Source organism: Micromonospora sp. NPDC049048, from assembly GCF_043197615.1.
In the GTDB taxonomy this organism is placed as follows: domain Bacteria; phylum Actinomycetota; class Actinomycetes; order Mycobacteriales; family Micromonosporaceae; genus Micromonospora.
On the sequence record NZ_JBICTM010000002.1, the window covers coordinates 993108 to 1039364 of the forward strand.

A 46257-nucleotide genomic window follows, 5' to 3' on the forward strand; every position below is an offset into this window, starting at 1 on the left:
CAGGTCGCCCTTCGCCACCGCCGTGGTGACCGAGGCGATGTTGCGCACCTGCGACGTCAGGTTCGACGCCATCGAGTTCACGTTGTCCGTCAGGTCCCGCCACGTACCCGAAACGCCCTTGACCTGCGCCTGGCCGCCCAGCTTGCCTTCGGTGCCCACCTCGCGCGCGACGCGGGTCACCTCGTCGGCGAACGACGACAACTGGTCCACCATCGTGTTGACGGTGTTCTTCAGCTCCAGGATCTCGCCCTGGGCGTCGACCGTGATCTTCTGCGACAGGTCGCCCTTCGCCACGGCCGTCGAGACCTGGGAGATGTTGCGGACCTGGCTGGTCAGGTTGCCGGCGAGCTGGTTGACGTTCTCCGTCAGGTCGCGCCAGGTGCCGGAGACGCCACGCACCTGGGCCTGGCCGCCCAGCTTGCCCTCGATGCCCACCTCACGCGCGACCCGGGTCACCTCGTCGGCGAACGACGACAACTGGTCCACCATCGTGTTGACGGTGTCCTTCAGCTCCAGGATCTCGCCCTGCGCCGCCACGGTGATCTTCTGCGACAGGTCGCCCCGGGCCACCGCCGTGGAGACCTGCGCGATGTTGCGCACCTGGGCCGTCAGGTTGGACGCCATCGAGTTGACGCTGTCGGTCAGGTCCTTCCAGGTGCCGGCCACGTTCGGCACGTCCGCCTGCCCGCCGAGCTTGCCCTCGGTGCCCACCTCGCGGGCCACCCGGGTCACCTGCTCGGCGAAGAGCCGCAGGGTGTCGGTGAGGTAGTTCATCGTGTCGGCCAGCTCGGCGACCTCGCCGCGCGCGCCGACCGTGATCTTCTGCGACAGGTCACCCTGGGCCACCGCCGTCGCCACGTGGGAGATCGACCGCACCTGGCCGGTCAGGTTCGACGCCATGGTGTTCACCGAGTCGGTGAGGTCCTTCCAGGTGCCGGCGACGCCGCGCACGTCGGCCTGGCCGCCCAGCTTGCCCTCGGTGCCCACCTCGCGGGCCACCCGGGTCACCTCGTTCGAGAAGGACGAGAGCTGGTCGACCATCGTGTTGACCGTGCGGCCGATCCGCAGGTACTCGCCGCGCAGCGGCCGGCCGTCGATCTCCAGGGCCATGTGCTGGGAGAGGTCGCCGTCGGCCACCGCGACGATGACCCGGGCGATCTCCGTGGTCGGCCGGCCCAGGTCGTCGATCAGCGAGTTGACCGCCCGCTGCCCCTCCGCCCACGAGCCGTCCAGGCCCTCGTCGTCCAGGCGCTCGGTGAGCCGGCCGTCCCGGCCGACGATCCGGCTGATCCGCCGCAGGTCGAGGTACTGCCGCTCCTGGAGCGACACGACCTCGTTGAAGGCGTCCGCCACCTCACCGGCCCGGCCCGCCCGGCGGGGCAGCCGGACCTTCAGGTCACCCCGGCGAACCCGCCGCAGCGCCTCGGTCAGCTCGCCGAGGAGCGCCTCGTGGTCGGGCGCGGACGGGTCCGCGGTCGCCGACTGTTTCGTGCTCATCATTCCTCGCTCAGCTCGGGGCCACCGGGTCCTGCCGACGCCGGCCATCCCCTCATTGTGCCTGCGGACCCCTCCCCGCCAACCCCACGCGCCCACCCTCCAGGCCGTCGATCACGCAGTTGCGGTGCCCCGCGAAACGGGCAGAGCGCTAGAAACAGCCCACCACAAGTGCATGATCGGCGGAAGGGCGGGGCGGAGAGTGGCTTGGCAGTCGCGCGGTGGCGGTGGAGGATACGGGGATGTCAGCGGAGGCGGGGCCCGCGACGACCGGGGGCCGAGACGAACACGTCCGGCGCGTCCGGCTCCCCGCCGACCGGCGTACGCCCGCCGCGGCGCGGGCCCTCGTCCGGTCCGTCCTCACCGAGGCCCGCCTCGACGAACTGGCCAACGAGGCCATGCTGCTCACCACCGAGCTCTCCACCAACGCCGTGGAGCACGCCCGCACCGAGCTGGACATCGAGGTGGTCGCCGATCCGGTCGGGATCACCGTCACCGTGTCCGACTTCGCCGCCGGCCCGGTGGAGGAGCTGACCGTCGGGGTACGCAACGACACCACCGACATCGACGAGGTTTCCGAGCGGGGCCGGGGACTGCTGCTGGTCGACCACTTCGCCAGCCGCTGGGGCACCACCTACCTGCCCACCGGCAAGGGCGTCTGGTTCCGGCTGGACCTGCCCGGCCCGACCGCCGGTCACCGGGCAGTGGGCAGACCCGGCGCGGCCACCGCCGGGGGCGGCGCACCTGCGGACGCGGAGAACTCCGCGCCGAGCGCCGGGGCCATGAGCGAGCTGATGCAGATCACTCCCGACCCGTACGCCGAGGATCCGCTGCCCGACTTCGCGACCAGCCTGCTCGCCCGCGTGGCGGAGATGGTCGGCGCGGCGGGCGGGGTCGTGCGGCTGGACCGGGGCGAAGGGCAGGGCCCCCAGGTGCTGGCCCGGTACGGCCGCCAGCCCCGGCCCGGCAACGAGCTGCTCCGGGTGCCGCTGGCGGTGCACCGGCCGTACGCCGGCGAGCTGGAGCTGGACGCGGCCCCGTCGGCGTACGCGCGACCGCTGGCCGTGCTGATGGCCGAACGGCTCTCGCTGCACCTGGAGAACGACCGGCTCCGCCGGGCGGACGTCCGCCGGCAGGCCTGGCTGACCTTCCTCGCCGAGGCCAGCGAGCTGCTCGCGCAGTCACTCGACGTCGAGCTGACGATGGCGCTCGTCCCGCAGCTCGTGGTGCCCCGGCTCGGGCAGTGGTGCGCGGTGCACACGACCGACGAGTGGGGTCGGCTCCGCCTCGCGGCGGCCAGCCACGCCGACGAGTCGGTGCTGCCCCAGCTGCACCAGGCGCTCGAGGAGACCGGCCCGGACTCGGTCCAGGCCCGGCTGCGCGAGGCGTCCCGCAACGGCACCCAGATGCCGCTCGGCGCGCCGATGGAGGGCTTCGCCGTCCCGCTGATCGCGCGGGGGCAACGGCTGGGCACGATGGCCGTCGGTCGACACCAGCGGCACCGGCACGACCCGGACCAGGTCGCCGTGCTGGAGGATGTCGCCCGGCGGGCGGCGCTGGCGATCGAGAACGCCCGGATCCACGCCGAACGCCGGCGGATCGCGCACACCCTCCAGCAGTCGCTGCTGCCGCCGGCCCTGCCCGTGGTCGAGGGCATCGGTCTCGCCGCCGAGTACGTCCCGACCGGCGGCAACGTCGACGTCGGCGGGGACTTCTACGACGTGGTGCCCCTGCCGGACGGGCGCTGGCTGGTGGTGATCGGCGACGTCTCGGGCAAGGGGGTGCAGGCGGCGACGGTCACCGGCCTGGTCCGCGACGTCATCCGGGTGCTGGTGGGTGACGGCAAGCCGCTGCCGGAGGCGCTGGCCCGGGTCAACGAGACGCTCTTTGAGCGAGGCGGCGGGCGCTACTGCACGCTGGCCCTGGCGGCGGTCGGCCCCGGCGACGGCGACCAGCTCTCCGTCTCCCTGCACCTCGCCGGCCACGATCGACCGGTGCTGCTGCCCGCTGGCGGCGGAGCGCGCTTCGTCGGCACCGGGGGCACGGCACTCGGCCTGCTCGACTCGATCGCCTCCCCGTCGGCCGAGGTGCCGCTCGGCCCGGGGGACGCGCTGGTCTTCTACACCGACGGGGTCACCGAGCGGCGGCGCGGCCGGGATCTGTTCGGCACCGAGCGGCTGCGCGACGCCGCCGCCCCGCTGGCCGGCTACCCGGCCGACGTCATCGCGGCGCGGCTCCGCTCGACGGCGATCGGTTTCTCCACCGAGGCGCCCCGCGACGACATCGCCATCCTGGTGCTCCGCAACGACGCCACCTGACAGGGACGGGCGGTCTTCCGGCGGTCGGACCTGACCTGCTCCGTCCGCGCGCCCGGTCCATCGGCGGCAGGGCGCTGCCGGTCAGCGGCCGCCGGGGAGGCGGCCCGGGGCGAGGCGGTGGTGGGGGTCGAGGTGCTCCTTGGCCGCGCGCAGCCGGGCCAGCCCGGCCAGCTCGCCCCACAGGTCGACCTCCCGCCGGACGGCTGCCGGCGCGGCGAGCACCACGCACCGGCCCTGCCGGGCGAGCAGCACGCCGCGTACGGCGGCCAGGATCGACGCCACCCGGTCGGGGGGCATGGTGCCGGGCAGGGCCGCGTGCACCACGCCGAGGCCGGCGGAGCCGCGCACCGGGACGGGGCCACCGGCAGCGTCGCGCAGCGCGTAGACGGCGGCGTGCAGGTCGGCGATGGGCACCTCGATCCGCAGCGCCGTGTCGCCCGGGCCGAACGGGTAGCGCCGCCACCACTCGGGCACGGCGTGGCTGGCGGTCGCACCCGCGCCGAGGAGCGCGACGAGCCGGTCGGCGCGCTCGGCGACGTCAGCCGGACCGCCCTCCAGCAGCACGACCAGCCGCCCGGCACCGGCCGGGCCGCCGCCGGCACGCCCCATCATGGACGGGTGGGCGGCCATCGCGGCGGCCCGGCTGCCCTGCCGCGGCCGGGGTCCCGCGCCGGCCGGCAGGTCCAGCTCGACCGCGGCCGGGTCGAGGCGCGCGGCGAGCACGGTGCGGACCAGCTCGTGCACCTCCAGCGGGGTCCACACCGGCCGGCTAACCCAGATCCGGCCGGCCGGGACGGGCTGCACCCGCAGGGTCGCGGAGACCAGCACGCCGAGCGCCCCCTGGGAGCCGCAGAGCAGCCGGGCCAGTTCCAGCCCGGCGGCGCCTCCCCCGGCGTCGACCAGCTCGCCTTCGGCGTCGAGGTAGCGGACGCGTACGAGCTGGTCGCAGGGGCTGCCGTGGCGGTGCCGGAGCGGCCCCGCCTCGCCGGCGGCGAGCACCCCGCCGAGGGTGGCGCCGGGCGAGGGGGCGTCGAGCGCCAGGCGCTGCCCGGTGCGGTCCAACGTGGCCTGCACCGCCCGCAGCGGCGTGCCCGCCCCGACCTCCGTGGTGGGCGTGCCGGGCGGCCCGTGCCCGATCCCGGCGAGCCGGCCGGTGTCGAGCATGATGTCGACCCGGTCGGGGGCGGCGCCCCAGTCGATCTTCGTGCCGGCGCCGCGTGGCACCACCGTCAGGTCGTGCCGGGCGGCGAGCCGCAGCACCTCGGCCGCGGCCCGGGCACCACCCGGTACGGCGACCCAGCGGGCCGGGCGGCCGGCCACCTCGTCGGCCGGGCCGGCGAAGCGGGCGAACGGCGGGCCGCAGATCTCCGTCAATCGCCGGGTGATGTCGAGGGCTCCGGGCCGGTCGGTGGAACTCGTTGCAGCCGCCATGCCGGCCATCGTACACATGTTCGAAAGGTGTGGCGGCGGGTCCGACGAGGCGGCGCGGCGGGCGGCGCGCGGCCGGTAACGTGGCGCCGTGACCACCGAGACCCCCGCACCCACGGCGAAGCGGGTGCCCAGCGAGCGCACCCACCACGGCGACACCGTCGTCGACGAGTACGCCTGGCTCACCGGCAAGGACGACCCGGAGACGATCGCCCACCTGACCGCCGAGAACGCGTACACCGAGGCCCGGACGGCGCATCTCGAAGGGCTGCGCGGCGACCTGTTCGAGGAGATCCGCCGGCGCACCCAGGAGACCGACCTGTCGGTGCCGAGCCGCAAGGGCGGCTACTGGTACTACACCCGGACGGTCGAGGGCCAGCAGTACGGCGTGCAGTGCCGCCGGGCGGTCCGCGACGGCGAGACCGAGCCGCCACTCAGCACGGACGGCGCGCCGCTCGACGGCGAGGAGGTGCTGCTCGACGGCAACGTGGTCGCCGAGGGGCACGACTTCTTCGCGCTCGGCGCGTTCGACGTCAGCCCGGACGGACGGTGGCTGGCCTACTCCACGGACTTCTCGGGCGACGAGCGCTTCACGCTGCGGGTCAAGGACCTCTCCACGGGCGAGCTGCTGCCCGACGAGGTGCCCGACACGTTCTACGGCACCGCCTGGTCGGCCGACGCCTCGGTGCTGTTCTACGTCACCGTGGACGAGACGTGGCGTCCCAACCGGGTGTGGCGGCACACCCTGGGCACCGCGTCCAGCGAGGACGTCGTGGTCTACCAGGAGGACGACGAGCGGTTCTGGGTCGGCGTGGAGCTGAGCCGCTCGGAGCGGTTCATCCTCATCGACGCGCACAGCAAGATCACCAGTGAGGTGCTGGTGATCCCGGCCGGCAACCCGACCGGTGTGCCGGCGTCCGTGGCGCCCCGGCGGCAGGGCGTGGAGTACGCCGTCGAGCACCACGGGCACCGCTTCCTGATCCTGCACAACGACGGTGCGGAGGACTTCGCGCTGGCGTACACCTCGGCGGACGCCCCCGGCGACTGGGTGCCGCTGATCGAGCACTCACCCGGCACCCGGCTGGAGGCCGTCGACGCCTTCGCCGACCACCTGGTCGTCTCGCTGCGCACCAACGGGCTGACCGGGCTGCGGGTGCTGCCGATCGGCGGTGGCGACGCCTTCGACATCGACTTCCCGGAGCCGCTCTACAGCGTCGGGCTGGACAGCAACCCCGAATACCAGACCAGGCAGCTCCGGCTCCGCTACGCCTCGCTGGTCACTCCCGACTCGGTGTACGACTACGACCTGGTCACCCGGCAGATGGTGCTGCGCCGGCAGAAGCCCGTGCAGCCCGGGCCGGACGGACGGGCGTACGACCCGGCCGACTACGAGCAGCACCGCGACTGGGCGCTCGCCGACGACGGGACCCGGGTGCCGATCTCGCTGGTCTGCCGGGCCGGCACGCCGAAGGACGGCTCCGCCCCCTGCGTGATCTACGGCTACGGCTCGTACGAGGCGAGCATCGACCCGTGGTTCTCCATCGCCCGGCTCTCCCTGCTGGACCGGGGCGTCATCTACGCCGTCGCGCACGTCCGGGGCGGCGGCGAGCTGGGCCGCCGCTGGTACGACCAGGGCAAGCTGCTGGCCAAGAAGAACACCTTCACCGACTTCGTCGCCTGCGCCCGGCACCTGGTCAAGGCGGGCTGGACGACGAGCGACCGGCTCGTCGCCCGGGGCGCCTCGGCCGGCGGGCTGCTGATGGGCGCGGTCGCCAACATCGCCCCGGACGCGTTCGCCGGGATCGTCGCGCAGGTGCCCTTCGTGGACGCGCTCACCTCGATCCTCGACCCGTCGCTGCCGCTGACCGTCACCGAGTGGGAGGAGTGGGGCAACCCGCTGGCCGACCCGGAGGTCTACGCGTACATGAAGTCCTACACGCCGTACGAGAACGTGCGGGCGGTGGACTATCCGGCGATCCTCGCGGTGACCAGCCTCAACGACACCCGGGTGCTCTACCACGAGCCGGCGAAGTGGATCGCCCGGCTGCGGGCGGTCGCCCCGCAGGGCGACTACCTGCTGAAGACCGAGATGGGCGCCGGCCACGGCGGGCCCAGCGGCCGTTACAACTCCTGGCGCGAGGAGGCGTTCGTCAACGCCTGGATCCTCGACCGCCTCGGCCGCGCCTGACCTGCGGTTGAGGAAGGGCACCTTCCTGACGGATCCCGACCAGGAAGGTGCCCTTCCCGACACGCGCTCGGCGCAGGAGAGGGCGCGGGCCAGCTCCGTGCGGGAGCGGATGACGCCCGGCACTTCCAGCCCAGGACGCCCGGCGTCTCAGCGCAGGACGGGCGACACGCTCAGCCCAGGACGCCCGCCAGCACCGCCGGGTCGACGTTGCCGCCGGTGACCACGGCGACCGTACGACCGGGCGGCAGCTCGGCGGCGTGGAACAGCCGGGCGGCCACGGCCACCGCGCCGCTCGGCTCCACGACCAGGCGTGCGTCGTGGACCAGCCGGCCCATCGCGGCCCGGATCTCCTCCTCCGTCACCGTGACGATGCGGTCGAGCCGGGCCCGCAGGTGGGCGAGGGTCAGCTCGGACGGCGGCAGGCGCAGCCCGTCGGCCATCGTCCGGTAGGTGCGCTCCTCGCCCCACACCACCACCGACCCGGTCGCCAGCGACTCCCGGGCGTCGGCGGCGAGTTCCGGCTCGACCCCGATCACCGTCGCCGCCGGCCGCACCGCCGTGACCGCCGTGGCGACGCCGGAGGAGAGCCCGCCGCCGCCCACCGGCACCAGCACCACGTCGACGTCGGGCAGGTCCTCGACGATCTCCAGCCCGACCGTGCCCTGCCCGGCGACGATCCGCCGGTCGTCGAAGGGCGGCACCAGCACGGCACCCGTCGTCGCGGCGATCCGCTCGGCCTCCGGGCCGCGCTGCGGGGGCGGCACCAGCAGCACCTCGACGCCCAGTGCCCGGATCCGGTCCACCTTCGCCGCCGGGGCCCCCTCCGGCACCACGATCCGGCACGGCACGCCGGCCGCCCGGGCGGCGTACGCCAGTGCCAGACCGTGGTTGCCCGAGGAGTGGGTGACCACCCCGCGCGCCCGCTCCTCCGGGGTGAGCCGGGCGATCGCGTGGGTCGCGCCGCGCAGCTTGAACGACCCCACCGGTTGCAGGCTCTCCGGCTTTAGCCACAGCTCCGCGTCCCATCCGGTCCGCAGCAGCGGGGTACGCGTCACGGTGCCCGCGATGTCGGCGGCGGCGGCCCGGACGTCGGTGATCGAGACCAGCTCCATCGCCCCATCCTGCCCGATCCGGTCGATGTGGACGGACCCGCCGCCGCCCCCGAAGTCGCGCTCAGGGCAGCGGTCGGGGCCGCACTCAAGGCGGCGGTCGAGGTCACGGTCGGGGCAGCGGGACTGCGGCGCGTCGCGAGGGCAGGGCCGGGCCGCGCCGGCCGATCAGTCGAGGCAGAACTCGTTGCCCTCGGGATCGGCCATCACGATGTGGCCGGCGCCGAGCGGGGGCTCGGGCTCGTATCGCCTGAGCCGGGTGGCGCCGTGCGAGACGAGCCGCTCGGCCTCGGCCTCCAGGGCGGCCATCCGCGCGTCGCCCTCGGCCCCCGGGGCGGCGCGCACATCGAGGTGTACGCGGTTCTTGGCCTGCTTGCCCTCCGGCACCCGCTGGAAGAACAGCCGCGGCCGGGAGCCCTCGGGGTCGACCAGGGCCGAGGCGTCGTTGCGGCGCTCGGGCGGCACGCCCATCGCCTCCAGCGCCTGCTCCCACGACTGGAAGTCCCCGGGCGGACCCTGCAACTGGTAGCCGAGGGCCTCGGCCCAGAACGCCGCCAACCCGGCCGGGTCGGCGCAATCGAAGGTTATCTGGACGTCACGGGCCATCTCAGTTCGTCTCCTGTCGGGTCTGCCGTCGATTGTGCAGGTGGAGGTCGCGCAGCAGGCACACTTCGGCCAGGTGGTGGATCAGCTCGCGGTTGATGTGCAGCACCAGCGTCGCCATCGGAAGGTCGGCGTACGGGCTCTCCGCCTCCCCGCACAGCCGGGCGAGGCCCGTCTCGCCGAGGGACTCGACACCGGCCCGCCACGCCGCGTACTCCCGGTCGAGCTGGGCCAGCGCCCCGGCCGCCGTCGCGGCGTACTCGAACGACTGGTAGTCGGTGGGCGCGCGACCGAAGTGCCCGGCGTTGCGCACCGCGAGCACGCCGACGATCACGTGCCCGAGCCGCCAGGCGATCGTCGTGAACGGCGCCGGATCAGGCGTCGGCATCGCGAAGTCGATGGTCATCGCGCCGCTCCCCGCCTGCACCGGTGCGGTGCCGGTGCCACGCGGACGCACGTTCCAGCAGTCGGGCGTCGGCTCCCAGAAGTACTCGTCGTCGGTGAGGCCGTCGAGACGACCGCGCAGCTGGTTGGTCCAGTGCCAGTCGAGCTGCTCGCGCAGCAGGGGGTTCCAGTCGGTCATGACCACAGCCTCCCGTGGATAGCGGACAGGATCGTTCCGTTATCCGTGCAACGATCGGCGGGTGACCGTCGAGGCGACCACCGAACGGGTACTGCGGGTGCTGGCGTTGTTGCAGCGGCGGCCGTCCTGGACCGCCGCCGAGCTGGCCGCCGAGCTGGGGGTCACCGACCGCTCGGTACGCCGCGACGTGGAGCGGCTGCGCGCCATCGGTTACCCCGTGCACGCGACGGCGGGGGTCGGCGGCGGCTACCAGCTCGGCGCGGGCAGCCGGCTGCCGCCGCTGCTCCTCGACGACGAGGAGGCCATCGCGACGGCGGTCTCCCTGCGGCTGGCGTCGGGGGGCACGGTCGCCGGGGCGGCCGAGGCGGCGCTGCGGGCGCTCACGAAGCTCGACCAGGTGATGCCGGCCCGGTTGCGCGCCGAGGTCCGGGCGGTGCACGGCGCCACCGAGACCCTCGTCGGTCCCACGGCGCAGATCGACGGGGAGCTGCTGGTGACGCTCGCGCGGGCCTGTCGCGACGCCGTACGGGTGCGGTTCCGCTACCCGGACCGCGCCGGCGGGGAGCGCGGGCGCACGGTCGAACCGGTGCGGATGGTCACGACCGGCCGCCGCTGGTACCTGATGGCCTGGGACGTCGACCGCGACGACTGGCGTACCTTCCGGCTGGACCGGATGCGCGAGGTGGCGGCGACGACCTGGCGCTTCCGCGCGCGGGAGCACCCGGACCCGCGCGCCTACGTGCAGCGCTCCGTGGCCGAGGCGCCGTACCGGCATGTCGCCCGGGTGCGGGTGCACGCCCGGCCCGAGCGGGTGCGGGAGCTGGTGCCGCCCCAGGTGGGGCGCGTCGAGGACGACCGCGACGGGTGGTGCGTACTCGTCGTCGGCGGGGAGGACCTGGACTGGCTCGCCCTGCACGTGGCCCGGTTGGGCTTCGAGGCGCAGGTGCTTGAGCCTCCGGAGCTGCGGGAGTCCCTTGTCCGGCTCGCCCGCCGCCTCGTGGCGATGGCGGGAAGCGGGTGACGCCCGCCCGGGGCACCTAGACTGCCGGGATGACCGGGGCCGGGGACGACGACGAGCCGGCAGAGGACGTACCGGCGTCGGGGTGGCGGGCGGCGGCGCGCGACCGGCGCGTCTGGGCGATCCTCGCGGTGGTCGCGTTCCTGCTCGTGTGCTGCTGTTCCGCCGCCGCCGGGACGCTGCTCGCGCTCTCCGCCGGCCTCTTCTCCGCCGGCTGACGTCAGGCGGACGCAGACCAGGCGGGGTCGCGACCGGTGTCGCAGAGCAGCCGGTCGAGCCCCGACAGCCCGGCGTCGGCCGGCACCTGCTCGGCGAAGATGCCCATCTTCCGGGCGTTCGGCCCGAGCTGCGCGACCAGCTCGTGCAGCTCGGCCACCGCCTCCGGGGCGGGCCGGTACGGCTGGCCGGTCGCGGCGGCCAGGTCCCAGCCGTGCACCGTCAGGTCCAGCAGCACCATGCCGCCGACGGTGGCCTGCGGGATGCCCATCCCCGGCGAGACGCCCTCCAGGGCCGACGGGTCGGACCAGGCGTCGGCCAGCCGCCGCGTCTCGGCCGCGAACCGGTCGCGCCAGCCGTCATCGGTGAGGTGGTCGGGCTTGTCCGCCCACTCCACGGGGCGTTTCGCCGCCAGGGCCTGGAAGTTCATTACCACCTCGAACAGGTGGTTGAGCAGGTCGCGCACCGCGTACCCGCGGCACGGCGTGGGCAGGTCGAGCTGCTCGTCGGCGATCGCGCGCACCACCGCCACGGTCGGCGACGCGGCCGCCGCCAGCAGGTCACTAGTCTGGGTTGCCATACGGCCAGCGTATGAGGGTGGTCTTGAAGAAATGCGACACCAGCCGCGCGAGGACAGCCGGGGCATCGTGGACCCGGCCGGGCTGCTGCGGCGGGTCCACTTCCGCCGGCACCTGCCCGCCGTCGCGCTCCGGCCGTACGTCGAGCACTACTGGCTGGTCGACTGGGAGCTGCCCGAGCCGCTCACGCAGCGGGTCGTGCCGCACCCGGCGGTCAACGTGGTGTTCCAGCGCGACGGTGCCGGCCCGGAGACCGCCGAGGTGTCCGGCGTCGGGCTGGAACTCTTCTCGATCACGCTCGCCGGCGCCGGCCAGGTCAGCGGGGTCCAGTTCCGGCCGGGCGGGTTCCGCCCGTTCTGGCGGGGACGCCCGGTCGCCGAGCTGACCGGGCGGCGGTGGCCGATGTCGTCGCTCGCCGACCGCTGGCCGCCGGCCGCCGCCCTGGTCGCCGCCGCGCCGCACGGCATCGGGTCGGGCGTCAGCACGGCGGATGGCATCGCGTCGGACGGCGGCAGGACGGGCGGCGGCGCGGGGCCCGCCGGCCGCTGCGACGGTACGGACGCCGAGCGCTGCCGCGCGCTGGACGACCTGCTGACCGGCTGGGCGCCGGAGGCGGACCCGGTCACCGACGAGGTCATCGAGCTGGTCGAGGCGATCCGCGCCGACCGGACGGTACGGCGGGTGGACGACTTCGCCCGGCGACGCGACGTGTCCGTCCGGCGGCTGCAACGCCTGTTCCTCGCGTACGTCGGCGTCGGCCCGAAGTGGGTGATCCGCCAGTACCGGCTGCACGAGGCGGTGGAGCAGGCGGCCGGCGGCCCGCTCGACTGGGCGAGGCTCGCGGCGGAACTCGGCTACAGCGACCAGTCCCACCTGGTCCGCGACTTCAGCGCCGTCATCGGCGTCTCCCCCGCCGCGTACGCCCACTCGGTCGGCCGGCCCGGCCGCCACCCCTTATGGGCAGTGCCCGCCCGGCGTTGACCGGGTGCCCCGCCGGCGCCACCGGTCAGCGGCGGCGCAGCGCCACCACGGCGACGTCGTCGTGGATCTCCGGCGGGGCCAGCTCGACCAGGAGCCGCTCGCAGAAGCGGTCCAGGTCGTCGTCGATGTGGCCGGCGGCCACGGCCAGGGCGGCCAGCCCGTCGTCGATCGTGACGTCCCGCCGCTCGATCAGCCCGTCGGTGTAGAACACCAGCGTCGCCCCGGCCGGCAGCACGAACTCCAGGTCCGGCGGTCGGGGGGCGCGCACCCCGAGCAGCGGGGCCGAGTGCTGAACGAACTCCACCTTGCCGTCGATGCTGAGCGCCGGCGGCAGGTGCCCGGCGCTGGCCAGCCGGACCCGGCCGCTGGGCGGGTGCAGCAGCAGTACGCAGATCGTGGCCAGCTCGTTGGGGAGCAGCGTACGCATGAGTTCGTTGACCCGGTCCAGGATCTCGCCCGGCTGGTGCCCCTCCACCGCGTACGCCCGCACCGCGTGCCGTAGCTCGGCCATCACGGTCGCGGCGTGCAGCGAGTGGCCCGCCACGTCGCCGATCGCCAGCAGCAGGTGGCCGTCGAGCATCACCAGCTCGTAGAAGTCGCCGCCCACCTCGGTCTGCGCGCTCGCCGGCTCGTACCGCACGGCCAGGTCGAGTCCGTTGATCTCCGGAATCCGGCGCGGCAGCAGGCTGCGCTGGAGGGTGACCGCGATGCGGTGCTCCTCGTCGAAGGAACGCTGCGCCTCCACGGCCGCCGCCACCGCCTGGGCGAGCTGCCGCAGCACGGGGGTGCGGGCGGTCTGCGTGGCGGTGGGCACGACCACGTAGAGCGGCGCACGGTCCTCACGCAGCCGGGCGGCGGCCACCGTCACCGTGTCGTCCGTCGGCCAGTCGACCAGGCCCCAGGCGGCCGGCTCGTCCACCTGGACCCTCGTCCCGGTCGGCACCCCGGAGTCGTCGACGATCCACGGGACGATCGTGGCCGTGCTGTCGGGGCCGGCCGCGATCCCGGCGAGACAGTCGCCGTCGAACGTCTCGGCGACCACGGCGGCCGGGCTCCTGAAGATCTGCGCGGCGCCGGCCGCCGCCTCCTCCAGCAGGCGCGCGAAGTTCGGGGCGGAGTGCACCGCCAGTGTGGTGTCGGCCAGCCCGAGCAGCCGCTCGGCGAGCAGTTCCGCGCGCTGCCGGGCCCGGTAGTAGCGCAGCACCGCGTGGGAGGTGGCGACCAGTTCCTCCGGCTCGATCGGCTCGGCCAGGTACGCGTCCGCGCCCCGGGTCAGCCCTTGCGCCCGGTCCACCACGTCCACCGCGTGCGCGGACACGTGGATCACCGGCAACGCCGGGTGCGCCGCCTTGATCCGTTCGCAGACCTCGAACCCGTTCAGGTCGGGCAGCCGCACGTCGAGCACCACGAGATCGACCGGTACCACCTCGACGCGGGCCAGCGCCTCGGTGCCCGTCTCGGCCTCCAGCACGGTGAAACCCGCCCGGGACAGCCAGCTGACCAGGAGGTAGCGCTTGGTGGGGCTGTCGTCGACCACCAGCACCGTCGCCGGGCCACCCTCCACCGTCACGCTCCTCCCACGGGCAGGGTGACCGTGAACGTGCTGCCCCGGCCCGGCTCGCTGGAGACCACGAGGGAGCCGCCGAGCATGGTCACCAACCGCCGCGCGTACGGCAGGCCGAGGCCGGTGCCGCCCACCCGGGTCGTGCCGGGCACCTGGTAGAACTCCTCGAAGATCCGTTCGTGCAGCTCCGGGGGGATGCCCGCGCCGGTGTCGGAGACGGCGAGCGACCACCGGTCGTCGTGCCGTTCCGCCCGCAGCCGGACCTCCCCGCGCTCGGTGAACTTGAGTCCGTTGTGCAGCAGGTTGCGCAGGACCTGGGCGAGCAGCACCTCGTCGGTGCGCAGCGTCGCCGGAAGGGGCGGCTCCTCCACCACCAGCTCCACCTCGGGCCGGGTGGCCAGGGCCCGGAGCGTGCCGCGCAGCTGGCCGAAGACCGGCCGCAGGTCGACCTCGGCCCAGTCCGGCTCGATCCGGCCCGACTCCGCCTTGGCCAGGTCGAGCAGCTCGTTGACCAGCGTGAGGAGGTCACCCGCCGAGGAGCGGATCAGCCCGACCTGGCGGGCCTGCTCGGCGGTGAGCGGATCGGAGGCGGAGTCGCCCAGCAGCCGCCCCAGCCCCATGATCGCGGTGACCGGTGCCCGCAGCTCGTGGCTGACGTTCGCCAGGAACCGGCTCTTCGACTCGCTCGCCGCGCGCAGCTGGGCGGACTTCTCGTCCAGCTCGGCGTAGAGGGCCACCACGCCGCGGTTGGTCTCCTCCAGCTCCTCGGTGAGCTGGTTGTAGAGCGCCATCACCCCACGGTTGGTCTCGGCCAGCTCCTCGTTCAGGACGGCCAGCTCGTCGCGCTGGCTGCGTACCTCGTCGAGGGCGGCGATGAGTTGCGCGTTCTGGGCGGCCAACTCGTCCAGGGCGCTGCCCGGGGCGTTCCGGTCGAGCTCGGCGCGCAGCTCGACGAGACGCTCGGGGGTCAGCACCTCTGCGGTGACCGGGACACGTCGCGACATCCTCACGACCGTATCCCCTTCCCGTGTCACCACGCCCAACTTGTCCACCAGGCGCGCCACCGCGCCGGACTGCGGCTCGTACCGGCCGGCGGGCAGCGGGCGCACCGGGAGGAGGTCCACCCGCAGGTGCCGCCTGCCGTCGACGGCGTCGTGGACGAGGACGAAGGTCACCTCCGCCCCGCCGGCCGAGTGCAGCAGGTCCCGGGCCACCTCGCTGAGCGCCGTGGCGATGCGTACCTGGTCCTGGTGCTCCAGCCCGACGGCGGCGGCGACCTCGCGGCCCCGCTGCCGTACGACGAAGATGTCGTGTTCGACCCGCAGCGCCATCGTCAGCAGCGGCGCCCCGGTGAACCCGGTCACGGCCACGCCCGCACGGCCAGGACGCAGGCGTCGTCGCGGCGCGTGCCGGCGTCCCGCAGCAACGTCGCGGCCACCACCAGGGGCGACCGGTCGACGAGACCGGGGTAGTCGGCGAGCTGCCAGCGGTCCACCACCCCGTCACTGTGCATGACCAGCAGGGCGTCGGTCCCGAAGGGGTAGTCGTACTCCCGGATCGGGGGGCGTTGGTGCCCCGCGATGCCGGGTAGCGAGACCAGGCCCCGCCGTTTGCCGTCCGCGTCGATGACGGCGGCGGAGATGTTGCCGAGCCCCGAGTAGCGCAGCACCCCGGCCGACGGATCCGGCTCGGCCACGGCCAGCGCCGCGCCCCGGGTGTGCGAGATCGAGCGGTGCAGGTGCGCGACGACCGCCGACGGCGCCCCCGCCGGCGCCTTGCGGAACGCGTCGAGCGCGGCGTCGGTGGCGGCGGAGGCGAGCGGCCCGTGCCCCAGGCCGTCGCAGACGAGCACCTGACGCCGGCCGTCGACGATCCGCCACGCGTACCCGTCGCCGCTGACCGACTCCCCGGCCAGCGGCCGGGTGAGGGCGCCGACCCAGGGCCGCTCGGGCCCGCCGGCGTCATTCGGCCAGATCTGGACGGTGAGGACCGTGCCGCGCTCCGGTCGGGAGTAGCCGTCGAACCAGTTGGCCTGCCGGACGATCGCGCCGAGACCGATGCCGAGCGTCCCGGCGGTGGAGTGCCCGTCGCGGGAGGAGGCGGTGAGGTCGGCCATCCCCGGCCCGGTGTCGAGGGCGATCAGCTCCACGCCGGCCTCCCCGTCGCGCCGCACCGGCCGCAGCAGCAGGACGCCGTCGTCGGCGTGCTTGACCAGGTTGCTGGTCAGCTCGGCGGCGACGATGGACAGGTCGGCGATGCGGTCGGCACCCAGGTCGAGATGGTTGCCGAGCCGTTCGGCGGCCCGGCGCACCGTGCTGGCCGCGCTGCCGCTCTCGACCCGGAACCAGACCCCGCGGTCGGAGACCGCGTCGTCGTTCACCGGGACCACTTGGTGACGGTGATCCGGGTTCCCTCACCCACGGCGGTCTGGATGTCGAACTCGTCGACCAGCCGGCGTGCGCCGCTGAGCCCGAGGCCCAGCCCGCCGCCGGTGGTGTAGCCGTCGGTCAGTGCCAGGTCGAGGTCGGCGATGCCCGGACCGGCGTCGGCGAAGACGATCCGTACGCCCCTGCGCCGGCCGTTGTCCACGCTGGCCACCTCGACCGTGCCGCCGCCGCCGTAGACCAGGGTGTTGCGGGCCAGCTCGCTCGCCGCGGTGACGACCTTGGTCTGGTCGACCAGCGAGAGCTTGACCGCCACCGACACCGTACGCACCAGCTGCCGGACGCGGACCACGTCCTCGTCGCTGCGGATCGCCTGCGCCTGCGGCTGGCCCAGGTCGACTCCGGCGGTCATGACAACGCCGTCGTCTCGGCGTCCGGTTCCTCGTCGAACTCGGGCTCGTGCTCGTCGGCGTGGGCCGCGGCGATCAACTCCATTCCCCGTTCGACGTTGAGCGCCGTCCGGATGCCGTTGAGCGAAAGGCCCAGCTCGACCAGGGTGATGGCGACGGCGGGACGCATCCCGACCACGACCGTCTCCGCGTCGAGCACCTTGGAGATCGAGGCGATCGTCGACAGCATCCGCCCGACGAAGGAGTCGACGATGTCCAGGGCGGTGATGTCGATGATCACGCCGTGACAGCCGGTGGCGACGATCCGCTCCGCGAGGTCCTCCTGGAGCTGGACCGCCGTCTGGTCGGACATGTCGACCTGGATGGAGACCAGCAGGATGTCGCCGATCTTGAGGATCGGCACCCGTTCCATCAGGCCTCCCGGCGCTGGCGGCGGCCGGTCTCGACCCCGGTGAGCCGGAGCACGTGCCGCAGCGCGTCGGCGAGGCTGGCCTTGGTGGCGATGTCGCCGAACTCGATGCCCAGGGCCACGATGGTCTGCGCGATCTGCGGCCGGATGCCGGAGATGATGCAGTCGGCGCCCATCAGCCGGGCGGCCACCACGGTCTTGAGGATGTGCTGGGCGACCTGGGTGTCCACCGCCGGTACGCCGGTGATGTCGATGATCGCGTAGGGCGAGCCGGTGTCGACCAGGGTCTGGAGCAGCCGCTCCATCACCACCTGGGCCCGGGCCGAGTCGAGGGTGCCGACCAGCGGCACGGCGACCACGCCCTCCCAGAGCTTCACCACCGGGGTGGACAGCTCCAGCAGCTGCTCCGCCTGGTCGGCGATGAGGCTCTCGCGGGTGCGTACGAAGCTCTCGAAGGTGAAGAGCCCCATCTGGTCGATCAGGCCGGTGAAGGCGACGTAGTCGCGGAGCTTGTCCGGGCCGCCCTCACCCTCCAGCAGCTCCAGCAGCACCTCCTTGAAGGAGAACACGCTGATGGCGGTCTCGGAGGCGGAGAAGCCCTGCCGGGCGCGCCCGCGGGACAGCTCGGAGAGCACGGCGCGCAGCTCCGTGGCGTGCTCGGAGTCGAGGTCGACGGCGCCCTGGGTGCTGGCGGTGATCATGCTAGAATGCAGCTCCTGCAGCTGCCGGCGCAGCTCCCCCTGGCTGAGTCGTCCGCGCAGGGACGCGGCGACGATTTCCGTCCAGCGGTGCGTGATCCGTTCGGCGTGATCGGTCAGCAGACCGGCCAAGCGGCTGCTTTCCTCGGCGCTCAACGCCATGGTGAACCCCCTTCGACCTCGACGGCGGACTCTATCACCGGGGGTCGGACCGCTACTTGCCGCACGGCAAACGAATGGGGGCGGCCACCGGATCCCGGCTCCCGTTCTGCGTACCACCCCGATCGTGGGATACCGTTTCCCCGATAACAGGAGGTCTGGCGAATGTCCTTGACGGTGCACACGGAACAGCGCGGCGACGTGGTCGTCGTCTCGGTCGCAGGCGAGTTGGACATGGCGACCGCACCGCAGTTGCAGGACCAGATCACCGACCTGCTCGACAAGGGCCGCAGCCGACTCGTCTTCGACCTGGCGAACGTCTCGTTCTGCGACTCCACGGGGCTGTCGGTGTTCGTCCGGGCCAAGAACAGCTGCGACGAGGCGGGCGGCGTGGTGCGGCTGGCCGCCCCGCAGCGCGGGGTGCTCCGTATCCTGGAGGTCAGCGGCCTCGTCGAGGTGCTGCACACCTACCCGACCGTCGACGAGGCCGTGGCCGGCGACTCCGCCCCGGCGTCCTCCTGACGCTCGCCCCTCACGCCTCGTCCTCGATGTGTCGGGGACGGGCTATCACCATGCCCGCGCCGGTCTGCACGGCGAGTGCCACCAGCAGGAGACCGATCGGGGCGGTCCAGCCGCCGGTCGTCCCGTAGAGCGTGCCCACCAGCAGCGGCCCCAGCGCGGCGATGAGGTAGCCGACGCTCTGGCTGAACGCGGAGAGCGCCACGGTCCCGTCGGCGGTCCGTGCGCGCAGCCCGATGGTGGCCAGGATCATCGGGAAGGCGCTCTGCCCGATCGCGAGCAGCACCACCCACAGCAGCGCCCCTTCGTACGGCGCGACGGCCATCCCGACGTAGGCGAGCGCCATCGCGGCGGAGAGCGTGAGCACCAGCGGGTGCAGGGTGCGTAGCCGCCCGGCCAGGGTCGGCATCAGCAGCGCGATCGGCACGCCCAGCGCCGTCACCCCGGCGAGCAGCAGGCCGGCGTCCTGCGGCCGGTAGCCGGCGTCGCGGAAGAGCTGGGCGAGCCAGCCCATGATCGCGTAGGCGCCCAGCGACTGCGTTCCGAAGTAGACCGCCATCGCCCAGCCGAGCCGGGTCCGTCCCGGCCGGATCCGGCGGGGGCGGGACGCCACCACCGTCGGGGTCGCCGCCCGCCGGGCCGCGCGCGCCCGCAGCGCCAGCGGCACCCACGGGAGTACGGCCACCAGGGCCAGCCCGGCCCAGACGGCGAGACCGGCCCGCCAGGTGCCGAAGAGGTGCGCCACGGGCACCGCCGCCGCGGCGGCCACCGTCGCGCCCGCCGTCAACGTCATCGAGTACGCCCCGGTGACCAGCCCGACGCGGTGTGGGAAGTACTGCTTGACCAGGAGCGGGAGCAGGACGTTCGCCACCGCGATCCCGGCCAGCGCGAGGGCGCTGCCGGCGATGAAGACCAGCGCGGAGCCCGTACCGACCCGGACGAGCTGCCCGGCGGCGAGGATCAGCATCGCCACCACCAGCACCCGGGCCGGGGAGTGCCGGCGGACCAGCCGGAGGGTGAGCGATCCGAAGACGGCGAAGGCCACCGCGGGCAGGGTGGTCACGAACCCGGCCAGCGCACCGGAGAGGGCCAGGCCGTCGCGTACCTCGTCGAGCAGGGCGCCGAGGCTGGTGATCGCGGCCCGCAGGTTGAGCGCCACGAGCAGCATCCCGACGAGCACGAGCAGCCCACCGGTGACCGGGCCGGCCGGCGCGGGGGTGGGCACGCCGTCCGGCCGGGTGCCCGCGTCCGGTGCCGGGCCGGCGGGGGACGGCGGGGCGCCGGCGTCGAGGGAGACGGCCGGGGCGGCGGTGGTTGGCGGGGTCATGCGTCCGAACCTACAATCATGGGATGAATTCCTGGCGGGTGTTGTAACCAGTGCCACCGTCGGCTGATTCCCCCGCCGCGCCGCCCCGGGGACACCGGGTGCGGCAGACCATCGCGCAGCTCAGGGAGCGGATCCTCGGCGGCGAGTGGCCGGTCGGCGAGCGGATCCCCACCGAGCCGCAACTGGTCGCGGCGCTCGGTGTGGGGCGCAACACGGTCCGCGAGGCGGTACGCGCGCTGGCCCACGCCGGGGTGTTGGAGTGCCGGCAGGGCTCGGGGACGTACGTGGTGTCGACCGACGAACTGGCCCCGGTGGTGGCGCGCCGGCTCACCGCCGACCGGATGGCCGAGGTGGTCGAGGTGCGTCGCGCCTTCGAGGTGGAGGCCGCCCGGCTCGCCGCGCTACGGCGTACGACGGAGGACCTGGCGGCCCTGGACGGCGCGCTCGCCGCCCGCGAGGCGGCCTGGCGCGGCGGCCGGGTCGACGAGTTCGTGGAGGCCGACGCGGCGCTGCACACCGCCGTGGTCGCGGCGGCGCACAACGGCATGCTCGCCGAGCTGTACGCCTCCGTCGGCACCGCGCTGCGCCACACGGTCGCCCAGTCGATGGGCGACGCGCTGGAGCCGGAACGCTACGTCGACCGCTCCCGGCTGGTCGAGGCGATCCGGGCCGGCGATCCCGGCCTGGCGGCGACCGAGGCCGGCGCTTTTCTGGAGCCCACACCAGGGGCATAGGTTGGGCCGGACGGAAGAGCGGACACCTCAGGAGTACGGATGCTCAAGGGATTCAAAGACTTCATCATGCGCGGCAACGTCGTCGACCTGGCGGTCGGTGTCGTCATCGGCGCCGCGTTCACGGGCGTGGTCACCCAGCTCACCAAGTCGTTCCTGGAACCGATGATCAGAGTCTTCGTGCTGCTCATCACCGGCAGCGACAAGGGCCTCGCCGGCACCGCCCCGATGTTCCGTGGCATCGCCTTCGACTGGATCGCGTTCGTCAACGCGCTGATCACCTTCCTGCTCACCGCGGCGGCGCTCTACTTCCTCGTGGTGTTCCCGATGAACAAGCTGGCCGAGCGGCGCAAGCGGGGCGAGGAGCCGCCGCCGAAGGCGCCGAGCGAGGAGGTCAGGCTGCTCACCGAGATCCGCGACGCCCTGGTCGCCGCCGGCCACACCACCCCCGGGCAGCAGCGCGGCGCGCTCGACGACGTGCTCGGCCGCCGGCAGGAACCGCCCACCATGCGCTGAACCCGGCACACGCACATCGGCCCCTGCGGGATTCCCGCAGGGGCCGGACTTTTTCGTACGCATGTTCGATAGAGTCCCCGTCATGGAGCAGCGGAAGCACTGGTGGAACGGGAAATGGGGCCGGCTGGCCCGGCGCGACGTCTTCCTCCGCGTGGACGGCGACCGGTGGCACGTCGAGCAGCGCGCCGGCGGCTCCGAGGGCGTCTCCCGCTTCTACGAGCACGACACCGCCGACGAGGCCGAGGAGACGGTCCGGGCGCTGCTCCAGGGCACCGACACGTGGCGCGAGCTCTCCCCCCGCCCCCCGACCGCCTGGTGAACGGCCACCGCCCGAGATCTTGGACAGTTGCCGCTCGGGCCGAACGAAACTGTCCAAGATCTCGACGATGGTTTAGTCGGAGCGGGGTCCGGGAACCGCGCCAGGATGGAGCAGCAGGGCACCGAGCGACAGGCGACAGTTTCCCGGGTCACCACGGGCATGCGGGTGATCGACGCCGACGGCACCGAGTTCGGGACCGTCGACCTGGTCCAGCGGGGTGACCCGAACGCGGTGACCGTGCAGGCGCCGACCGCCGACCCGGGCAGCAGCCTGGACGAGCTGATCGAGTCGACGGCCGTCGAGGAGCCGGACGTACCGGCCGACCTGGCGGCCCGACTGCTGCACAGCGGCTACCTGAAGGTCTCCACCGACCTGGTCCGCACCGGCGCGGTGTACGTGCTCGCCGAGCAGATCGCCGCCGTCACCGACGACCAGGTACGCCTCGACGTCCCGGCCCGCGACCTGCCACCCGAGGAGTAGCGGGGCCCGTCCGATATGCCCGCCGGGTGTGGGCACGTCGTCAGCACCGGGCAGGCTCGCCGCACGCTGTCGAGCTGATGTCGTAGACGACTCACGCTGATGTCGTAGACCGACTCACGCTGATGTCGTAGACGATTCAGCTCGACAGCGCTCGTGGACGCTCAGGTGCCGCCGGACCGCCCGCCGACCCGGCCGCGATCGTCCGGCTGGTGCACGCCGCTCGGCGGCCCGGCGACCGCGACGGAGTCCGACCCGGGCGACGCTGGCCCAGGTGACGCCAGCCCGGGCGCGGCGGGTTCGACCGCCGGTTCCGGCGCGGCCGGCCCGTCGGAGCGCTGGCGGAAGAGCAGGAGCATCGCCCCGCCCGCGACCAGGCCCCAGAACGCGCCGCCCACGCCGAGCAGAGTCACTCCGGAGGCGGTGACCACGAAGGTGACCACCGCGGCCTCCCGGGCCGCCGGCTCCGCCAGCGCCGAGGTGAGCGCGGTGGCCAGCGCGCCGAGCAGCGCCAGCCCGGCCACCGCCTCGATCAGCACCGGCGGGGCGAGCGCGACCAGCGCGGTGGCCGCCCCGGCGCCCAGCCCCAGCAGGGCCAGCCCGGTCCCGGCGGTGACCGAGGCGATCCAGCGGCGGTCCGGGTCCGGGTGGGCGTCGGGGCCGGCGGCCAGCGCGGCGGTGATCGCGGCGAGGTTGACCGCGTGCCCGCCGGCGGGCGCGGCGAGCACGGTGGTCAGCCCCGTGGCGCGCAGCGCGGCACCGAAGGGCGGCCGGTAGCCGTAGCCGACCAGCACCGCCATCCCGGGTACGTTCTGCGCGGCCATGGTGACCAGGAAGAGCGGCAGCGCCAGGCCAACCATCGCGGAGACGTTCCAGGCCGGGGCGGTCAGCTCGACCACGGGCAGCAGCCGCGCGCCACCGAGCCCGGAGACCGGGGTGGTCAGCGCGATCGCCGCCACCGCGACGGCCAGCGCACCCGGCACCGCCCACCGCCGGGCGAACCGGTGCAGCAGCAACCAGGCCAGCACCACCGGGACGGCCAGCCGGGGCACCTCGACGAGCGCGCGTACGGGGGCGGTGCAGAGCGGCAGCAGGACCCCGGCGAGCATCGCGCCCGCGACCGGCCGGGGGATCGCCGCGACGGCCCGCCCGAGCGCGGGGAACAGCCCGGCGGCCACGATCAGCGCGCCCGAGACGAGGAACGCCCCGACGGCGACGGGCCATCCGCCGGGCATCGCGCCCGTGGCGACCAGCAGCGCCGCGCCGGGGGTGGACCAGGCGATGCTCATCGGGATCCGGTGCCGCAGGCCCAGCCACACGGCGGAGACCCCGGAGGCCACGCACACCGCGAGCAGCCCGGAGGCGGCCTGCGCGTCCGAGGCGCCCACGGCCCGCAGGCCGGCCAGCACCACCGTGAACGAGCTGGCGAATCCGACCAGCGCGGTCACCACGCCCGCCAGCACCGGTTGCGTCCGTCCCGCCATCCCACCCCCCGATCGTTCCGTTTATGGAACAGAAACGTGTAGCACGATAGCGGGATGCCACCGACGTCACCAGCCCACCCACCGCACGTCGACCCGGAGCGCGTCGCCGTCGGCCGGCGGCTCCGCGCGCTGCGCGAGGAGCGGGGCATGTCGCTGTCCACCCTGGCCCGGCTGGCGGGGGTGGGAAAGGCGACCCTCTCCGGGCTGGAGCACGGCACCCGCAACCCGACCCTGGAGACGCTCTACGCGATCACCGCGCAGCTCAGCGTGCCGCTGACGGCCGTGCTCTCCGGCCCGGGCGCCGGGGCCAACATCCGCGGCGCCGCGGTCAGCGGCATCCTGCTGGAGGTCTTCGAGGACACCGACGCCACCTACGAGCTGTACCGGATGCTGGTCGCGCCCGGCGCGGAGCAGCTCTCCCCCGCCCACCAGCGGGGCGTCACCGAGCACATCACCGTCTTCTCGGGTGTGCTGCGCGCCGGCCCGGTCGACGCGCCGCTGACCGCCGCCGCCGGCGGGCACCTGCGCTGGACCTCCGACGTGCCGCACGTGTACGCCGCCGTCGGCGACGAGGAGGTCGCCGCGAGCCTCCTGCTCCGCTACCCCCGCCACTGACACCCGTCGACGACACGGCCCCCGCCGGGCCGGTGACCAGTGACCACCCGGCGACGACACGGCCCGACTGGCCGGCCGCCGGGCCAGCGCGGCGGCTCAGCCGTCCACGGGCGTCGACACCGGCAGCCGCCGCTGCACCGCCCAGATCGCCGCCTCGGTACGCGACGCCGACCCGGTCTTGCGCAGCAGGTTCGACACGTGCACGGTGACCGTCCGCACCGAGATGCCGAGGGCCCGCGCCGCCTGCTTGTTGGACATCCCGGCGACCAGGCAGCCCAGCACCTCGATCTCCCGCCCGGTCAGCTCGGCGTCGACGGGGTCGGCGGGCCGCTGCGGCGTCACCCGGGGCGGGCGCGGCGCGGGCGGCGGCCGGAGCAGCGCCTCGGGCCCCCGGCCGGCATGGGCGGCGAGCAGTTCGGTGAGCGCGTACGGGTTGCCGCCGGTGCGCTGCCACACGGCGCGCACGAGCCGGCCGGAGGGGGGCGGGTCCGCGTACACCTGGGTCAGCACCTGGGCGACCTCGGCCGGGAGCAGCGGTCCGAGGTGTTGGCGGACGGCGCCCCGGACGCCGCAGAGCCGGGCCAGGGCGCGGACCGCGAGGTCCGGCGCGACGGCGTCCTCGGCGGGCCGGCTCGCCACCACCAGCAGCGCCGGCAGGTCGGCGGCCGTCGCCAGCTCGCCCACCAGGTTGAGGCTGGCCGGGTCGAGGGCGTGCAGATCCTCCACCACCAGCACGGCCGGGCCGGCGCCGACCAGCATCCGGACGACCCGCACCGCGAGCCGCAGCAGGGTGCCCGGCGCGTAGCGCTCGCGCGGCGCGCTCGGCTGCTGGGCGAGCCAGGCCAGCGCGTCGCGCGGCAGGTCGAGCCGGCTCGTGTCCCGGCCCGTGAGGACGGCGGCCAACCAGTCGTACGGCGCGGGGCTGTGCACCCGCGCGGCGCCGGAGAGCACCACCGCCGGCCGGGGGGCGAACGCGTCGAGGGCTGCCGCGACCAGCAGGGACTTGCCCACCCCGGCGGCCCCGGTGATCACCGCGACGGTCGGCGCGCCCGGCCGGGAGGTGACCACGGTGGACCAGGCGCGGTCGAGCTCGGCGAGCTCACCGGCGCGTCCGACCATGGACACCGGCATCATTCCCCAACCCTACGCAGTAGTGCGTAGAGACGGCGGGAGGGTGTTCTTGGCAAGCTTGACCCCATGAAGCTGATCCTCCGCTCGGCCATCATCAACGACATCGGCCTGGTCCGCACCAACAACGAGGACTCCGCCCTCGCCGGTGACCGCCTCGTCGCGGTCGCGGACGGCATGGGCGGCCTGCCTGCGGGGGAGGTGGCGAGCGAGATCGTCATTCGCATCCTGGACGAGCTGAACCCGCCGACCGCCCCCGACGAGGCGGCCGGAGCGCTGCGGGCCGTGGTGAGCACGGCGAACCGCCGCATCCACGCCGCCATCACCGTCGACCCGGCGCGCGACGGCATGGGTACGACGCTGACCGCCGCCCTGCTCGCCGGGGATGCGCTGGTGCTGGCGCAGGTGGGCGACTCCCGCTGCTACCTGCTGCGTAACGGGGAGCTGACCCAGCTCACCCGGGACGACACCTTCGTCCAGGCGCTGGTCGACCAGGGGGCGCTCTCGCCCGAGCAGGCGCGGCACCACCCGCAGCGGTCCCTGGTGACCCGGGCGGTGCAGGGCTCGGACACGCCCCCGGCGGTCGGCGTACTCACGGTGGTCGCCGGCGACCGGCTGCTGCTGTGCAGCGACGGGCTCTCCGACTACGTCGAGGACGCCACGATCGCCGCCGCCCTGACCACGTACGCGGACCGCCACCAGTGCGGCGAGCAACTCGTCAAGCTCGCCCACCAGGCGGGCGCGCCGGACAACGTGACCGTCGTGGTCTCGGACGTCGTGACCGTCTGAAAATCGTTCCGGCTCCTTTCGCGGGCGCTCGCGGGTATCTAGGTAGTTGTGCCATCTAGGTAGCGTCGCTATGTTCGTCGCGTGGAATCCGACCGGCGTGGGCAGTGGCTGCGCGGGGTGCTCGACCTCTGCGTCCTGGCGCTGCTGCGCGAGGGCGAGTCCTACGGCTACCAGCTCGCCCAGGCGCTGGAGGCCGCCGGCATCGGGCCGATCCAGGGCGGCACGCTCTACCCGGTGCTGCTGCGGCTGCAACGCACCGGTCTGGTCACCGCCGAGTGGCGGGAGGGCGATGCCGGACCGGCCCGCAAGTACTACCGGCTCACCGACGACGGGCGGGCGACCCTGCGCCAGGGCGGCAACGCCTGGCTCGCGTTCGTCGCCCCGGTGACCGGCCTCGTCACGAAGGGGGTCGACGGATGAACGCCGACGATTGGCTGCGGGCGTTCGCGGCCGAGTTGGACCGGCGCCGGGTCCGGGCGGACGCCGCCCGGCACGTGGTCGCCGAGGCCGCCGCGCACCTGCGCGACGGTGGGGGCGACCCGTGGGCCGTCTTCGGCCGGCCGCAGGACTACGCCGCCGCGATCGTCGAGACCATCGGCACCGCGCCCGGTCCGCGCCCCGGGCCGGTCCGGCTGCACGCCCGGGGCATCACCAAGCGGTACGGGCGACACACCGTCCTGCGCGACGCGTCCCTGACCGTCCGGGCCGGGCAGATCGCCGCCGTGATCGGGGCGAACGGCTGCGGCAAGAGCACCTTCCTGCGCGTCTGCGCCGGCCTGGTCTCCCCCGACGCCGGGGACGTGACCGTCTCCGGCCGGGTCGGCTACTGCCCCCAGCAGGGCGGCACCGCCGACTTCCTGCTGCCCGACGAGCACTTCGTGCTGATCGGCGCCGGCCGGGGCGTGGCCCGCGGTCCGGCTCGCCGCGCCGGCCGGGCGGCGGCCCGCCACCTCGGCTGGGAGGCCGACGGCGACGTCCTCGCCCGCGACCTCTCCGGCGGCACCCGGCAGAAGCTGAACCTGACCATGTCCACCCTCAGCGAGCCGGACGTGCTGCTGCTCGACGAGCCCTACCAGGGCTTCGACCAGGGCACGTACGTCAACTTCTGGGACCAGCTCGCCCGGCTGCGCGACGAGGGACGGGCGATCGTCGTGGTGACGCACCTGCTCAACCAACTCGACCGGGTCGACCTGGTGCTCGACCTGACCCCGGCAACCCAGGGAGGGCGCGCGTGAACCGCCTCGCCACCGTCGCCGAGATGACCCTGCGGGAGTTGCTGCGCCGTCGGGGCGTGCTCCTGCTGCTGCTGTTGATGCCGCTGGCGTTCTGGATGATCCGGCGGGACTCCCACGTCGGGCAGTCGGTGCGTTCGCTGCTGCTCGGCATCAGCTGGGCCGTCAGCACCGCCGCCCTCTTCGCCACCGGCGCGGCCCGCGAACTGGAGCCCCGGCTGCGGCTGGCCGGCTACCGCCCGCGCGATCTCTACCTCGGTCGGCTGCTCGGCCTGTGGGCGGCCGGGCTCCTGCTGTCCGTACCGTTCTTCCTGCTCACCGTCGTCGATGCGCCCGAGCTGCGGCACGGCGGGGTGGCGGTGGCGATGCTCTGCTGCGTGGCGGTGGCCGCGCCGTTCGGGATGCTGATCGGCGCGCTGCTCCCCCGCGAGCTGGAGGGGACGCTGCTGCTGCTCACCGTGGTGGCGGTGCAGATGCTGATCGACCCGGCCGGCACCGGCGCCAAGCTGACCCCCTTCTGGTCCAGTCGGGAGATCGCCACCTGGGCGGTGGACCACGCCGACTCCGGCTACCTGACGCGCGGTTCGCTGCACGGGCTGGCCGTCACCGCGCTGCTGATCGGCGCCGTGGCGGCCGTGTTCAGCGTCCGGCTGCGCCGCCGCCGGCACCTTCGACACCTGCCGATCGGCTGACGGCGCGCCACGCCGGTAACCGGCGATTGCGGTTGCGGCGGCTGCCGGACCGGGATGGGATGGGCGGATGACCGTCCGCCGGGTGCACGCCGAGGAACGACTCACCACCAGCTTCGCGCTCGGCGCGTACGCCTTCGAGGCGTCGCCGCGCAGCGTGGCCCGGGCGGAGGAGTTCCGCGGTTACCTGCCCTACAACGAGGGCAACCGGACGCTGATCGTCGAGGAGGGGCGCACCACGGTCGCCGCCGCCTCGGCGATCCCGATGCGGCAGAACCTGCGCGGCGAGGTGCTGCCCATGGCCGGTGTCGCCGGGGTGGCCACCCACCCGCTGGCCCGCCGGCGCGGGCACGTACGCACCCTGCTGCACCAGCTCCTCGACGAGATGCGCGACGAGGGGCACCAGCTCAGCGCGCTCTACCCGTTCCGGCCGTCGTTCTACGCCCGGTTCGGCTACGTGGGGCTGCCGAAGCCGCGTACCGTCACGTTCTCGCCGGCGGACCTGGGCGAGCTGCTCCGCGCCGACCTGCCGGGCGAGGTCGGCTGGGAGCGGATCGGCGACGGCTACCCGCAGTGGCGCGCGTTCACCGAGCGGTGCCTGAACGAGCGGCACGGCTTCGCGATCTTCCCCGGCTACCGGGACGTGGGGTTGCGCGACCGCGACGAGCACTGGCTGCTGACGGCCCGTACGGGCGGCACGGTCACCGGCGCGGTGATCTACCGGATCGACGACCACGGCGGCACGCTCGCCGCCGGCGACCTGCTCGCGGCCGACCCGCTCGCGCGCACGCTGCTGTTGCAGTTCTTCGCCCGGCACGTCGACCAGGTGGAGCGGGTGACCGTCCAGGTGCCCGTCGACGAGGCGCCGGAGCTGTGGCTGACCGACCTGGCGGTGCACGTCGAGGCACGGGTGGCCCGCCCGAGCGCCTCCGCGCCGATGGCCCGGCTGCTGTCGATCGACGCGCTGGCCGGGCTGCCCGTCGGGCCGGGCCGGGTGCGGATCGAGCTGGCCGGCGACCGGTGGCTGGCCGGGTCGTACCTGCTGGACGGCACGACCGGCGCGCTGGAGCTGGTCACCGGCGCCGCCGCCACCGCCGGCTCGCCGCCGACCAGCACGCTGACCGCCGCCGGACTCTCCGCGCTGGCGTACGGGGTGCTGGACCCGGTCGAGGTGGGCCTGCGCGGGCTGGGCGACGTGTCGCCGGAGGCGGCGGCGGAGCTGCGCCGGCTCTTCCCCCGCCAGCACCCGTACCTCTTCTCCGACTTCTGACCGCCGCCGCTCGCGGTCGGTCAGTAGGGGTTGCCGTGGCCGGCGAGGCGACCGCTGAGCAGGGCGGCGGGACGGCCCGGGAGGCCGCCGGCCGCCGACATCGGCGGGCTGGTGGCGTGCGCGCCGTCGGCCATGCCGGCGAGGAGTTCCCGCAGCGCGCTGAGCGCGTCGTGGCGCGGGTGCCAGCCCAGCTCCGTCTCGGCGCGCTCGCTCGACATGAGCGGCGCGTGCAGCGCCAGCTCCACCCAGCCGCCGTCGATCGGTTGCAGCCGCGCCCGCCAGGTCAGCGCGGCGGCGGCGCGCAGCACCGGGGCGGCCACGGGCACCGTCCAGCCGTGGAAGTGCCGGGCCACCAGCTCCGGGGTCAGCACCGGGTCCGCGGCGACGTTGAACGCGCCGCGCGCGTCACCCAGGACCGCCCGGGCGTACGCGTCGGCGACGTCGTCGGTGTGCACGGCCTGCATCCGCAGCCGCCGGTTCGTCGGCACGATCGGGATCCGGCCGAAGCGCAGCAGCCGGACGGGCGCGAACGGGCCGAGGAAGTAGCGGGTGATCTCGGTGGCCGCCGCCCGCTGGAAGTTCAGCCCGGGCCGCAGCCGCACCACCCGCAGCTGCGGGTGCTCCCGCTCCGCCCGGTCGAGCAGCGCCTCCACCTCGGCCTTGTCCCGGCTGTACGACGAGCCGGGCACCCCCGTCGCCGGCCAGCGCTCGGAGACCGGCCGGTCCTTCGGGCCGGACGCGTAGACGCCGACCGACGACGCGTACACCAGAGCCGGCACGCCGGCGCGGACCACGGCGTCGATCACGGCCGCGCTCCCGCCCACGTTGGTACGGTGCAGCACCCGCTGGTCGTGGCTGGGCTGGATCTGCCAGGCCAGGTGCACCACCGCGTCGGCCCCGGCGAAGACCTCGGCGAGCTGGCCGGCCGCCCCGGGCAGGCCGACGTCGCAGGAGTGCCACTCCACCTGGTCGTACGGCTCGCCGCACTCCGGCCCAGGCAGCCGACGCGCCACCCCGGCGAGTTCCAGCCCGCGCTCCCGTCGCAGCCGGCGCAACAGGGCGGTGCCCGCGTTGCCGGTCGCCCCCACCACCACGATCCGCATGCCGCCCCGTACCCGCTCTGTCGCGCCTCAATCGCTTCTGGGGCAACGCTTTCCGGCGCGAGCTAGTACGCTCGCGGGCGCGTTCTGCGGACCCGACCGCGGCAGCGGCGCGGGTCGGCGGTCGCGGGTCGAGCGGCGAGAAGGGCGGGGCAGGATGACGGACCACCTCGATCGAAGCGGCCGGCCACGGGCGACCGTCTATCCGGCGTCGCTGACCCAGAGCCGCCTGATCAAGGGACGTCACGCGCCGGGCGGCCCGCCCGCGCAGATCGTGGGCACCCACCTGCTGATCCGCGGGCCGCTGGACGTCGACCGGCTCCGCGACGCGCTGATCGGGCTCGTCCGCCGGCACACCATCCTCCGCACCAACTACGCCTTCGCCGAATCGGGAGAGGTGCTGGCGATCGTCCATCCGGGCGAGGGCCCGGACGTGTTCACGATCGCGCCGGCCACCGGGATGTCCGACGAGGACGAGATCCGCAAGCACGTGAGCGACGTCCTCGACGACGCCACCCAACGGTTCACGACCCCGGACCGCCACACGATGCTCCAGGCGATCCTGATCCCGCACACGCCAGGCGTCCACAGCGTCCTCCTGGTCATCGACCACATCGCGATCGACGAGCGTTCGAGGGCGGTCCTCCAGCGGGATCTCGCCACGCTCTACGCAGGCCGGTCGGAGGATCTCGCCGAGCCGTACGCCTACGACTCGTCCGCCGTCCGGAACACGTTCCCGAGCGTCGAGGACTCGCCGGAGATCCTCGATCTCCTCACGCCGCTGCCGCCACGCTTCCTGACCGATCTCGAGGTGGAGGCAACTCGGCCGGTGGTGACCGAGGGCCTGCTCGGCCCGGAGATCTCCGCCCGCATGGGCACCGCGGCGAAGCGGTTGGGCTGCACGCGCTTCATCATCAACGTCACCGCGCTGCTCTGGGCGCTGAAGCAGCTCTCCGGGACCGACGACGTCGGCCTCGTCACGGCCGTGGACACCCGACGCAGGCCGCAGGACTTCGACACCGTCGGCTTCTTCCAGAATCTGATCTTCCTCCGCTCGCGCTCGCCCCGATCCGCGGGCCTGCGACGGACCTTCGAGGAGTGCCGGACGCTCGTACGCGACTCGCTGCGGCGGCGTGACTATCCCATCGCCTCGCTGATCGCCCACGCCGCCGGGAAGCGCGAGGGAGGCGCCTGCCGGAGCCCGCTCTACCAGGTCGTGCTGGCGTACGCGCGGGAGGACGTGGACCTGCACTGGACGCTGGACGGTGTCGACGTGCGAGCGGTGGAACTCGATCACCCGCAGGCGTCCATCGAGCTGCTCATCTTCGTCACCGAGTCCCCGTCCGACACGAACGCGCTGCTGATCGGCGCGGCGGACGTGCTCGGAGCGGACGATCTGCACCGACTGCTGACCCTGTGGCGGGACGCGGTCGGCGAACTCACCCGCGACGGATCGACCGACCCGGTCGGCGCTCAGGCGTAGGCGGCCGTCGGTTAGTCCCCGCCCAGGTAGCCTTCGCGCTGCGCGTCGTACAACCTCGCGTACAGGGGCACGTCGAGCAACCGCTCGTGCGGACCCACCCCGGCCACCCGGCCCTCGTGCAGGAGGACCACCTCGTCGGACGCGGACGCGAGCGACATCCGATGGGTGACCACGACGACGATTCCGGCCCGCTCCCGCGCGACGGCGCGCGCCCGGGACATGAGCCGGTCGAGCAGCATCTCCTCGGCGATCGGGTCGATGGCGGCGGTCGGCTCGTCGAAGAGCAGCACAGCGGCATCCGCTCGCAGGAAGCCTCTGGCCAGTGCCACGCGCTGCCACTGTCCGCCGGAGAGGCGACGCCCGTCCGTCATCGTGGCGCCCAACGGCAGCCCCAGGCCGTGCTCCCTGACGAGCTGCCCCAGACCTGCGCTCTCCACCGCGTTCTCGACATCGGTGTCGGTGAACCGGTCGTCGCCGAGCCGCACCGCGTCGCCAAGCTCGAACTCCAGCTCGGCGAAGTCCTGGGTGATGTAGGTGGTGCCGGGAGTCCGTCCCCGCGCCCCGTCCTGGCCGGCCGCCCCCGCACCGATCAGCCGGATCTCCCCGGACGAGGGGGCGATCAACCCGCTCAGCAGGTTCACGAGGGTCGTCTTCCCGCTCCCGTTCGCGCCCACGAGGGCGTAGATGCGGCCCTCGACGAGCCGGAGGGAGACGCCCTCGATGGCGGCGGTGGCCGCTCCGGGATAGCGGTAGGAGACGTCGTGCAGCTCGATCGCGGAGACCTCGCCCGCCGGGCGGTGCACGACCGGGTCGCGGCGCAGCCGCTCGCGTACCCGATCGAGGGAGCGGACCACGCGGATCGAGTCCGCGCAGGATGCCAGGTAGCGCGCCAGGGCGCCGACCAGCGACGTGGTCGTCGAGAGCAGCAGCAGCGAGGCCAGCGTCGTCGCCATGCCCACGGTGCCCTCCGCGAGCGCGTGGACGAGGCCAGCCACCCCGGCGGCGAGCGCCGCACCCGTCAGGACGATCCCGAGCATCGTCCACAGGGCACCCCGCCACAGGCCGGCGTTCCGCGTCGCCTCCGCCGCCGTGGCCGAGGCGCGGTGCGCCGCCAGGAGGTACTCGCTCCCCCGGGACAGGACCAGCTCGTCGGTGTACCTCTCGTCCGTGCCGATGCCCGCGAGTTCGCCGCTGACCCGCGCGTTCTCGGCAGCCGCCCGCTGGGCTGCCCCGACGGCCGCGTCACGCCGGCGGACGCACAGGTACGCCCCCACGGCGGCGAGCGGCATGAGCAGGAGCCACGGAGTCGCCAGCACCGTGATGACCACGGTCATGGCCAACCGGACGGTCGTGCCGAGGATGAGACCCACGACGTCGGCGCCCTCGGTGAGCCGCGCCTGTTCGGAGCGCACGATCTGCAGGTCGTCGACGAAGGGCCGCTCCGAGAAGTGCTCGGTCGACCTGGCGCCATAGAGCCCGCGCTGCAGGTCCTCGTCGATGAGCCGGTTCGTCCGGTCGATCAACACAGCCGAGACGGCGAGCGAGTAGCGGCCGAGCAGCACCTGCGCCACCAGGGCCGCACAGGCCAGGCCCAGGAACGGCACCCCCGACGTGGGTTCCCCCGCCGCCCAGAGGGCCACCATGATCGCGATCGCGACCGACGCGGCGACGGTGGCGACGGGCCGCACCGTGAACGCCACGAGGGTGACCCAGGCGGCACGCCGATCCGCCCGGAAGGACAGGCGCAGAAGCTCGCGGAGCGCGCCTGAGAAGGTCATCGGGCCACACCCCCCTCGCTCGGCGTCCGGTAGCGGTCGGCCTGCGAGCGGAACATCCGCGCGTACGTCCCGTCGTCGTCCATCAGCGTCGCGTGGGTCCCGCGCTCGGCGATCGTGCCGTCGTGGAGCACCAGGATCTCGGCCGCGCGCCGGACGCCCGCGAAGCGGTGCGACACCATCACCGTCGTCCGGCCCGGGCCCGCGAGTTCGCCGAGCTGGGCGAAGAACCGCGCCTCAGCCTGCGCGTCGAGCGCGGCCGTCGGCTCGTCCAGCACCAGCACGCGCCGATCGTCGTCCACCATGCCCGCGAGCGCGCGCGCCGTCGCGAGGCGTTGCCACTGCCCGCCGGAGAGGCCGCTCCCCGCGCCCATCGCCGCCGTGAGGCGTGGCGCTCCCGGCTCAAACAGCTCCGGGTCGAGATCGTCGAGCAGGGCCCGCACCCGCGGTTCGCGTACGGCCGCACTGTCCGCGCGCCCCAACGTCACGTTGTCGTACGCCGAGGCCGGGTAGCGGACGTACTGCTGGCCGAGGAACGCGAACGAGTCGCGCCAGGCGACGCGCAGCGCCTCGGCGGACACCTCGACCCCGTCGCAGAGGATCCGTCCCGAGCTGGGCGCGAGCAGCCCGACGAGCAGCTTCAGCAGGGTGGACTTCCCCGCTCCGTTCGCGCCGACGATCGCCAGGCTGCCCCCGAGTTCCACCTCGAAGCTCAGCTCCGCGAACACCGGCTCGGCCGCGCCGGGATAACGGAACGTGACCCGTTCGAACCGGATCCTGCTGCCCGGTCCCGCCCGGGGAGCGCTCCAGCCGGTGACCACCGGGCGCGGGTGCGCCGTCGTCGCGAGCCGGACGCGGTCGAAGACCTCCGCACCCATCGACGAGTAGACCACGTCCATGGTGACGCCGAAGACGAGCATCAACGCGACCAGCGAGGACACGCCCATCACCACCTGGGCGGGCGGCAGGCCGGCCCGCACCAGCACGAACAGCGCGAACGCCATCGCGACCACCGCGAGGGTTAGCGCCGCCAGCAGCGGCGGGCCGATGCGCGTGGCCGGGCGGGCGCCGTGCGCGGCCTCGCGGAACCTGCCGATCACCCAGTCGGCCGCGCGGAAGAGGATCACCTCGCGGGCCGTGCGGCGGTGGAACGCCAGACCCGCGAGGTAGACCGCGCGCGCACTCTCCTTGTCCGCCGAGTACGCCGCCGACTGCTCGGCCGTGTAGTCCCGCTCCATCGTCGCGGACAGCACGACGAACGCGACCAGGACGGGGACGCCCGCGAGCGGCTCCACGAACACGAGCACGAGTCCAGGGATCACCGCCTGCGCCCGCATCAGCAGGTACCGCACCGTCGACACCACGAGCCGCCGCATCGGCGGCGCGGAGCTGACGGCATCCAGCGCCTCCCGGAGGGCCCGCGAACCCGCACCGGGGTCGGACAGTCGCGCTCGGATCAGGGCGCGCTCCGACTTCTCCTGTATCCGGCCCCCGTAGCGGTCGGCGAGGACGTCCACGACCACGTTGCAGAGCTGGTCGACGACGAAGAGGACCACGAACGCCGTACCGGCCAGCACGACCGCCGACGAGCCGCCGGCCGCGCCGCCCACGACGAAGCCGATCGCCACGATCGACGCGGCCGGCACCGCCGCCGTCGCCAGCAGGAGCAGGACGAGACCCAGCGTGAACCGGGGGAGGAGCCGCCACCCCACGGCGAAGAGGTTCAGCCGGAGCCGCCTGACGACCGTGGTACCGACGCCTGGCCGGTCCGGTGCCACCCGTCGCCTCATCACCTGCTCATTCAACGGTGACCCGCGATGGCCGTGGTCGGCGGCCTCCCCGCCCGCCAGCGAGGCGGCTGCCGCACCGCCGGGTGTTCCGGAGAAATCATTCGTCCAGTCCCTGCTCGACCATGTCCACGATCGCCTCGACGTTCTCCGCCGTGAGCAGGTCCAGAACCTCCAGGACCACTCCCCACCGCTTGTGGATGAGGTTGACGACGGCGAGCAGGTCGACCGAGTCGATCCCGAAGTCGAGCAACCCGACCTCCAGGAGCTGGTCGTCGCTGAGGTGCGCGAAGTCGCCGCGCTGCCGGAGCACCTCCACGAGCCCGCTGACGATCTCCTCCCGCCCGGGGCGGGACCTCGGCCCGTCCTCCGGCCGGGCGGCTCCGTTCGCCCCGGCCTCGTCCGTCGCGGGCTGCGGGGCGGGCGCGGACACCCGGCCCGCGGCGCCGCCGACCTCGTCCGCCGCAGGCGCGGGCGCTCGGCCCGCGTCGCCGCCGACGTCGATCGAGAGGCGCTCCCGGCCACGCACGTCGGGCCCGTCCCCGGGCTCGCCCGGCCGTGCCCGGCCAGCGGAAAGCACCAGGTGCACGCTCGTGCCGCTCGCCCCGAAGCAGCTGACGCCGACCCGCGCGGTGCCCGTGGGGAGCGGAACGGGACGGAACGACGGCTGGGCGATCCACTCGCGCGCGTCGGCGTTCAGCTCCTCGAAGTGCACCGTCGGGGGCATCCAGCCGCGCTTCAGCCCCAGGAGGACGTTCACGAGGGACGCGATGCCCGCAGCCGTGTCGAGGTGACCCAGCGCCGGCTTCACCGAGCCCACGGGAAGGGGATCCCGGCGCGTGCCGAACACCTCGTGCAGGGCGCCCAGCTCCACGATGTCGCCCACCGTCGTTCCCGTGCCGTGCCCCTCGACGTACGCGATGTCGTCCGGTCCGACGGACGCGTCCGCCATCGCCCGACGGATGACCCGTACCTGACCGTCGAACGCGGGTGCGGCGTAACTGGCGCGCTGCGCGCCGTCGCTGGCGGAGTAGACGCCCTCGATCACACCGTGGATCGTGTTGCCGTCGGCGACGGCGTCCTCGTGGCGACGAAGCACGAAGACACCCCCGCCGCTGCCGCCGACGGTGCCGTCGGCCCGGGAATCGAACGCCCGGCACTCCCCGGTCGGCGACAGGATCCCGCCGCGCTCCCACTGGTATCCCCGACGATCGGGGAAGTACAACGCCGCGGCGCCCGCGAGGACGGTGTCGACCCGGCCGCTGCGGAGCAGGAGCACCGCGTGCTCCACCGCCGCGAGCGCTGTCGAGCAGGCCGTCTGGACGTTCACGCTCGGACCGATGAGCCCCAGCCGGTAGGAGACCCGTCCGACGCAGTGGTCACTGCTGTTGCCGATGAGGATCTCCGGGAAGGCGAACTGGTCCCGCATCGCGAGGTCCCGCTGCAACCGCGTCGTGAAGTACGAGTCGAGCGACTGGCCCGCGTACAGACCCATGCCGATGCCGCCGACCACGCCGATCTCGCGGCCACGCACGCTGTCGGGACTCATGCCCGCGTCGTGCAGCGCCCCGATGCAGCAGTCGAGGAAGAGCAGGTGCTGCGGATCGGTGATCGCCAGTTCGTGTGGAGTCAGGCCGGCCAGGTGGCGTGCGGTTTCCGGGCTCCAGGCCGCCCTGGCCGACCGCGCCACGTAGCCTTCGCGGCCGAAGTCCGACTCCGGTACGCCCGCGGCGACCATCTCCTCGCGGGAGACGTCCACGACGGCGCTCGTTCCCGACCTCAGGAACGAGTCGATCTCGACCCGCTCACGTCCGGCGGGCAGACATACGTCGTACCCGACGATGGCGATCTCGCCGCTCACCCGGCATTCCTCTTCCCGCTGTCGTCGATGTGGTCCGCGAGTGCCGCGAGGCTCGGGAACCGCATCAGCTCCAACACTCCGATCCTCTGACCGGTACGGCCCGCGAGAGCGCGAGCGAGGTTCGGCAGGTCGACCGACGTCAACCCCATGTCGAACCAGCTGGCGTGCGGGCGTACCGTTTCCGCGCCGACGAGCGGGCGCAGCCCGAGCGCGAGCGCGCTGACGGTCGGCGACCACCCGGTCTCGTCCGCCTTCCCGGCGCTCGGCGGGTCGGCGGCGGACGAGGGCTGCGCCCCGCCGTCGCGCTGCGGGAGGAACGCGACGTCCTCGCGTACCCCGAGCAGCACGGAGCGGGCAGGCCGGGCCAGTACGCAGGCGGCGATGTCCATGACGCTGATCTCGTCGAGCCCCAGGGCCTGGGCCACGGCCACGTTCGCCTCGTCGGTCTGCCTTGCCTCGCGCACCGACGTCACCGACACGACGGTGACCGGGATCCGGGTGGCCTGCTCGGCGATCACCTCGGCCGCCGCGCACGCCGCCGAATAGGTCTCGACGCCCGTCCCCGCGACGTGTGCGTTGACGGAGGAGACGACCGCGAGCGGCGCGTCCAGGGCGTGCGCCAGTTCCACGGCCGTGCGGACCCCGTCGGTCTTCGGGCCGAGAAGACGCGCGAGCGCGTCCTGCGGCGCGGGCCGGGGCTCGCCCGCCAGGTGGACAACCAGGGTCCGCTCCCCGGGAGCCCATCCGATCTTCTCCAGCAGGTCGCCCACGGCCGCCGTCGAACCGATGTCGGTGCAGACCCGGTCGACCCCGTCCGCCGGGGCGTTCCCGGACCGGGCCCGGTGACCGACGAGCGTGACGCGCAGGCCGCGAGCGGACAGTTCGGCGCCGAGCGCCTCGCCGAGTCGCCCGGTGCCACCGAGGAGCACGGCATGGGTCGCGGGCGGGACGTCGCTTCCGGCGGAGACCGGCGCGAGGACGCGGTGCCACAGGTCACCGCGAGGGCCCACGAAGAGGTCCGCGACGGCAGTGCGCGCGCCCGCCTCCACGGCCGGTTCCTGCGCCAGGACGTCGTCGAGCACCTGCTCGTGCGCGAGCGGATGCAGCCAGACCGTACGCACGGAGCGGGCGCCCGCCCCGTGCGCGACCGCGCGCAGGTACGCCGCCACGGGATGCGACCGGGGCAGCCGCCGGGCGTCGCCCTCGCGCGCCTCGACGAGGATCACCACGTCCTGCCCCCGCAACCGGTCGGGCTCGGCCGCCTGACGCCAGTGCTCCAGCGCCTCGTGCAGTTGCTGCGGCGCGCAGCCGGCCAGGGCCGAGTGGACCAGCCCGCGCCCACGCAGGACGACCGGCTTGCGCACCTGCCCCTGCGCTCCCGCCGGTGTCCCCTCCGCAGGCGAGGGCCGGGCGACCCACTCCAACTCCCACAGCCGAGGCGGGTCGGGGTCGATGAACCTCCGGACGAGCCTTCCCTTGCGGACCTTGCCGATGCTGGTCCGCTCGATCGCGCTCGCCGGAATGTCGATGACGTGCGCGACGGGTACGCCGATGATCGTCTCCACGCACCGCCGGACCTCGCCGCGCACCTTCGACGCGTCACCGTCGACGGCACAGAACACGGCGATCTGATCACGGTCGAGCCTCGGTGCCCGGAAGGAGGTGATCGCGCACGTCCCCGGCACGACGCCCCCGACCCGCTCGACCTCACCTTCGAGGTCGGCGGAGTTCCAGGTCACGCCGTTCGCGACGATCCTGGTGCCGTCCCTGCCGACGAAGTGCACGCCGCTGTCGTCGATCCGGGCGAGGTCACCGGTCCGGAACCAGCCGTCGGCACCCATGGCGAGGTCCCCACCCACCAGATAGCGCTCCAGCACCGGCGAACCACGAACTTCCAGGTGCCCCACGCCGAGGCCGTCGTCCGCGGCGTCCGTCGCCACGATCCGGACCTCGACCCCGGGCAGCGGGAAGCCGACGGAGACCGTCGGAGACGTGTCCGCGAGTGGGTCGTAGTGCGGGGCGTACAGGACCCCGGAGCACGTCTCCGCCATGCCCCAGGCCGGTGCGATCGTGCCCTTGGGCAGGCCCAGACGCCCCAGCGACTCCTCGAAGCGCGCGCAGTCCCTGGCGGAGACGGCCTCGCCGCCGTTCAGGCAGAACCGGATGCTCGCGAGGTCGACGGACCCGTCGGCCGGGATGTTCCCGGCCTCGTTGGCCAGCATGCGATAGGCGAAGTTGGGCGACCACACCGCGCTGACGCGGTGCTCGGTCACGAGCCGGAACCACTCGCCGGGATTCGCGAGGATGCGTTCGGTCGCGACGGAGAGGTGCCTGGCCGCGATCACGGCGTCCCGGACGTGGGCCATCAGCATGCCGCCGACGTGCGACAGCGGCATCCAGTTCAAGCCGACCGTCGTGGCGTCGAGCTCGTTCACGGCCACGGCGCCGAGCGCCATGTCGATAACGCCCCGGTGGCGCTGCGGCACCACCTTCGGGGCGCCGGTGCTCCCCGAGGTCATGAAGTGCACCAGCGACAGGGGACCGTCGGCGGTGGCAGCGGCGCCGTCGTGCCCGCCCGGCTCGTCCAGGTCGAGCGGGATCGGGTCGATCCCCCACCTCGGCGCCTCGGAGACGACCCGGAACCGGGAGGCTCTGGCGTGAACGAGTGCGCGGACGGGCGCGTGCTCGGCGAGCGCGGCCAACCACTCGCCCCCTCCCGCGCGGTCGTCGAGGAGTTCGGCCGGCACCAGCAGCGGCTCGGCCCCCGCCACGACACTGCTCCAGAAGAGCGCGAGGATCTCCGACGGTTCGGTCGCGGCCACGACCACGATGGAGCCACGGTCGAGGCCCCCGCGACGGGCGTCGGCGGCGATCAGCCGTACGCGGTCCCGGAAGGCTCGCCAGCTCTCCTCGCGCCGGGTCCCGTCGGAGTCGATCGTGCCGACGGTGGTCGTGCCGTCCGCCGCCCGGTCGAGGACCTCCGAGAGGCTCCGTGGCGTCCCCTCGGTCCGTACCGTGGCGAGCGGCCGGCCCGCGAGCTGGGCGATTACGCGGTGCTCGGTCTGCATCTCTACCGACTAACCACCGGACGCCCGTCGCGCAGGACGTCGAACTGCGTGTGCGGGTTGTTCGCCGGGCTGATGACCTTGTCGCCCCACGGGTCGATCGCGATCCGGTTCATGCCGTCCGGGGCGTACTCGACGACGAGTGCCTTGCGCGTCCAGTTCTGGAAGTTGCCGCCGGTCATGTGCGGTAGCAGGCCCGCGAAGACCATGATGGATCCGGCCCGCATCGGCAGCGGGATCATGCCGGACGGGTCCTCGGCGAACACCCGGTTGCCGAACTCGCTCTTCTCGTGCACGAGCGGTCCCACGCGGTGACTGCCGGGGAGCACCCACATGCACCCGGAATCCTCGTCCGCGTCGGTGAGCGCGACCCAGGCGGTGACGATCTTCCCGGGCTGGTCGACGTACGTGTAGCCGGTGTCCTGGTGCCACGGGAACGCCAGGCAGGAGTTCGGGCTCTTGTAGACCGACTGGTCCCAGTACAGGCGGACGTTCGGCCCGATCAGGTCGTACATCATGTGTTGCAGGAGCGGCAGCGCGATGAGCTTGCGCAGCGGTGCCGAATGGCGCGCGAGCTGGACGTTGAACGACACCTTGCCGGCCTGCGTGATGTTGTTCTTGCCGCCGGCGACGCTCGCGGCCGTGAGGCGCTCCGCTTCGAAGCGGTCGAGGTCGGCGACCACCTCCGCCAGGAACGCCTTGCTGAGCACGTCCTCGACGATCACGTAGCCGTCGCGGTCGTACGCCTCGGCCTCGGCGTCGCTGAGCACCCGCTTGCCGCTGCCGATCGAGCGCCAGAGGAAGCTGTCGCTGAGCGGGTGGCGGCGGAAGGACGGCCAACGCGAGGACTGGAGCCCGAACCGTTCCTGGCAGAACAACGCCCAGTCCGCACGGGAGTCGTTGACGATCGGGCCCCGCCCGTGCGTCGTGGACACGGCGAGGTCGCCGTCCACGATCGCCTGTGCGCTGTCGGGGATCGTCCTGTCCTGGAATCCGTACTGCGCTGCGGTCCGCGCGTCTGGTTCCACCCACGCAGCGAACTGGCGGAGTTCCCCGAACGTTGTCCTGACTTCCAGAGCCATTCCCTCACCCCTCGATCGAAGCAGCTGACTTGTCTCAGATGCGCGCGGTCACGGCCCGGCTCAGCTGGCTGACCGTCGGATTGTCGAAGATCAACGCCACGTCGAGCTCGGTGCGCAGCTCCTGGTTCAGGATCGCCATGATCCGGATCGCGTCGACCGAGTCGCCACCCAGATCGAAGAAGTCGTCCTCGTCCCCGAAGTCGACGGACCCGTCGAGCACCCGCTTCCAGACCCCCCGTACCAGCTCGGGAACGTAGCCGTGGACCTCCGCGCCGGCCGGCCGGTCGCCGTCACCGTCGTGGTCCTGATCCGCCTCCCCCACGTACTCGTCGACCAGTGCGCGGAGCGCCGCCATGACCTCGGCCCCCTGGTCGGCTCGCAGCGAGCGGAGCACATGCGACAGGGCCGCGTCGAGGTCCTCGGCCGACGACGGGCTGAGTGCGAGCTTCTCGTCCGCGCCCACCATCGCCCAGCGGCTCAGTGCGAGGACGGTGCCGTCGCCGGCGGCGCCTGCGCCGGGCCGGCCCGTGCCGACGACGACGAGCCGACGGGGTGCCCCCGCCGCACGAACCCGGCCCGCGAGACCCACCATGCCGGTCACCAGCAGCGCGACGGTGGCGTCGAACGCGGTGTCGACGTCGATCACCACCGCCTCGGCGTCGAGAGAACCCGGCTCCTCCTCGGCGAGGACGCGCGCGGACGCACGCGCCTTCGTCACGACGAGGTCGAGGGGGCGGACCCGGCCGTCGAGCCGCGCCTCCGCGGCGCCGGGGTCCCCCTGCGGCTCGGCGAGGCCACGGACCAGCCGGGCGAGCCCCCGCGCCGAGACCCGCTCCGCGCGGTCCACGCCGCCGCGTCCGTCGTTCGCGGTGGCCGCTTCCGGCTCGGTCGTCGGGACGAACCGTTCCTCGATGCCGCGGATCAACCGCGCGAGCAGCAGCTCGCCCCGGTCCTTCGGAAGGAACGCCTGCGCCGCGTCGATCGACAGTTCGACGTCACCGCCGGGCCGCTGGGTGAAGGTCACGGCGAGCGGGAACCGGACCACGTCGGTGGGCATCGACACCTCGTCCACCTGGTGGCCGTCCAGTGCGAACGCCTCGAGGTTGTCCCACGACACCGTCACCGTGGGCGTCTGCACGCGACGGGTGACGTCGTTGAACACCTGGCGGAAGGTGAGCGAGCCGTGTTCGACCCCCGACATGACGGCGCCCTTGACCGACGGGCGTGGGTCGTCCCCGGCCACCGGGCCCAGCCAGAACGGCGCCAGCACGGCGCAGCTGCCGTACTCGACCACCGACGGCTTGGCGGGAAACGCGTAGAGGTGGTGCCGTCCGAGCGTCTCGTCGATGATCTCCGCCGCCGCCCGGAGCGCCTCGGCGAACGACGTCGACCGCTCGGAGCGGGCGTACGACGTGAGGCCCGCGCGCAGGTCCGAGGCGAGGCGACCCGACACCCGGTAGCCGCGACGGTCGAGGGTCCGCGCGTCGAACCCGGCCTCGAACGCCTCGTCCGGCAGGGCGTCCACCCAGCGGGTCCAGTGCGCCCGGTCCCTTTCCCTGGTCTCCCGGTCGAACTGCGCCACCGGGGGGATCGTCAGCTCCTGGACGGGCCGGCCCTGGTAGCGCGCGGCGACGGAGTCGAGCAGCTCGGCGAAGCGCATCCCGTCGAGGACGACGTGCGACGCGCGGAGGTTGACGAACACCCCGGTGGCCGACCGCTGGCACGTCAGCCGCACGCCGCAGCGCGCGACCGGGTCGAGCGGTTCGGCGTACGACCTGACCCGGATGGCGGCCGCGAAGTCCCCCACGGACTCCGCGACCCCGTCGATCAGTTGCCAGCTCTGGCGATGCGCCTCGCCAAACGGCTCCACCCACCCGTCAACGCCATCCGTATTGACGCGTAGACGGTAGGCAGGCTGCGCTTCGATCGTGTCGAGATAGGCGCGCCGCAGTCGGTCGAGATCGACTGCCGGAGAGATGAGAAAGGTGCGGTCGATGACGTACGCCTCGCGCGTCTCGGCGCTGATCTGACACGCGGCCCAGATCTCGCGGGCGGCTCGGCTGGTCGAGACGGGAAACGGGTCCCGCGCCGCCGGGTCGACGGGCCTCACCTCATCCGCGTCGTGGGCGGCGCCCAGCGGGGCCACGGGCTCCGCAGCCGCCGGTGCGGCTAGCCGATCCGGCTTCTCGACCGGTGCGGCCGGACGGTCCGACTCCTCGACCGGTGCGACCGGACGGTGCACCTCCTCGACCGGTGCGACCGGCCGGTGCGCCGACGACGCCGCTGCGGCGGGGGTGCTCGCCAGCCGCTCGCTGAGCCGGCCGAGCGCTCGCATCGTGTCGTTCCACGCCTGTCCCGGCGGCAGGAAGTCGACGAGACAGGCGATGTCGGTCACGCCGAGCCGGGCTAGCTCGGTGGTCAGCTTCGCCCACTCCGCCTCGGGGCCGACGAGCGACAGGCCGTCGCGCAGACGGTTCGCGGCCGCCTTCATGCGCGGCGCCCAGGTCTCCTCCGCGACGAGTTCGGGGTTGTCGTGCGTGCTGCGGAAGGTGGCGAACATGTAGCGCTCCAGCGCCGCCATGTTCCGCTGCTCCGCCGCCTCGTCCGTGGAGACCGCGGCGTGGAGCAGGACCGTCACGTCTCCGCCGTCCGGCGGGAGCCCGCCGTCGCGCCGCCCCTGCCGATAGCGCTCGAGGTTGCCGGTGAGCTGAGCCAGGTCCTGCTGGATCAGGTTCGTGAGCACACCGCGCCCGGCCCGGCCCGCCTCGTAGAACGAGTCGGGCGATCCCACGCACGCCTGCCAGAGCCGCAGTTCGCTCAGCGGACGCGGGTGCAGCCGGACCTCCGTACGCTCGCCGGACCCCCCTTCGACGGCGAGGGCTTCGCCGCCCCAGAGACGCTCCAGCTGCGCGACACGCGTCCGGAACAGCTCACGGCGTTCGGCGTGCGTACCCTCGGAGAGGACGAAGTCGCGCTTCATCCAGCCGGACGCCACACCGAGCCCGACCCGCCCGCCGGAGGCGACGTCGACCATCGCCCAGTCCTCCGCCACGGAGATCGCCGAGTGCAGCGGCAGCACACTGCTGCCCGCCCGGATGCCGATCCGCGAGGTGCGCATCGCGACCATCGCGCCGAGCACCGCCGGGTTCGGCGAGAACCCCGCGAAGTCGTCGAAGTGGCGCTCGGGCAGCCAGACGTTCTCCAGGCCCTCGGCCTCGGCGACCTCGACCAGGTCGAGCAGGCGCGAGTAGATGTCCTTCTCGCCGTTGGCCGCGAAACCGAACAGCGCGAGGCTCACCGACGGGGACCGGCCATCCTCGGGGTCGACCTCCGCGTCGCCACCCCGGGCGAGCCGCTGGGTCGCGCCGGCGACCGCGTCGAGGACGGCGCGGCGGACCTCCGCCGTGTGGGCGGGAGACAGGAAGCAGTTGCCCGTCTCCGGCACGAGTACGCCTTCGGCGATCATCATGCGCCGGAACTCGTGGAACGCCTTCCCCCCGTACGCGAAGCTCGTCGACGTCGCGGGCACGAAGCGGAAGAAGGACCCGGTCCCCAGCACTCGGACGCCGACGCCGGAGTCCTCCAGGATCCGCGCGATCGCCTCACGCAGGTCGTCGCCCGCGGCGTTGAGTTCGGCGAGTACGCCGTCCCCCTCCCGGGCGAGCTGCCGCAGCACCGCGCCCGCCGCGGCCACGGAGAGCGGATGCTTCGCGTACGTCCCTCCGGTGAACGACACGCGGTCCGGGTCGGCGCGCACCTCGTCGGTCCAGGGCCCCCCGTCGATCAGGTCCATGACGTCGGCGCGGCCCGCCACGGCGGCCATCGGCAGACCGGCGGCGAGCGTCTTGCCGTAGGTGGCCAGGTCCGCACGGACGCCGTAGATCCCCTGGAAGCCCTGGACGTGGAACCGGAACCCGGTGAGGACCTCGTCGAACACGAGCAGGGCGCCCGCCTTCTCGGTCAGGCTCCGCGCCGTTCGCGCGAGCGAGGCGAGGTCGACGTCGGGCGACTGGTTCAGCCGGGGCTCCATCACCACGGCGGCGACCTCCTCGCCGTGCGCGGCCATGAAGTCGGCCAGGTGCTGCTCGCTCACGGGCAGCACGCGGACGTCCTCCGCGGCGCTCGGGGACACGCCGGGGAAGGACGGGGTCGCCAGGTGTTCGCGGCGCTTTCCCGGGCGCGGGCTGAAGAGGGTGGAGTCGGAATGGCCGTGGTAGGCGCCCTGGAGGAGGACGACGAGCGCCCGCCCCGTGTAGGCGCGGGCGAGACGGATCGCGGTGAAGACCGCCTCGGTGCCGGTGACGCAGAAGTTCACCCGGTCCATCCGCGTCAGCTCGCAGAGCAGCTGGGCCACCTCCGCGGTCTGCGCGATCTCGGCGCCGATGTGGAACCCCCGCTCGATCTGCCGCTCGACGGCTTCGCGGACGAAGTCGGGGTTGTGGCCGAAGAGGTGAGCGCCGTACCCCATCGTGAGGTCGATCAGCTTCCGTCCGTCGGCGTCCCACACGTGGGCGCCGCTCGACCGGTCGATCCAGATCGGGTACGACGCCGCCCGCTCCTCGTGCTCACGCTGGGCGATCTTCCGGTTGTTGCACAGATGCCCCTGGCTGCGCCGGCTGAGCTCGCGCGACGCGGCGGTGGCCGTGGCGTAGGTCGCGCCCCGGTCCCGCTGGTGTCCCGGCCGTTCCACCGCCGGTTCCGCCACCGCCTGCCGGATCTCTCCGGTGCCGCCCCGGGCAGCGGGCGTCGCCGCCGGCTCAGCACTCACCAGGACCGGCTCCGGCGCCACCACGACACCATCACCCCGCGCCACCGACTCCGAAACCCAACGCCCGACAGCACGAACCGTCACCACGTCCTCAAGCAAC

The 46257-nt window shown here is 73.7% G+C and carries 39 protein-coding genes; 17 read left to right on the forward strand and 22 right to left on the reverse strand.

The features are described 5' to 3' along the window. Positions 1-1497, reverse strand: a 1497-nt coding sequence (locus tag ACGFIG_RS10150; protein ID WP_393001138.1) for a HAMP domain-containing protein, incomplete at its 3' end; no start/stop codon positions are given. 239 nt (positions 1498-1736) lie between these two features. Here ACGFIG_RS10150 and ACGFIG_RS10155 point away from each other — a divergent pair. Continuing rightward, positions 1737-3812, forward strand: a complete 2076-nt coding sequence (locus tag ACGFIG_RS10155) for a SpoIIE family protein phosphatase (RefSeq protein ID WP_393001140.1) — start codon at positions 1737-1739, stop codon at positions 3810-3812. A gap of 81 nt (positions 3813-3893) precedes the next feature. Here ACGFIG_RS10155 and ACGFIG_RS10160 read toward each other — a convergent pair whose 3' ends face one another. Beyond that, positions 3894-5243 (reverse strand): FAD-binding oxidoreductase, encoded by a 1350-nt coding sequence (locus ACGFIG_RS10160; RefSeq protein ID WP_393001142.1) that lies wholly within the window; start codon positions 5241-5243, stop codon positions 3894-3896. 88 nt (positions 5244-5331) lie between these two features. Between ACGFIG_RS10160 and ACGFIG_RS10165 the strand changes: the two genes are divergently transcribed. Continuing rightward, complete coding sequence (locus ACGFIG_RS10165; RefSeq protein ID WP_393001144.1) at positions 5332-7428, forward strand: S9 family peptidase; 2097 nt, start codon at positions 5332-5334, stop codon at positions 7426-7428. A gap of 170 nt (positions 7429-7598) precedes the next feature. Here the strand turns inward: ACGFIG_RS10165 and ACGFIG_RS10170 are convergent, their stop codons facing one another. The 3 genes from ACGFIG_RS10170 to ACGFIG_RS10180 form a co-directional block, all read right to left on the reverse strand. Continuing rightward, on the reverse strand, positions 7599-8540 hold the full coding sequence (locus tag ACGFIG_RS10170) for a threonine/serine dehydratase (protein ID WP_393001146.1): 942 nt from the start codon (positions 8538-8540) through the stop codon (positions 7599-7601). 165 nt (positions 8541-8705) lie between these two features. Then, the gene (locus ACGFIG_RS10175; RefSeq protein ID WP_393001148.1) at positions 8706-9143 is read right to left on the reverse strand and encodes a VOC family protein; all 438 of its coding nucleotides are present in this window, start codon (positions 9141-9143) and stop codon (positions 8706-8708) included. Between the two features lies 1 nt (position 9144). Beyond that, positions 9145-9723 carry a DinB family protein gene (locus tag ACGFIG_RS10180; RefSeq protein WP_393001150.1) on the reverse strand — a complete coding sequence of 193 codons (579 nt, stop codon included), beginning with the start codon at positions 9721-9723 and terminating at the stop codon, positions 9145-9147. Positions 9724-9784: 61 nt separating this feature from the next. Between ACGFIG_RS10180 and ACGFIG_RS10185 the strand changes: the two genes are divergently transcribed. Together ACGFIG_RS10185 and ACGFIG_RS10190 are read left to right on the forward strand one after the other, a co-directional pair. After that, on the forward strand, positions 9785-10744 hold the full coding sequence (locus ACGFIG_RS10185; protein WP_393001152.1) for a helix-turn-helix transcriptional regulator: 960 nt from the start codon (positions 9785-9787) through the stop codon (positions 10742-10744). A gap of 29 nt (positions 10745-10773) precedes the next feature. Beyond that, the gene (locus tag ACGFIG_RS10190) at positions 10774-10959 is read left to right on the forward strand and encodes a hypothetical protein (protein WP_393001153.1); all 186 of its coding nucleotides are present in this window, start codon (positions 10774-10776) and stop codon (positions 10957-10959) included. A gap of 2 nt (positions 10960-10961) precedes the next feature. Here the strand turns inward: ACGFIG_RS10190 and ACGFIG_RS10195 are convergent, their stop codons facing one another. Beyond that, positions 10962-11537: a TIGR03086 family metal-binding protein gene (locus ACGFIG_RS10195; protein ID WP_393001155.1), complete on the reverse strand. Its 576-nt coding sequence runs from the start codon at positions 11535-11537 to the stop codon at positions 10962-10964. A 31-nt stretch (positions 11538-11568) separates the two neighbouring features. Here ACGFIG_RS10195 and ACGFIG_RS10200 point away from each other — a divergent pair, with 31 nt between their 5' ends. Next, the gene (locus tag ACGFIG_RS10200) at positions 11569-12516 is read left to right on the forward strand and encodes a DUF6597 domain-containing transcriptional factor (protein WP_393001157.1); all 948 of its coding nucleotides are present in this window, start codon (positions 11569-11571) and stop codon (positions 12514-12516) included. Between the two features lie 25 nt (positions 12517-12541). On the opposite strand, the gene ACGFIG_RS10205 is transcribed toward ACGFIG_RS10200, so the two are convergent. From ACGFIG_RS10205 to ACGFIG_RS10230, 6 genes are read right to left on the reverse strand one after another with little or no spacing between them, the layout of a single operon-like run. Then, positions 12542-14080: a SpoIIE family protein phosphatase gene (locus ACGFIG_RS10205; RefSeq protein WP_393001159.1), complete on the reverse strand. Its 1539-nt coding sequence runs from the start codon at positions 14078-14080 to the stop codon at positions 12542-12544. 2 nt (positions 14081-14082) lie between these two features. Further along, positions 14083-15411, reverse strand: coding sequence for a sensor histidine kinase (locus tag ACGFIG_RS10210; RefSeq protein WP_393001421.1), 1329 nt, complete (start codon positions 15409-15411; stop codon positions 14083-14085). 29 nt (positions 15412-15440) lie between these two features. Further along, positions 15441-16469 (reverse strand): SpoIIE family protein phosphatase, encoded by a 1029-nt coding sequence (locus tag ACGFIG_RS10215; RefSeq protein ID WP_393001161.1) that lies wholly within the window; start codon positions 16467-16469, stop codon positions 15441-15443. Then, on the reverse strand, positions 16457-16876 hold the full coding sequence (locus ACGFIG_RS10220) for an ATP-binding protein (protein WP_393001163.1): 420 nt from the start codon (positions 16874-16876) through the stop codon (positions 16457-16459). The genes ACGFIG_RS10215 and ACGFIG_RS10220 overlap by 13 nt, the downstream gene beginning before the upstream one ends. Beyond that, positions 16873-17286, reverse strand: a complete 414-nt coding sequence (locus ACGFIG_RS10225; RefSeq protein WP_393001165.1) for an STAS domain-containing protein — start codon at positions 17284-17286, stop codon at positions 16873-16875. Before ACGFIG_RS10225 ends, ACGFIG_RS10220 begins: the two co-directional genes overlap by 4 nt. Beyond that, positions 17286-18143: an STAS domain-containing protein gene (locus ACGFIG_RS10230; protein ID WP_393001167.1), complete on the reverse strand. Its 858-nt coding sequence runs from the start codon at positions 18141-18143 to the stop codon at positions 17286-17288. The genes ACGFIG_RS10225 and ACGFIG_RS10230 overlap by 1 nt, the downstream gene beginning before the upstream one ends. Positions 18144-18305: 162 nt before the next feature. On the opposite strand from ACGFIG_RS10230, the gene ACGFIG_RS10235 reads away from it, so the two are divergent. Then, the gene (locus ACGFIG_RS10235; protein WP_393001169.1) at positions 18306-18662 is read left to right on the forward strand and encodes an STAS domain-containing protein; all 357 of its coding nucleotides are present in this window, start codon (positions 18306-18308) and stop codon (positions 18660-18662) included. A gap of 10 nt (positions 18663-18672) precedes the next feature. On the opposite strand, the gene ACGFIG_RS10240 is transcribed toward ACGFIG_RS10235, so the two are convergent. Next, positions 18673-19986 (reverse strand): MFS transporter, encoded by a 1314-nt coding sequence (locus tag ACGFIG_RS10240; protein WP_393001171.1) that lies wholly within the window; start codon positions 19984-19986, stop codon positions 18673-18675. A 50-nt stretch (positions 19987-20036) separates the two neighbouring features. Here ACGFIG_RS10240 and ACGFIG_RS10245 point away from each other — a divergent pair, with 50 nt between their 5' ends. The 4 genes from ACGFIG_RS10245 to ACGFIG_RS10260 all read left to right on the forward strand — a co-directional run bounded on the left by ACGFIG_RS10245 (position 20037) and on the right by ACGFIG_RS10260 (position 22032). After that, positions 20037-20720, forward strand: a complete 684-nt coding sequence (locus tag ACGFIG_RS10245; protein ID WP_393001173.1) for a FadR/GntR family transcriptional regulator — start codon at positions 20037-20039, stop codon at positions 20718-20720. A gap of 39 nt (positions 20721-20759) precedes the next feature. Further along, entirely contained in the window at positions 20760-21233 is a 474-nt protein-coding gene (gene mscL, locus ACGFIG_RS10250; RefSeq protein WP_393001175.1) for a large conductance mechanosensitive channel protein MscL, read from the forward strand. 82 nt (positions 21234-21315) lie between these two features. Beyond that, positions 21316-21552, forward strand: coding sequence for a hypothetical protein (locus ACGFIG_RS10255; protein WP_393001177.1), 237 nt, complete (start codon positions 21316-21318; stop codon positions 21550-21552). A 105-nt stretch (positions 21553-21657) separates the two neighbouring features. Then, a complete protein-coding gene (locus ACGFIG_RS10260; protein WP_393001178.1) occupies positions 21658-22032 on the forward strand; it encodes a hypothetical protein in 375 nt (124 codons plus the stop codon). 161 nt (positions 22033-22193) lie between these two features. Here ACGFIG_RS10260 and ACGFIG_RS10265 read toward each other — a convergent pair whose 3' ends face one another. Further along, positions 22194-23513: a benzoate/H(+) symporter BenE family transporter gene (locus ACGFIG_RS10265; protein WP_393001180.1), complete on the reverse strand. Its 1320-nt coding sequence runs from the start codon at positions 23511-23513 to the stop codon at positions 22194-22196. A gap of 54 nt (positions 23514-23567) precedes the next feature. On the opposite strand from ACGFIG_RS10265, the gene ACGFIG_RS10270 reads away from it, so the two are divergent. After that, a complete protein-coding gene (locus ACGFIG_RS10270; RefSeq protein WP_393001182.1) occupies positions 23568-24128 on the forward strand; it encodes a helix-turn-helix domain-containing protein in 561 nt (186 codons plus the stop codon). Between the two features lie 96 nt (positions 24129-24224). On the opposite strand, the gene ACGFIG_RS10275 is transcribed toward ACGFIG_RS10270, so the two are convergent. Then, positions 24225-25262, reverse strand: coding sequence for an AAA family ATPase (locus ACGFIG_RS10275; RefSeq protein WP_393001184.1), 1038 nt, complete (start codon positions 25260-25262; stop codon positions 24225-24227). A 63-nt stretch (positions 25263-25325) separates the two neighbouring features. Here ACGFIG_RS10275 and ACGFIG_RS10280 point away from each other — a divergent pair, with 63 nt between their 5' ends. The 5 genes from ACGFIG_RS10280 to eis all read left to right on the forward strand — a co-directional run bounded on the left by ACGFIG_RS10280 (position 25326) and on the right by eis (position 29236). Further along, positions 25326-26045, forward strand: coding sequence for a PP2C family protein-serine/threonine phosphatase (locus tag ACGFIG_RS10280; RefSeq protein ID WP_393001186.1), 720 nt, complete (start codon positions 25326-25328; stop codon positions 26043-26045). Between the two features lie 81 nt (positions 26046-26126). Next, positions 26127-26465, forward strand: a complete 339-nt coding sequence (locus ACGFIG_RS10285) for a PadR family transcriptional regulator (RefSeq protein ID WP_393001188.1) — start codon at positions 26127-26129, stop codon at positions 26463-26465. Beyond that, positions 26462-27280 carry an ATP-binding cassette domain-containing protein gene (locus tag ACGFIG_RS10290; protein WP_393001190.1) on the forward strand — a complete coding sequence of 273 codons (819 nt, stop codon included), beginning with the start codon at positions 26462-26464 and terminating at the stop codon, positions 27278-27280. The genes ACGFIG_RS10285 and ACGFIG_RS10290 overlap by 4 nt, the downstream gene beginning before the upstream one ends. After that, positions 27277-27969 (forward strand): ABC transporter permease, encoded by a 693-nt coding sequence (locus ACGFIG_RS10295; RefSeq protein WP_393001192.1) that lies wholly within the window; start codon positions 27277-27279, stop codon positions 27967-27969. The genes ACGFIG_RS10290 and ACGFIG_RS10295 overlap by 4 nt, the downstream gene beginning before the upstream one ends. A gap of 67 nt (positions 27970-28036) precedes the next feature. Then, a complete protein-coding gene (gene eis / locus ACGFIG_RS10300; RefSeq protein WP_393001194.1) occupies positions 28037-29236 on the forward strand; it encodes an enhanced intracellular survival protein Eis in 1200 nt (399 codons plus the stop codon). 20 nt (positions 29237-29256) lie between these two features. Here eis and ACGFIG_RS10305 read toward each other — a convergent pair whose 3' ends face one another. After that, a complete protein-coding gene (locus ACGFIG_RS10305; protein ID WP_393001196.1) occupies positions 29257-30339 on the reverse strand; it encodes an NAD-dependent epimerase/dehydratase family protein in 1083 nt (360 codons plus the stop codon). 154 nt (positions 30340-30493) lie between these two features. On the opposite strand from ACGFIG_RS10305, the gene ACGFIG_RS10310 reads away from it, so the two are divergent. Beyond that, the gene (locus ACGFIG_RS10310; protein WP_393001198.1) at positions 30494-31819 is read left to right on the forward strand and encodes a condensation domain-containing protein; all 1326 of its coding nucleotides are present in this window, start codon (positions 30494-30496) and stop codon (positions 31817-31819) included. An 11-nt stretch (positions 31820-31830) separates the two neighbouring features. Here ACGFIG_RS10310 and ACGFIG_RS10315 read toward each other — a convergent pair whose 3' ends face one another. From ACGFIG_RS10315 to ACGFIG_RS10340, 6 genes are all read right to left on the reverse strand, one after another. Then, entirely contained in the window at positions 31831-33597 is a 1767-nt protein-coding gene (locus tag ACGFIG_RS10315; RefSeq protein WP_393001200.1) for an ATP-binding cassette domain-containing protein, read from the reverse strand. After that, complete coding sequence (locus ACGFIG_RS10320; protein ID WP_393001202.1) at positions 33594-35384, reverse strand: ATP-binding cassette domain-containing protein; 1791 nt, start codon at positions 35382-35384, stop codon at positions 33594-33596. The genes ACGFIG_RS10315 and ACGFIG_RS10320 overlap by 4 nt, the downstream gene beginning before the upstream one ends. A 97-nt stretch (positions 35385-35481) precedes the next feature. Then, the gene (locus ACGFIG_RS10325; protein WP_393001204.1) at positions 35482-37242 is read right to left on the reverse strand and encodes a beta-ketoacyl synthase N-terminal-like domain-containing protein; all 1761 of its coding nucleotides are present in this window, start codon (positions 37240-37242) and stop codon (positions 35482-35484) included. Beyond that, on the reverse strand, positions 37239-40310 hold the full coding sequence (locus ACGFIG_RS10330; RefSeq protein ID WP_393001206.1) for an AMP-binding protein: 3072 nt from the start codon (positions 40308-40310) through the stop codon (positions 37239-37241). The genes ACGFIG_RS10325 and ACGFIG_RS10330 overlap by 4 nt, the downstream gene beginning before the upstream one ends. Positions 40311-40312: 2 nt before the next feature. Beyond that, complete coding sequence (locus tag ACGFIG_RS10335) at positions 40313-41335, reverse strand: phytanoyl-CoA dioxygenase family protein (RefSeq protein ID WP_393001208.1); 1023 nt, start codon at positions 41333-41335, stop codon at positions 40313-40315. A gap of 88 nt (positions 41336-41423) precedes the next feature. Next, positions 41424-46157, reverse strand: a complete 4734-nt coding sequence (locus ACGFIG_RS10340) for a MupA/Atu3671 family FMN-dependent luciferase-like monooxygenase (RefSeq protein WP_393001210.1) — start codon at positions 46155-46157, stop codon at positions 41424-41426. Between the last annotated feature and the right edge of the window lie 100 nt (positions 46158-46257).

Coding starts and splice junctions, on each gene's coding strand:
- ACGFIG_RS10305 (WP_393001196.1), bottom strand. CDS start 30,339: ATGCGGATCGTGGTGGTGGGGGCGACCGGCAACGCGGGCACCGCCCTG.
- ACGFIG_RS10255 (WP_393001177.1), top strand. CDS start 21,316: ATGGAGCAGCGGAAGCACTGGTGGAACGGGAAATGGGGCCGGCTGGCC.
- ACGFIG_RS10280 (WP_393001186.1), top strand. CDS start 25,326: ATGAAGCTGATCCTCCGCTCGGCCATCATCAACGACATCGGCCTGGTC.
- ACGFIG_RS10175 (WP_393001148.1), bottom strand. CDS start 9,143: ATGGCCCGTGACGTCCAGATAACCTTCGATTGCGCCGACCCGGCCGGG.
- ACGFIG_RS10180 (WP_393001150.1), bottom strand. CDS start 9,723: ATGACCGACTGGAACCCCCTGCTGCGCGAGCAGCTCGACTGGCACTGG.
- ACGFIG_RS10320 (WP_393001202.1), bottom strand. CDS start 35,384: ATGAGGCGACGGGTGGCACCGGACCGGCCAGGCGTCGGTACCACGGTC.
- ACGFIG_RS10155 (WP_393001140.1), top strand. CDS start 1,737: ATGTCAGCGGAGGCGGGGCCCGCGACGACCGGGGGCCGAGACGAACAC.
- eis (WP_393001194.1), top strand. CDS start 28,037: ATGACCGTCCGCCGGGTGCACGCCGAGGAACGACTCACCACCAGCTTC.
- ACGFIG_RS10265 (WP_393001180.1), bottom strand. CDS start 23,513: ATGGCGGGACGGACGCAACCGGTGCTGGCGGGCGTGGTGACCGCGCTG.
- ACGFIG_RS10235 (WP_393001169.1), top strand. CDS start 18,306: ATGTCCTTGACGGTGCACACGGAACAGCGCGGCGACGTGGTCGTCGTC.
- ACGFIG_RS10290 (WP_393001190.1), top strand. CDS start 26,462: ATGAACGCCGACGATTGGCTGCGGGCGTTCGCGGCCGAGTTGGACCGG.
- ACGFIG_RS10270 (WP_393001182.1), top strand. CDS start 23,568: ATGCCACCGACGTCACCAGCCCACCCACCGCACGTCGACCCGGAGCGC.
- mscL (WP_393001175.1), top strand. CDS start 20,760: ATGCTCAAGGGATTCAAAGACTTCATCATGCGCGGCAACGTCGTCGAC.
- ACGFIG_RS10160 (WP_393001142.1), bottom strand. CDS start 5,243: ATGGCGGCTGCAACGAGTTCCACCGACCGGCCCGGAGCCCTCGACATC.
- ACGFIG_RS10310 (WP_393001198.1), top strand. CDS start 30,494: ATGACGGACCACCTCGATCGAAGCGGCCGGCCACGGGCGACCGTCTAT.
- ACGFIG_RS10170 (WP_393001146.1), bottom strand. CDS start 8,540: ATGGAGCTGGTCTCGATCACCGACGTCCGGGCCGCCGCCGCCGACATC.
- ACGFIG_RS10220 (WP_393001163.1), bottom strand. CDS start 16,876: ATGACCGCCGGAGTCGACCTGGGCCAGCCGCAGGCGCAGGCGATCCGC.
- ACGFIG_RS10315 (WP_393001200.1), bottom strand. CDS start 33,597: ATGACCTTCTCAGGCGCGCTCCGCGAGCTTCTGCGCCTGTCCTTCCGG.
- ACGFIG_RS10275 (WP_393001184.1), bottom strand. CDS start 25,262: ATGATGCCGGTGTCCATGGTCGGACGCGCCGGTGAGCTCGCCGAGCTC.
- ACGFIG_RS10195 (WP_393001155.1), bottom strand. CDS start 11,537: ATGGCAACCCAGACTAGTGACCTGCTGGCGGCGGCCGCGTCGCCGACC.
- ACGFIG_RS10330 (WP_393001206.1), bottom strand. CDS start 40,310: ATGCAGACCGAGCACCGCGTAATCGCCCAGCTCGCGGGCCGGCCGCTC.
- ACGFIG_RS10210 (WP_393001421.1), bottom strand. CDS start 15,411: ATGGCGCTGCGGGTCGAACACGACATCTTCGTCGTACGGCAGCGGGGC.
- ACGFIG_RS10190 (WP_393001153.1), top strand. CDS start 10,774: ATGACCGGGGCCGGGGACGACGACGAGCCGGCAGAGGACGTACCGGCG.
- ACGFIG_RS10240 (WP_393001171.1), bottom strand. CDS start 19,986: ATGACCCCGCCAACCACCGCCGCCCCGGCCGTCTCCCTCGACGCCGGC.
- ACGFIG_RS10260 (WP_393001178.1), top strand. CDS start 21,658: ATGGAGCAGCAGGGCACCGAGCGACAGGCGACAGTTTCCCGGGTCACC.
- ACGFIG_RS10200 (WP_393001157.1), top strand. CDS start 11,569: ATGCGACACCAGCCGCGCGAGGACAGCCGGGGCATCGTGGACCCGGCC.
- ACGFIG_RS10230 (WP_393001167.1), bottom strand. CDS start 18,143: ATGGCGTTGAGCGCCGAGGAAAGCAGCCGCTTGGCCGGTCTGCTGACC.
- ACGFIG_RS10225 (WP_393001165.1), bottom strand. CDS start 17,286: ATGGAACGGGTGCCGATCCTCAAGATCGGCGACATCCTGCTGGTCTCC.